Origin of the sequence: Pseudomonas weihenstephanensis (assembly GCF_001043055.1) — a bacterium.
Classification (GTDB): domain Bacteria; phylum Pseudomonadota; class Gammaproteobacteria; order Pseudomonadales; family Pseudomonadaceae; genus Aquipseudomonas; species Aquipseudomonas weihenstephanensis.
Genome location: NZ_JYLF01000004.1, coordinates 517,881 through 571,018 on the forward strand (window position 1 = coordinate 517,881; position 53,138 = coordinate 571,018).

Annotated in this window: 46 protein-coding genes, 1 tRNA gene, 2 rRNA genes and 2 pseudogenes (1 of these 51 only partly in view); 12 read left to right on the top strand and 39 right to left on the bottom strand. The window is 58.1% G+C overall.

What is annotated here, in order from left to right; translation table 11 throughout:
* The 4 genes from ubiD to trxA form a co-directional block, all read right to left on the bottom strand.
* Positions 1-628 carry the beginning of a 4-hydroxy-3-polyprenylbenzoate decarboxylase gene (gene ubiD, locus TU86_RS12965; RefSeq protein ID WP_048364701.1) on the bottom strand. It extends 839 nt beyond the left edge of the window, so 628 of the gene's 1,467 nt are visible here — the first part of the coding sequence; its start codon is at positions 626-628; the stop codon falls past the left edge of the window.
* A gap of 69 nt (positions 629-697) precedes the next feature.
* Positions 698-2,698 carry an acyltransferase family protein gene (locus tag TU86_RS12970; protein ID WP_048364702.1) on the bottom strand — a complete coding sequence of 667 codons (2,001 nt, stop codon included), beginning with the start codon at positions 2,696-2,698 and terminating at the stop codon, positions 698-700.
* A gap of 121 nt (positions 2,699-2,819) precedes the next feature.
* Positions 2,820-4,079, bottom strand: coding sequence for a transcription termination factor Rho (gene rho, locus TU86_RS12975; protein ID WP_047272818.1), 1,260 nt, complete (start codon positions 4,077-4,079; stop codon positions 2,820-2,822).
* A 234-nt stretch (positions 4,080-4,313) separates the two neighbouring features.
* A complete protein-coding gene (gene trxA, locus TU86_RS12980; protein ID WP_016783018.1) occupies positions 4,314-4,643 on the bottom strand; it encodes a thioredoxin TrxA in 330 nt (109 codons plus the stop codon).
* 278 nt (positions 4,644-4,921) lie between these two features.
* On the opposite strand from trxA, the gene ppx reads away from it, so the two are divergent.
* The gene (ppx, locus tag TU86_RS12985) at positions 4,922-6,424 is read left to right on the top strand and encodes an exopolyphosphatase (protein WP_048364703.1); all 1,503 of its coding nucleotides are present in this window, start codon (positions 4,922-4,924) and stop codon (positions 6,422-6,424) included.
* Between the two features lie 50 nt (positions 6,425-6,474).
* Here the strand turns inward: ppx and ppk1 are convergent, their stop codons facing one another.
* The gene (gene ppk1 / locus TU86_RS12990) at positions 6,475-8,712 is read right to left on the bottom strand and encodes a polyphosphate kinase 1 (RefSeq protein ID WP_048364704.1); all 2,238 of its coding nucleotides are present in this window, start codon (positions 8,710-8,712) and stop codon (positions 6,475-6,477) included.
* 461 nt (positions 8,713-9,173) lie between these two features.
* Between ppk1 and TU86_RS12995 the strand changes: the two genes are divergently transcribed.
* Complete coding sequence (locus tag TU86_RS12995) at positions 9,174-9,794, top strand: DedA family protein (protein WP_048364705.1); 621 nt, start codon at positions 9,174-9,176, stop codon at positions 9,792-9,794.
* Here the strand turns inward: TU86_RS12995 and TU86_RS13000 are convergent.
* On the bottom strand, positions 9,772-11,010 hold the full coding sequence (locus tag TU86_RS13000) for a sterol desaturase family protein (RefSeq protein ID WP_048364706.1): 1,239 nt from the start codon (positions 11,008-11,010) through the stop codon (positions 9,772-9,774). The genes TU86_RS12995 and TU86_RS13000 overlap by 23 nt on opposite strands.
* 110 nt (positions 11,011-11,120) lie before the next feature.
* Here TU86_RS13000 and elbB point away from each other — a divergent pair, with 110 nt between their 5' ends.
* Positions 11,121-11,789, top strand: coding sequence for an isoprenoid biosynthesis glyoxalase ElbB (elbB, locus tag TU86_RS13005; protein ID WP_048364707.1), 669 nt, complete (start codon positions 11,121-11,123; stop codon positions 11,787-11,789).
* Here the strand turns inward: elbB and TU86_RS13010 are convergent, their stop codons facing one another.
* The 5 genes from TU86_RS13010 to TU86_RS13030 all read right to left on the bottom strand — a co-directional run bounded on the left by TU86_RS13010 (position 11,790) and on the right by TU86_RS13030 (position 17,551).
* The gene (locus TU86_RS13010; protein ID WP_048364708.1) at positions 11,790-12,242 is read right to left on the bottom strand and encodes a YaiI/YqxD family protein; all 453 of its coding nucleotides are present in this window, start codon (positions 12,240-12,242) and stop codon (positions 11,790-11,792) included.
* A 145-nt stretch (positions 12,243-12,387) separates the two neighbouring features.
* Positions 12,388-14,286, bottom strand: a complete 1,899-nt coding sequence (locus TU86_RS13015; protein ID WP_048364709.1) for a cytochrome c/FTR1 family iron permease — start codon at positions 14,284-14,286, stop codon at positions 12,388-12,390.
* A 66-nt stretch (positions 14,287-14,352) separates the two neighbouring features.
* On the bottom strand, positions 14,353-14,985 hold the full coding sequence (locus TU86_RS13020) for a LysE family transporter (protein WP_048364710.1): 633 nt from the start codon (positions 14,983-14,985) through the stop codon (positions 14,353-14,355).
* Between the two features lie 98 nt (positions 14,986-15,083).
* Positions 15,084-15,641: a mechanosensitive ion channel family protein gene (locus TU86_RS13025; RefSeq protein WP_048364711.1), complete on the bottom strand. Its 558-nt coding sequence runs from the start codon at positions 15,639-15,641 to the stop codon at positions 15,084-15,086.
* Positions 15,641-17,551 (bottom strand): ATP-binding cassette domain-containing protein, encoded by a 1,911-nt coding sequence (locus TU86_RS13030; protein ID WP_048364712.1) that lies wholly within the window; start codon positions 17,549-17,551, stop codon positions 15,641-15,643. Before TU86_RS13030 ends, TU86_RS13025 begins: the two co-directional genes overlap by 1 nt.
* 50 nt (positions 17,552-17,601) lie before the next feature.
* Here TU86_RS13030 and TU86_RS13035 point away from each other — a divergent pair, with 50 nt between their 5' ends.
* Positions 17,602-18,066 carry a TIGR02444 family protein gene (locus TU86_RS13035; RefSeq protein ID WP_048364713.1) on the top strand — a complete coding sequence of 155 codons (465 nt, stop codon included), beginning with the start codon at positions 17,602-17,604 and terminating at the stop codon, positions 18,064-18,066.
* On the opposite strand, the gene TU86_RS13040 is transcribed toward TU86_RS13035, so the two are convergent.
* Positions 18,063-18,998: an AlgP family protein gene (locus tag TU86_RS13040; RefSeq protein WP_048364714.1), complete on the bottom strand. Its 936-nt coding sequence runs from the start codon at positions 18,996-18,998 to the stop codon at positions 18,063-18,065. The genes TU86_RS13035 and TU86_RS13040 overlap by 4 nt on opposite strands.
* 247 nt (positions 18,999-19,245) lie before the next feature.
* Between TU86_RS13040 and TU86_RS13045 the strand changes: the two genes are divergently transcribed.
* Positions 19,246-19,911, top strand: a complete 666-nt coding sequence (locus TU86_RS13045) for an FKBP-type peptidyl-prolyl cis-trans isomerase (RefSeq protein ID WP_048364715.1) — start codon at positions 19,246-19,248, stop codon at positions 19,909-19,911.
* A gap of 45 nt (positions 19,912-19,956) precedes the next feature.
* Here TU86_RS13045 and TU86_RS13050 read toward each other — a convergent pair whose 3' ends face one another.
* From TU86_RS13050 to TU86_RS23070, 8 genes and pseudogenes are all read right to left on the bottom strand, one after another.
* Positions 19,957-20,448 (bottom strand): Rsd/AlgQ family anti-sigma factor, encoded by a 492-nt coding sequence (locus TU86_RS13050; protein WP_048364716.1) that lies wholly within the window; start codon positions 20,446-20,448, stop codon positions 19,957-19,959.
* Positions 20,449-20,638: 190 nt separating this feature from the next.
* Positions 20,639-21,166, bottom strand: a complete 528-nt coding sequence (locus TU86_RS13055) for a disulfide bond formation protein B (protein ID WP_048364717.1) — start codon at positions 21,164-21,166, stop codon at positions 20,639-20,641.
* Between the two features lie 222 nt (positions 21,167-21,388).
* Positions 21,389-22,630, bottom strand: coding sequence for a heme biosynthesis protein HemY (locus TU86_RS13060; RefSeq protein ID WP_048364718.1), 1,242 nt, complete (start codon positions 22,628-22,630; stop codon positions 21,389-21,391).
* On the bottom strand, positions 22,627-23,754 hold the full coding sequence (locus tag TU86_RS13065) for a uroporphyrinogen-III C-methyltransferase (protein WP_048364719.1): 1,128 nt from the start codon (positions 23,752-23,754) through the stop codon (positions 22,627-22,629). The genes TU86_RS13060 and TU86_RS13065 overlap by 4 nt, the downstream gene beginning before the upstream one ends.
* Before the next feature lie 16 nt (positions 23,755-23,770).
* A complete protein-coding gene (locus TU86_RS13070) occupies positions 23,771-24,538 on the bottom strand; it encodes a uroporphyrinogen-III synthase (RefSeq protein ID WP_048364720.1) in 768 nt (255 codons plus the stop codon).
* Positions 24,535-25,476: a hydroxymethylbilane synthase gene (hemC, locus tag TU86_RS13075; protein ID WP_048364721.1), complete on the bottom strand. Its 942-nt coding sequence runs from the start codon at positions 25,474-25,476 to the stop codon at positions 24,535-24,537. The genes TU86_RS13070 and hemC overlap by 4 nt, the downstream gene beginning before the upstream one ends.
* A gap of 125 nt (positions 25,477-25,601) precedes the next feature.
* Positions 25,602-26,348 (bottom strand): LytR/AlgR family response regulator transcription factor, encoded by a 747-nt coding sequence (locus TU86_RS13080; RefSeq protein WP_048364722.1) that lies wholly within the window; start codon positions 26,346-26,348, stop codon positions 25,602-25,604.
* Positions 26,345-26,467, bottom strand: a pseudogene (locus TU86_RS23070) (sensor histidine kinase); the annotation flags it as partial. The pseudogene TU86_RS23070 and the gene TU86_RS13080, both read right to left, overlap by 4 nt.
* 266 nt (positions 26,468-26,733) lie before the next feature.
* Between TU86_RS23070 and argH the strand changes: the two are divergent.
* Positions 26,734-28,128 (top strand): argininosuccinate lyase, encoded by a 1,395-nt coding sequence (argH, locus tag TU86_RS13085; protein ID WP_048364723.1) that lies wholly within the window; start codon positions 26,734-26,736, stop codon positions 28,126-28,128.
* A gap of 140 nt (positions 28,129-28,268) precedes the next feature.
* Here argH and TU86_RS13090 read toward each other — a convergent pair whose 3' ends face one another.
* A complete protein-coding gene (locus TU86_RS13090; protein WP_048364724.1) occupies positions 28,269-28,928 on the bottom strand; it encodes a glutathione S-transferase family protein in 660 nt (219 codons plus the stop codon).
* A gap of 125 nt (positions 28,929-29,053) precedes the next feature.
* On the opposite strand from TU86_RS13090, the gene TU86_RS13095 reads away from it, so the two are divergent.
* Positions 29,054-29,338, top strand: coding sequence for a hypothetical protein (locus TU86_RS13095; RefSeq protein WP_048364725.1), 285 nt, complete (start codon positions 29,054-29,056; stop codon positions 29,336-29,338).
* 8 nt (positions 29,339-29,346) lie between these two features.
* Here the strand turns inward: TU86_RS13095 and dibA are convergent, their stop codons facing one another.
* On the bottom strand, positions 29,347-31,269 hold the full coding sequence (gene dibA / locus TU86_RS13100; RefSeq protein WP_048364726.1) for a phosphodiesterase DibA: 1,923 nt from the start codon (positions 31,267-31,269) through the stop codon (positions 29,347-29,349).
* A gap of 149 nt (positions 31,270-31,418) precedes the next feature.
* On the opposite strand from dibA, the gene desA reads away from it, so the two are divergent.
* Entirely contained in the window at positions 31,419-32,603 is a 1,185-nt protein-coding gene (gene desA, locus TU86_RS13105) for a delta-9 fatty acid desaturase DesA (protein WP_048364769.1), read from the top strand.
* Positions 32,604-32,762: 159 nt separating this feature from the next.
* Here desA and TU86_RS13110 read toward each other — a convergent pair whose 3' ends face one another.
* The 3 genes from TU86_RS13110 to gabD form a co-directional block, all read right to left on the bottom strand.
* Positions 32,763-33,977 (bottom strand): response regulator, encoded by a 1,215-nt coding sequence (locus TU86_RS13110; protein WP_048364727.1) that lies wholly within the window; start codon positions 33,975-33,977, stop codon positions 32,763-32,765.
* Positions 33,978-34,121: 144 nt separating this feature from the next.
* On the bottom strand, positions 34,122-35,405 hold the full coding sequence (gene gabT, locus TU86_RS13115) for a 4-aminobutyrate--2-oxoglutarate transaminase (protein ID WP_048364728.1): 1,284 nt from the start codon (positions 35,403-35,405) through the stop codon (positions 34,122-34,124).
* Between the two features lie 178 nt (positions 35,406-35,583).
* Positions 35,584-37,026, bottom strand: a complete 1,443-nt coding sequence (gabD, locus tag TU86_RS13120) for an NADP-dependent succinate-semialdehyde dehydrogenase (protein ID WP_048364729.1) — start codon at positions 37,024-37,026, stop codon at positions 35,584-35,586.
* 348 nt (positions 37,027-37,374) lie between these two features.
* Between gabD and TU86_RS13125 the strand changes: the two genes are divergently transcribed.
* Positions 37,375-37,451: transfer RNA gene (locus TU86_RS13125), tRNA-Arg, on the top strand.
* Positions 37,452-37,527: 76 nt separating this feature from the next.
* Here the strand turns inward: TU86_RS13125 and TU86_RS23285 are convergent.
* Positions 37,528-37,731, bottom strand: coding sequence for a hypothetical protein (locus TU86_RS23285; protein WP_239658787.1), 204 nt, complete (start codon positions 37,729-37,731; stop codon positions 37,528-37,530).
* Here TU86_RS23285 and TU86_RS13130 point away from each other — a divergent pair.
* Complete coding sequence (locus tag TU86_RS13130) at positions 37,657-38,184, top strand: LysR substrate-binding domain-containing protein (RefSeq protein WP_239658785.1); 528 nt, start codon at positions 37,657-37,659, stop codon at positions 38,182-38,184. The two genes, TU86_RS23285 and TU86_RS13130, sit on opposite strands and share 75 nt — an antisense overlap.
* 178 nt (positions 38,185-38,362) lie before the next feature.
* On the opposite strand, the gene TU86_RS13135 is transcribed toward TU86_RS13130, so the two are convergent.
* From TU86_RS13135 to TU86_RS13170, 8 genes and pseudogenes are all read right to left on the bottom strand, one after another.
* Entirely contained in the window at positions 38,363-39,841 is a 1,479-nt protein-coding gene (locus TU86_RS13135) for a YdgA family protein (protein ID WP_048364730.1), read from the bottom strand.
* 128 nt (positions 39,842-39,969) lie between these two features.
* Positions 39,970-40,614 carry a hypothetical protein gene (locus tag TU86_RS13140; protein ID WP_048364731.1) on the bottom strand — a complete coding sequence of 215 codons (645 nt, stop codon included), beginning with the start codon at positions 40,612-40,614 and terminating at the stop codon, positions 39,970-39,972.
* A 107-nt stretch (positions 40,615-40,721) separates the two neighbouring features.
* Positions 40,722-42,167 carry an efflux transporter outer membrane subunit gene (locus TU86_RS13145; protein ID WP_048364732.1) on the bottom strand — a complete coding sequence of 482 codons (1,446 nt, stop codon included), beginning with the start codon at positions 42,165-42,167 and terminating at the stop codon, positions 40,722-40,724.
* Positions 42,164-43,066 (bottom strand): efflux RND transporter periplasmic adaptor subunit, encoded by a 903-nt coding sequence (locus TU86_RS13150; protein WP_048364733.1) that lies wholly within the window; start codon positions 43,064-43,066, stop codon positions 42,164-42,166. The genes TU86_RS13145 and TU86_RS13150 overlap by 4 nt, the downstream gene beginning before the upstream one ends.
* Complete coding sequence (locus TU86_RS13155; protein ID WP_048364734.1) at positions 43,063-43,272, bottom strand: DUF1656 domain-containing protein; 210 nt, start codon at positions 43,270-43,272, stop codon at positions 43,063-43,065. The genes TU86_RS13150 and TU86_RS13155 overlap by 4 nt, the downstream gene beginning before the upstream one ends.
* Complete coding sequence (locus TU86_RS13160; RefSeq protein WP_048364735.1) at positions 43,269-45,359, bottom strand: FUSC family protein; 2,091 nt, start codon at positions 45,357-45,359, stop codon at positions 43,269-43,271. Before TU86_RS13160 ends, TU86_RS13155 begins: the two co-directional genes overlap by 4 nt.
* Positions 45,356-45,787 carry a MarR family winged helix-turn-helix transcriptional regulator gene (locus tag TU86_RS13165; RefSeq protein ID WP_048364736.1) on the bottom strand — a complete coding sequence of 144 codons (432 nt, stop codon included), beginning with the start codon at positions 45,785-45,787 and terminating at the stop codon, positions 45,356-45,358. The genes TU86_RS13160 and TU86_RS13165 overlap by 4 nt, the downstream gene beginning before the upstream one ends.
* Positions 45,788-45,994: 207 nt before the next feature.
* Positions 45,995-46,246 (bottom strand): annotated as a pseudogene (locus TU86_RS13170) (glycosyltransferase family 39 protein); the annotation flags it as partial.
* A 179-nt stretch (positions 46,247-46,425) separates the two neighbouring features.
* On the opposite strand from TU86_RS13170, the gene TU86_RS13175 reads away from it, so the two are divergent.
* Positions 46,426-46,764 (top strand): hypothetical protein, encoded by a 339-nt coding sequence (locus TU86_RS13175; RefSeq protein WP_048364738.1) that lies wholly within the window; start codon positions 46,426-46,428, stop codon positions 46,762-46,764.
* 7 nt (positions 46,765-46,771) lie between these two features.
* On the opposite strand, the gene lapD is transcribed toward TU86_RS13175, so the two are convergent.
* Positions 46,772-48,718, bottom strand: a complete 1,947-nt coding sequence (lapD, locus tag TU86_RS13180; protein WP_048364739.1) for a cyclic di-GMP receptor LapD — start codon at positions 48,716-48,718, stop codon at positions 46,772-46,774.
* A gap of 12 nt (positions 48,719-48,730) precedes the next feature.
* A complete protein-coding gene (gene lapG / locus TU86_RS13185) occupies positions 48,731-49,423 on the bottom strand; it encodes a cysteine protease LapG (RefSeq protein ID WP_048364740.1) in 693 nt (230 codons plus the stop codon).
* A 200-nt stretch (positions 49,424-49,623) separates the two neighbouring features.
* Between lapG and TU86_RS13190 the strand changes: the two genes are divergently transcribed.
* On the top strand, positions 49,624-50,328 hold the full coding sequence (locus TU86_RS13190) for a GntR family transcriptional regulator (RefSeq protein ID WP_048364771.1): 705 nt from the start codon (positions 49,624-49,626) through the stop codon (positions 50,326-50,328).
* A 36-nt stretch (positions 50,329-50,364) separates the two neighbouring features.
* Here the strand turns inward: TU86_RS13190 and TU86_RS13195 are convergent, their stop codons facing one another.
* The 3 genes from TU86_RS13195 to rrf (TU86_RS23860) form a co-directional block, all read right to left on the bottom strand.
* Positions 50,365-52,242, bottom strand: coding sequence for a methyl-accepting chemotaxis protein (locus TU86_RS13195; protein WP_048364741.1), 1,878 nt, complete (start codon positions 52,240-52,242; stop codon positions 50,365-50,367).
* Between the two features lie 593 nt (positions 52,243-52,835).
* Positions 52,836-52,951 (bottom strand): 5S ribosomal RNA (gene rrf, locus TU86_RS13200).
* 107 nt (positions 52,952-53,058) lie between these two features.
* A 5S ribosomal RNA gene (rrf, locus tag TU86_RS23860) occupies positions 53,059-53,138 on the bottom strand; the annotation flags it as partial.

The window sequence follows — 53,138 nt, forward strand, 5'->3', positions numbered from 1 at the left end:
GGCCGGGGTGTTTTTCACACCACTCGCGGTAATCCAGTGCGCCACCCCGGTGACTCAACCAACGCATGATGACTTTGTTGCGGCCAATCACTTGCTGACGATAAATACCGAGGTTCTGGCGGTCCTTGTTCGGTCCCTTGGTGACGGTCAGGCCCCACGTAATCAACGGTGCCACGTCGCCCGGCCAGCAGTGCTGAACGGGCAACATGGCCAAGTCGACATCATCGCCTTCGATCACGACTTCCTGGCACACCGCGTCTTTGACGACTTTCGGGGCCATGGAAATGATCTTGCGGAAGATCGGCAATTTGGACCACGCGTCTTTCAGACCTTTAGGCGGCTCAGGTTCCTTGAGGAACGCCAACAGCTTGCCGATTTCGCGCAATTCACTGACCGACTCCGCCCCCATGCCCATCGCCACGCGCTCAGGCGTACCGAACAGGTTGCCAAGCACCGGGATCGTGTGGCCGGTCGGGTTCTCGAACAACAGCGCCGGGCCTTTGGCACGCAGCGTGCGGTCGCAGATTTCGGTCATCTCCAGCACTGGAGAGACGGGAATCTGGATGCGTTTCAACTCTCCGCGCTGCTCTAGCTGCTGCACGAAATCCCGAAGATCCTTGAATTTCATTGACGTTGGCACCCTCAAAATAGGCGTACATCCTACCTGCAATGCCGCCCGCTGGCAGCTTATCGCTGCTTAGCGGGCAGTATTGGCTTCACGCGGGCCGGACGGGTTTGACTCGGTCACGGTTTCAAACAGCGGCGCCACTACGGGCAGCATCAACTTGGCACCCGCTTCGGACAGATGATTGTCGTCGGTGTACAACGCGTCACCGTCCCGCTCAGCCCGACATAAACCGGTGGCATCGCACAGCTGTGGTGTAGGGTCCAGCACCTTGACGCCGGGGTCACTGGCAGCAATTTGAGCGAACAAACGGTTGATAAAGGCCGTGTGTTTGAGGTGATCGGCCAGCGGAAAACCGGTGCCCTCTGTGGGCTTGTTCAGCATCGCTAAACGGCTCAAGCGATAAGGCGGATTGAACGGCTGCAACGGCGCCTCTTTCATCAGCCACACACGATGGCCGGCCTGACGCAGCTGTTTAATGCGTGTGCGCAAGCCTTGCGCCAGTTGCTGCTCGGCCACCTCGCGGTCGTAATGGCCATCCGCTGCTTTCAGCGCATGACCCCGATCACCTTTGGCATCGCCATAAAGATAAAGGCTCCAGCGTGCCACCAACATCACGTCGCTCACCGGCTCGGTGTTCAATGTGCGCACCACACGACGGTTGTAGTCCGCGCATCGAGCGCCGTGCTCCAGCCCTTCAAGGGGCAGACAACCCGCCGAGCTGGCCAGCATCACATTGACCCCGTAGCGCTCGGCGCTGTCTTGCAACGCAGGGATCAGCGCCGTGGCGTGGCTGTCGCCCCACACCAGTAACTGCGCAGGGGCATCGGGCGTGCCGTATCGGCAAAACGGCGTGTCTGCGGGGCTTTTGTCATCCGTGATACAGGCCATCAATTCGGGCCGCCAGTGGCTGGCGTTGGCGTACTGCAACGCCTGCTCTGACAAACGCTGCGGCAAACCATCACTCCAGCGCAGCGCTTGCCCGGCCAAACCCAATACCAGGATGCCCACACCCGCGGCCGCCAGAATCTGCCGCCGCCCAGCTAACAGTCGACGCTCACGCAAGGGCGTTTCGACAAAGCGCCAGGACAAATAGCCCAAGATCAACGTCAGCGCGATGAGAGCGCTGGTCAAACCCGCGCCAAATTCACCCACGCTGGCATAGCTGCCAAACACAAAGACCGGCCAGTGCCACAAATACCACGAGTAAGAAATCAGCCCGAGACCGACCATTACCCGCGTGCTCAACAAACGCCCCACCCAAGTGGTGTGATGCTCATTGGCCCAGATCAGTGCCACCACGCCCAGTACCGGCAGCAATGCCGCGGCACCGGGGAACGGTGTGCTTTTGTCGTAACCAAAGACCGCCATCAGGACAAGCCCCAGCCCCAAGAGGCTGAAGCATTGCGCCGCCGCAGGTGTCAGGCGTTTTTGGGTGACAGGGGCAATGGCCAGCATGCCGCCTGCCAACAACTCCCACGCCCGCATCGGCAACAGAAAAAACGCCTTTTGCGGGTGCAGGGCAACGGCCCAGACGCTCAAGCCAAACGAAATCAGCAGCAGGCCGAACAACGCCAGTCGCCAGTGCTTAAAGCGAGCCGACAGCACAGTCAGTACCAGAGGGAAGACGATGTAGAACTGTTCTTCAACGGCCAGTGACCAGGTGTGCAGCAACGGTTTCAGGTCGCTGGCCGCATCGAAATAACCGTCCTGGCGCATGAACAGCAGGTTGGACACGAACAACACCTGGTAACGCACGGAGCGGCCCAGTTCTTCGTAGTCCTTGGGTGCCATCAAAAACCAGCCAGCCACAAGGACTGCCGCCAGCAGTACAAACAAGGCGGGCAGGATACGTCGCGCTCGGCGAGCCCAAAAATCCACGAAACTAAAACGCCCCGCTTCACGCTGGCGCCAGATGATCGAGGTAATCAGGTAACCGGAAATGACGAAGAACACATCAACGCCGACGAACCCGCCGGTGAAACCGGGCACCCCGAAGTGAAAAAGCACCACCGCTATCACGGCAATTGCGCGCAGGCCATCAATGTCCCTGCGATAAACAAGTGAACTCATAACGCTCAGCACCCGTCAGTAGAGTGCTGTTATTGACCGGCGCTCAGCGCAAACCTTCCTTTTTTTTGCCCAAAAAAAATGGCGCCCTTGCGGGGCGCCATTTTTTGATCGAGAAACCGTGTTACTTGCGTTTCATCGACAGGAAGAACTCATCGTTGGTCTTGGTCTGTTTCAGCTTGTCGATCAAGAACTCGATCGCTGCGACTTCGTCCATCGGGTGCAACAGCTTGCGCAGGATCCACATGCGTTGCAGCTCGTCATCGGCGGTCAGCAACTCTTCACGGCGGGTGCCGGAGCGGTTGATGTTGATCGCAGGGAAGACGCGCTTTTCAGCGATTTTGCGGTCCAGAGGCAGTTCCATGTTGCCGGTGCCTTTGAACTCTTCGTAGATCACTTCATCCATCTTCGAGCCGGTTTCAACCAGCGCGGTAGCGATGATGGTCAGCGAGCCGCCTTCTTCGATGTTTCGCGCCGCACCGAAGAAACGCTTAGGCTTCTCAAGGGCGTGGGCGTCAACACCACCGGTCAACACCTTGCCGGAGCTTGGGATCACGGTGTTGTAGGCGCGGGCCAGACGGGTGATGGAGTCAAGCAGGATCACCACGTCCTTTTTGTGTTCGACCAGGCGCTTGGCCTTCTCGATCACCATTTCGGCCACTTGCACGTGACGGGTTGGCGGCTCGTCGAAGGTCGACGCAACCACTTCGCCGCGCACCGTGCGCTGCATTTCGGTCACTTCTTCAGGACGCTCGTCGATCAACAGAACGATCAAGTGAACTTCAGGGTTGTTACGCGAAATGTTCGACGCGATGTTCTGCAACATCAGGGTCTTGCCCGCTTTTGGCGGAGCAACGATCAGACCACGCTGACCTTTACCGATGGGCGCGCAGAGGTCGATCACACGACCGGTCAGGTCTTCAGTGGAACCGTTACCGATTTCCATCTTCATGCGGACGGTCGGGAACAGCGGGGTCAAGTTCTCGAAAAGAATCTTGTTTTTCGCGTTCTCGGGACGATCGTAGTTGATCGTGTCGACTTTCAGCAGTGCGAAGTAACGCTCGCCTTCTTTTGGCGGGCGGATTTTACCGACGATGGTGTCGCCGGTGCGCAAGTTGAAGCGACGAATCTGGCTAGGCGAGACGTAAATATCGTCCGGGCCGGCAAGATACGAGGCGTCAGCGGAGCGCAGGAAGCCGAAGCCGTCCTGGAGGATCTCCAGCACGCCATCACCGGAGATTTCCTCGCCGCTTTTCGCGTGCTTTTTCAGCAGGGAGAAAATCACGTCCTGCTTGCGCGAACGGGCCATATTTTCTATGCCCATTTGTTCGGCCAATTCGAGCAGTTCGGTAATCGGCTTTTGCTTGAGTTCAGTCAGGTTCATATAGGAATGACGTAATCATTTATGGAGGGGGGAAATTAAGCTTTTGGCTTAATGAGGCCGCGCCGCAGAGAAGGCGACAGGATCGCGTACTAATTCGATAAGGAGTGCGTCGGCGACGGCTTGCAGGGGGCAGTGGAGAAACCAGTGCGGGGCCGAATGTAACACTTGCTTTTCATAGCGTCTAGTCCTTGAGCCATGAAAAAGCCCCGCATTTTGCGGGGCTTTTATCGACACTTAAATGTTAGCGTCGAGGAATGCAGCCAATTGCGACTTCGACAGCGCACCGACCTTGGTGGCTTCGACATTGCCGTTCTTGAACAGCATCAGCGTCGGAATACCACGTACGCCATGCTTGGCCGGGGTTTCCTGGTTTTCATCGATGTTCAGCTTGGCAACAGTCAGCTTGCCTTTGTAAGTCTCTGCGATCTCGTCCAGAACTGGCGCGATCATTTTGCAAGGGCCACACCATTCAGCCCAGTAGTCGACCAGTACAGCGCCTTCAGCCTTGAGAACATCGGCCTCAAAGCTAGCGTCGGTGACGTGTTTAATAAGATCGCTGCTCATGGAAGTCTCCGTGGTTGTAAGCAAAAACGTAGCACATCATAGCCGTCATCACCGCGTTCAGGAAGCTGAGGCTTAATTGAGTCTGACTATAAAGAAGCATGAGTCAGAGTATGGCTGATGAATTTAAACATCGCGTCCGTGGGTTAACGCCTTTAATGATATGAAGCCAGACGTTACGAAAAATTGCTTGAGCCACATCAAGCCTTCTGACATCACGCGTTGGCGCGAGCGTTTGATCGTGGCACGATGGCGAAGTTATCGACCGAGACCCCTCAACCATGCCCCAATCCCAAGCCAAGAATCCGTCCCTGATCGCCGCCATTGATCTGGGTTCTAACAGCTTTCACATGGTGGTGGCCAAGGCTCAGAACGGTGAAATCCGTATCCTGGAGCGTCTTGGTGAAAAGGTGCAGTTAGCAGCCGGCATCGACGAAGATCGCAAACTCAACGAAGAATCCATGCAGCGCGGGCTCGATTGCCTGAAACGTTTTGCCCAACTGATCAACGGTATGCCTTTGGGCGCCGTGCGGATTGTGGGTACCAACGCCCTGCGTGAAGCACGTAACCGCAATGAGTTCATCGTGCGCGCCGAAGAAATCCTCGGCCACACAGTAGAAGTCATTTCCGGACGTGAAGAAGCACGCCTCATTTACCTGGGCGTGTCCCACACCCTCGCTGATACGCCGGGCAAGCGCCTGGTGGCAGACATTGGCGGTGGCAGTACCGAATTCGTCATTGGCCAGCGCTTTGAACCGTTGTTGCGCGAAAGCCTGCAAATGGGCTGCGTCAGTTACACCCAGCGCTATTTTCGCGATGGCAAAATCACCCCGGCGCGTTATGCACAGGCGTACACCGCTGCGCGCCTTGAGATCATGAGCATCGAACACGCCTTGCACCGCTTGGGCTGGGACGAAGCCATCGGCTCGTCAGGCACCATCCGCGCCATTGGCCTGGCCCTCAAGGCCGGCGGTCATGGCAATGGCGAGGTCAATGCCGAAGGTCTGGCGTGGCTCAAGCGCAAACTGTTCAAGCTGGGCGAGGTCGAAAAAATCGACTTTGAAGGCATCAAGCCTGATCGACGCACCATCTTCCCGGCCGGGCTGGCCATCCTGGAAGCGATCTTCGATTCTCTGGAACTGCAACGCATGGATCACTGCGACGGCGCGTTGCGTGAAGGGGTGCTGTACGACCTGCTGGGCCGCCATCATCACGAAGACGTACGCGAGCGCACCCTCAGTTCGTTGATGGACCGCTACCACGTTGACCGCGAGCAAGCGGCACGGGTTGAGCGCAAAGCCTTACGTGCTTTCGACCAAGTGGCCAAGGCGTGGGATTTGAAAGACGGCGTATGGCGTGAATTACTGAGCTGGGCGGCCAAGGTGCACGAAGTCGGCCTCGACATCGCGCACTATCATTTCCACAAACACGGCGCCTACTTGATTGAGCACTCCGACCTTGCCGGCTTCTCCCGTGAAGACCAGCAAATGCTCGCGCTATTGGTACGCGGCCACCGCCGTAATATTCCCAAAGACAAGTTCGCAGACTTTGGTGAAGACGGCATCAAGCTGATTCGCCTGTGCGTGTTGTTGCGCTTTGCGATTTTGTACCACCACATCCGTGGCGACCAGCAAGCCTCGCAGGTAAAACTGCGGGCCGATGGCGATCACCTTGAAGTGATCTTCCCCGAAGGCTGGCTTGAGCAGAACCCGCTGACCCAGGCCGACTTTGAGCAAGAAGCACAATGGCTGACACGGGTCGGGATTGTACTGACGGTGTCCTGAATTGAGCCTGCGTAGCCGCTGGCGCAGCGGCTACGACACCGGGCGGTTACTTACACCGACGGGCCGGTGTTGACGGCCAATACCGGCAGGCTCAAACGCTCAAGCAAAGTGGCCTGGGCGCTGCGCGGGTTTTGGTTGCCGGTTGGTGTGTTACGAATGTAACGCCCGTCCGACTGCAAGCTCCAGCTGTGGGTGTTGTCGGTCAGGTAGCACTCCAACTCTTTCTTGACCCGCAAAATCAGCTTTTTGCCTTCAATCGGGAAGCACGTCTCGACGCGCTTATCCAGGTTGCGCTCCATCCAGTCGGCACTCGACAGGAACATCTGCTCTTCCCCGCCGTTGAGGAAGTAGAACACCCGGGTGTGCTCCAAAAAGCGGCCGATGATCGAGCGTACGTGAATGTTGTGCGACACCCCCGCAATCCCCGGACGCAGGCAGCACATGCCACGCACGATCAAATCGATCCGCACGCCTGACTGGCTGGCCTTGTACAACGCACGAATGATTTTAGGGTCGGTCAACGAGTTGAACTTGGCGATGATGTGCGCAGGCTTGCCCTCCAGCGCGAATTGCGTTTCGCGGGCGATCATATCGAGCATGCCCTTCTTCAGCGTGAACGGCGCGTGCAGCAGCTTCTTCATGCGCAGCGTCTTGCCCATGCCGATCAACTGGCTGAACAACTTGCCGACGTCTTCGCACAGCGCATCATCGGAGGTCAGCAAGCTGTAGTCGGTGTACAACCGCGCGTTACCCGCGTGGTAGTTACCCGTGCCCAAATGCGCGTAACGCACGATCTCGCCTGCCTCGCGACGCAGAATCAGCATCATCTTGGCGTGAGTCTTAAAGCCCACCACCCCGTAAATCACCACCGCACCGGCCGCTTGCAAACGACTGGCCAGTTGCAGGTTGGACTCTTCGTCAAAGCGGGCGCGCAACTCAACCACAGCGGTCACTTCCTTGCCGTTACGCGCAGCGTCCACCAACGCGTCAACGATTTCGGAGTTGGCGCCGCTGCGGTACAGCGTCTGGCGCACGGCCAGCACATGCGGGTCTTTGGCGGCCTGCCGCAGCAAATCCACCACCGGGGTAAAGGACTCGAACGGGTGTAGCAGCAAGATGTCCTGTTTGCTGACCACGCTGAAAATATTTTCGCTGTTCTGCAACAGCTTCGGAATCGCCGGGGTAAACGGTGTGTATTGCAGCTCGGGATGGCTGTCCAGGCCCGTGATGCTAAACAGCCGCGTGAGGTTCACCGGGCCGTTAACCGTGTACAGCTCGGTTTCGTGCAGGTTGAACTGCTTGAGCAGGTAATCCGACAGATGTTTAGGGCAGGTATCGGCCACTTCCAGACGCACCGCGTCACCATAACGACGCGAGAACAATTCGCCGCGCAGTGCACGGGCCAGGTCTTCTACATCTTCAGTGTCGACCGCCAGATCGGCGTTTCGGGTCAGACGGAACTGGTAGCAGCCCTTGACCTTCATGCCCTGAAACAAATCGTCGGCATGCGCATGGATCATCGACGACAGGAACACGTAGTTATCGCCCGGCCCACCGACGTCTTCCGGCACTTTGATGACACGCGGCAGCAAACGCGGGGCGGGGATGATTGCCAAGCCAGAATCACGGCCGAATGCATCAATGCCTTCGAGCTCAACAATGAAGTTGAGGCTCTTGTTCACCAGCAACGGGAACGGGTGCGTAGGATCAAGGCCAATCGGGGTGATGATCGGGGCGATCTCATCGCGGAAGAATTTACGCACCCAGGCTTTGATTTTGGTGTTCCAGTGGCGCCGCCGAATGAAGCGCACCTGATGTTTTTCAAGCTCAGGCAACAGGATGTCGTTGAGAATCGCGTATTGGCGATCGACATGCCCATGCACCAGTTCACTGATGCGCGCCAACGCCTGATGCGGCTGCAAACCGTCGGCACCGGCCTGTTCACGGGCGAAGGTGATTTGCTTCTTCAGACCCGCGACGCGAATTTCGAAGAATTCGTCGAGGTTGCTGGAGAAGATCAGCAGAAATTTCAGGCGCTCAAGTAACGGGTAGGACTCATCCAGCGCCTGCTCCAGCACGCGAATGTTGAACTGCAATTGCGACAACTCACGATGGATATACAGGCTGCTGTCATCCAGGCCCGGAATGGCAATCGTCGGATGCGCCGCGGCATGCGACTCGGCCGCTGCGGGCGCGTGTGCCTCGGGCGTGGGCGGGGTTTCAGAGACCTGCTCAACCATCGGTTGAGGCTCAGTGGCAACGAGTTCTGTCTGTCCTTCGGTATTCATTGAAAGTTCCTGATAAGAGCGGGTTTGACTCTCGTAACAGTTAAGCGGCGCGGCCAGTCAAGTTGACAGCCAGAATGCCACCAACGCCTGCGGGATTAAACCGCTCAAAGGCGCTTTATGCGGGCTGAGGCCTACTTAGAGGGTGATTTCGTGAAATTGTTCTGAGGCCAGTACCGCGTCGCCGCGACCATTAGGTAACGGACTGTGTAGACGGTTCGACTTTAGTCGGCCAAGCCGTGCGCAGCGCCATGTTGATCAGCGCCTGAAAAATCCCGTTTGCCCCAGACCTGAACGCGCGCGACCTTTATACCGACGCCTTATGAACAGCAGATGACAGCGCTCATGACGTAAGTCAAAACCATATGCATTGTAGGATTTGTTCACGACAAGACACATTTCGATACTTTCATACACGCGCTTGAAGGCGTAGGCTGCGCGTTCATTTCGCCAGCACCCAGACAATGCTCCAACAATTTCTTCAAGAATTCGGCTACTTCGCCCTGTTTCTAGGGACGTTCTTTGAAGGTGAGACCATTCTGGTTCTCGCAGGCTTCTTGGCGTTCCGCGGATACATGGACCTCAAACTGGTGATGATCGTGGCGTTTCTCGGCAGTTATGCCGGCGATCAGCTGTGGTACTTCCTGGGGCGCAAGCACGGCCGCAAACTGTTGGCGCGCAAACCGCGCTGGCAGCTCATGGGCGACAAAGCACTGGAGCACATTCGCAAGCACCCCGACATCTGGGTCTTGAGCTTTCGCTTCGTCTACGGCCTGCGCACCGTCATGCCTGTGGCGATTGGTTTGTCCGGCTACCCGCCGGGCCGCTACTTGCTGCTCAACGGCATTGGCGCGGCCATCTGGGCCATCGCGCTGGCGACTGCCGCCTACCACTTTGGCGCGGTGCTTGAAGGCCTGCTCGGCAGCGTCAAGAAGTATGAGCTGTGGGTATTGGGCGCATTGCTGGTGCTGGGCGTCTGCCTGTGGATCCGTCGGCGCTTCAAAAATGCGCGCCAGGCCAAACAAATCGCCCTTGAAGAAGCCAAACACAAGGCAGGCGAGGCTAACACTCCGCCAGCGGAGTAACCCTGGCTCTGCACGCGTACAGGCCCATCACGCTCAAGGCGCTGTAACTGAACAGGGCAACCCAGCCCCACGCGCTGGCCGGCCACAGCCCCGCCCACGGGGCCAGCCACACCAGCGGCACGTTCAGCGCCAGGCGCACCCCCTCAAGGCGCAATGCCCAGGGCCGATTCTCAAGCCCGGCCCCCAACACAAACAGACCTAGCGCCATGTAACCCCAGCCCAACAGCAATGCCTGGGGCGCTAAATGCTCGCCCAGATTGAGCAGATAACTGCCCAACCCCACATACACCGCAAATTGCAGGGCGATATACACCTGCTGCGGTAGCGCCAGCGCCACCTCAAACTTTTTGAATTGACTCAAATCGGGCTTGTTTACCGGGTGCTTGCCCGCCACATCCGCCGGGCGCCAGCCGGTGGGCATAAACCAGATGCGCACTTTGTCCCACCAGCGCTCAGTGCGCCGCGCATCAGCCAACAGTTGGGCATAAAACTGCCAATTGGCCCACAGCGGGTTCCAGCTCGACAGCGGCGTGGTCACGCCGAAAATGACCGGTTCGGCGTCATCTTCTTCCTGGAAGGTGCCAAACAGGCGATCCCAAAAAATGAACACCCCGCCGTAATTGCGATCCATGTAGAGAGCATTCTGCGCATGGTGAGCCCGGTGATTGGACGGCGAAACAAAGCACCACTCGAACCAGCCCAGCTTGGGCACGTGACGGGTGTGTACCCAGAATTGATAAAGCAAATTGAGCGTCGCCACGGTGACGAACACCAGCAACGGTACGCCAAGCACAGCCATCGGCAGGTAAAACACCCAGCCGAATATAAAACCGGTGCTGGTCTGACGCAGAGCGGTGGACAAGTTGTAGTCCTCGCTTTGGTGATGCACCGAGTGCGCCGCCCACAGCACATTGCGCTCATGCCCAAGGCGGTGGTGCCAGTAGTAGCAAAAGTCATACAGCACGAACGCAAACAGCCACACCCAGCCACTGTCTTCGGGCAGCCTGATCAAGGCCAGATGGTCGAGCGCCAGGGCATAGGTCACCAGACCCACGCCTTTGGTCAGCAAACCGGTGGTGGTCGACAGCACGCCGGTGCTCAGGCTGCTGATGGTGTCGGCCAGCCGATAAGTGCGCATGCCGCGCCAGCGGTCGGCCAGCAGCTCAATCGCGATCAACACAAAGAAAAACGGCACTGCATACAAAATCAGCTTCATGGCGCACCCCGACCAATGTTCCTACAAGCGTAGGCCGGGTTTGCATGAACACCCTATGGCATCAAGTGCCAAATCAGGCGACATTAGCGCCATGTACTAGGAGAACCAACATGACCCAGAAAAAAGTGGCTGTGATTCTGTCGGGTTGCGGCGTCTACGATGGGGCCGAAATCCACGAAAGTGTTATCACCCTGCTGCGCCTCGATCAACGTGGCGCCAAGGTTCAGTGTTTCGCGCCCAACATTGCGCAGCTGCACGTCATCAACCACCTGACCGGCGATGAGATGCCCGAGTCGCGTAACGTGCTGGTTGAGTCTGCGCGCATTGCCCGTGGCAACATCAAGGATATCCGTGAAGCGAAGGTCGACGACTTCGACGCGCTGATCGTACCGGGCGGGTTTGGTGCGGCAAAAAACCTTTCAAGCTTCGCCACCGAAGGCGACAAATGCACAGTGCAAACCGACGTGCTGGCTCTGGCTGAGGCCTTTGCCGAAGCGGCCAAGCCGGTGGGCCTGATGTGCATCTCACCTGCCATCGCCGCCAAAATCTACGGCCCTGGCGTGACCTGCACCATTGGCAAAGATGCCGACACCGCCAGCACGGTGACCAAAATGGGCGCCATTCACCAAGAGTGCGAGGTGTCGGAGATTGTCGAAGACAAAGCCCGCAAGCTGGTCAGCACGCCTGCCTATATGTTGGCGCACTCCATCAGCGAAGCGGCGTCGGGGATCAACAAGATGGTCGACCGCGTGCTTGAACTGACCCACGAAGACGATTGATCACACACGCGTCAAACGCGTCAGGATGCGGTCCAGCGCATTGGCGAACGCTTGCTTCTCACGTTCGCCATACGCGCCCTGCCCGCCGCCCATTTGCCCTTGCTCGCGCAGGTCGGTAAACAAGTTACGCACCGCCAGCCGTTCACCCATGTTTTGCGGGTCGAACTCTTTACCACGCGGGTCCAGCGCGGCCACGCCCTTCTTCACCAGCCGGTCGGCCAGCGGCACATCGCTGCAAATCACCAACTCGCCGGGCACCGCGTGCTCGACCAGATAATCATCTGCCGCATCCGGGCCACTGGGCACCACGATCAACTTGACCAAGGCATACGTGGGCTTGATCTGACTCTGCCCAGCCACCAGCACCACTTCAAACTGACGCTTCAAGGCGAATTTTATAACTTGATCCTTCGCGGCCTTGGGGCACGCGTCGGCATCGATCCAGACACGCATGGGTGCGCTCCTGTAAAAAGTAGGGCCTCGCCCTGTGATCAAATAGCCAAAGCCTTTGGGCCCTCACTGCCGCGTAGGCCAGGGACTACAGAATCTACATCCACACGGTGTAGTCGCTGTCGAAGCGCTCGTAATCAATGGTGGTCTACGCAGCCTGCACCCGACGTTTTTCAGCCCATTTACTGCGGCTGTACAGCACGATGATGGCCAAAAGGGCGACGGCCTGTGCTCCGAGCGAATAAGCATCGGCATGAATGCCCAGCCAGTCGAACTCGAAGAACGGCACCGGCCGCGTGCCGAAAATACCGGCCTCTTGCAGCGCTTTCACACCGTGGCCTGCGAACACCACCGACAGCGCGCACAACAAAGCGGCGTTAATGCCGAAGAACATCGCCAGCGGCAATTTGGCCGAACCGCGAAGAATGACCCATGCCAGGCCGATCAACAGCACCAGCGCTGTAGCACCGCCGGCCAAGACAGCGTTGTGACCGGCCGGGCCCGCTTGCAGCCACAGGGTTTCGTAAAACAGGATCACTTCAAACAGCTCGCGGTACACCGAGAAGAACGCCAGAATCGCAAAACCAAACCGCCCGCCACCGCTGACCAAGCTGCTTTTGATGTAGTCCTGCCACGCAGCAGCATGTCGGCGGTCGTGCATCCACACACCCAACCACAGCACCATGACGCTGGCGAACAGTGCAGTGCAACCTTCCAGCAATTCGCGTTGTGCGCCGCTGACGTCGATCACATAAGCCGCCAGCGCCCACGTGGCCAGCCCGGCGACCAAAGCCAGCGCCCAGCCCACGTTCACACTGCGCACGGCCGATTGCTGGCCGGTGTTGCGCAAAAAGGCCAGGATGGCGGCCAACACCAGAATGGCTTCCAGGCCCTCACGCAACAAAATCAGCAAACCCGAAATGTAGCTCAACGACCCGCTCAGGCCATCGCTGCCCAGCAAGCCTGCCGACGCCTTGAGCAGCGCTTTGGCTGCCTCCAGACGCTGCTCGACCTGCTCAATCGGTAAGCCGTCCTGCAACGACTGCCGATAGGCCATCAGGGCTTTCTCCGTGCTTTTACGCACGTTGCTGTCGACGTTATCCAGTGAGCTTTCAACCAGCTCAAAGCCTTCCAGATAGGCGGCCACAGACAAGTCGTAGGCCTGTTCGCGATCCCCTGCGCGGTAAGCCGCCAGGCTTTTGTCGAGGGTGGCGCGGGTGTAATCGAGCAGTTGTGCAGGGCCACGCACAACCTGCGGTGGTTGCGCGCGTTGTGCTCGGAAGGTGGCAGCGGCTTGCGGGCCTTCGGCGGCCAGCACTTCATTAGGCGTTTGGCGCGCAAGGTCAGCCAGATTGTAGGTTTTGTCTGCCTTTGCCGCGTTTGGATCAGCGCTCAGGCCCGCGATGTAAGTGGCCAGGTCCCAGCGCTGACGCTCATCCAGCTGGTCGGCAAAGGACGGCATGTCGGTGCCTTCAACGCCCAGCCCCAACGTGTTGTAGATCGCGTACAGGCTCAAGCGGTCGAGGCGCCCGGCGTCGCGCAAATTGGCAGGTGGCGGGCTCATGCCCACGCCAGCCGGACCATCGCCAGCTCCGGCTTCGCCGTGACACACCGAACAATGCTGGGCGTACAACGGCGCGCCACGCGTGGGGTCTGGCGTGATGACCGGCGCCTGGCTGACCTCGTAGGCCACGGCCAGCTTGGCCCCCAACTGCCGCGCTTCACGGGCCACGGCGGCGCCGTCTTCGCGTTGCTCGATGGCGGTTTGCAGCGCGTTCACGCCCTGCGCCAGTTCAGCCCGTTCCGCACGCTCGGGCAAATCGGCAATCAGCCCTTTGAGAACGGCCAAAAACTCCAGTTGCTCGTGATACTCGGTTTCGTCGATGACTTTGCCATCTTCAACCGTAGGCGGGTAATCAGCACCAATGTAGTCAATGAGGTGAAGTGCCTGTGAGGCACCTTCCGGGGAGTTGGCAGACACAGCAAGGCTGCACAACGCGAGCACGGGCAGCATCAGCCATGCCAAAAAACGCGAGCGGGCGGTCATCGAAAAATCCGGCTGGAAATGAGAAGTAACACATTGTTCACTTCCCTTCCCAATGACTCAAGGTCTTTACGTCGTTGCGCGGTGCAGCGTGGCCAGAAACCCCGCCGCGCCCACAAACAAACCGGCAAACGTGCGGTTCATGCGCCGCTGTTGTTTGGGCGTGCGCAGCAAACGCAGCACCTTGGACGCCAACCCGGTGTAGCCGGCCATCACAATCAGGTCGACGCAGATCATGGTCGTGCCGAGGATCAAGTACTGAGACAACAGCGGCGCGTGCGGGTCAACAAACTGCGGTAACACCGCGAGCATAAACACCAGCGCCTTGGGATTGCTGACATTGACCAGGAAGCCGCGAAACACCAGCGCCAGCGGTTTGCCAATAGGACGTACGGCAGCGTCATCGCTGAGGTCGGCGGGCAAGGCGCGCCATTGTTTGACCGCGAGGTAGATCAGGTAGGCCACGCCAAACCATTTGATGGCGTAAAACGCGGTGGAGGACGCGGCGAGAATGGCGCCTACCCCGGCGGCAACGATGGCGATTTGCAAGGCCAGGCCCAGTTGCAGGCCGAGGGCGTTCCAATAGCCGCGCCAAAAACCGTATTGCAGCCCGCATGACATCGACGCAATTGCACCGGCACCCGGCGACAGGCTGATCACCCAGGACGCCGCAAAAAAGGCCAACCATGTTTCCAGCGACATCGCACACCTCTCGGACAAAATCAGTAACACGTCCTTAAAGCTAATGCGCTGGCTGAAAATTAACCACTGGTTTTTTGCGCCACACCGTGTAGGAGCGTTTAAAGGTCGCCTTCGCGCCAGCGGCGAACAGAGCGCTGGAAGAACAGGCTATTGGGCACTTGCACCATGCTGCTACCACTGCCCGCTTCTGCGGGTTCGATCAGTGTGGTGTAGAGCAAATTGATCGCCACCACCCGGCCTTTGACGCCCGGCTTGTCCAGCGTGTCGAGCAGCTCAACCACGTCGCCGATCCGAAACGGGCCGACGGTAAAGATCAGTACCGCGCACAGCAGGTTGGAAAGCACGCTCCAGATCGCGAAAAAGGCGATGGCCGCCACCGCGACAAACCCCGAGAGCGCCGTCCACAGCACTGTGGCCGACACCCCGAGACGCTCCAGCACGATAATCACCGCGCTGCCCATGATGAACCAGCGCAAACCACCGCGCAGCGGCATCAACAACTGCGGCGGCAGCGGGTAACGCTGACCCAGACGGTTAAGAAAGCGGGCAATGCCGCGCTGCAAAAAATAACCCGTCAACAGAATCAGCAAGATCTGCACGCCAATCCACAGCGGCGCGATCAGCTCGGCGGGCACGGGCATGTGCAGGGCTTCCATCAGGACAAGGCTTCCAGTTCTGCTTGCAAGGTTTCAAGCACTTCGAGGGCTTCCATCCAGCGCTCTTCCAACTGGCCTTCGAGCACTTTGAGCTTGGCTTGCTCAGCCAGCAGCTCACGCAGTTCGTCCTTGCGGGCGGCTTCGTAAACAGCGCTGTCGCCGAGGCTGACTTCAATTTTGGCCAGCTTCTCGTTGACCTTGCCCAACTCGCTTTCGAGCTTGTCGGCTTCGCGCTTGTGGGGCGCCAACTGCTGACGCAGCGCGGCGGCGGCCTGACGCTGAGCCTTTTTGTCAGTCTTGTCCGGGTTGATCGGCGTGGTACTCGCCGGCGCGTTGCGCAGGCGGTAATCGGCTAACCAACGCGCATAGTCTTCGAGGTCACCGTCGAATTCCTGCACTTTGCCATCAGCGACCAACAAGAACTCATCCGTGGTGCTTTTGAGCAAATGCCGATCGTGAGACACCACCAGTACCGCACCGCTGAACTCCTGCAAGGCCATGGTCAGCGCCAGACGCATTTCGAGGTCAAGGTGGTTGGTCGGTTCGTCGAGCAGCAACAGGTTGGGGCGGCCCCAGGCGATCAAGGCCAAGGCCAGGCGAGCTTTCTCGCCGCCCGAGAAGTTCAGTACCGGCTCATCACAACGCGGGCCACGGAAGTCGAAACCGCCGAGAAAATCACGCAGGGTTTGTTCACGCTCAGTCGGCGCCAGGCGCTGCATGTGCAGCAACGGGCTGGCTTTGGAGTCCAGCGAGTCGAGCTGATGCTGGGCAAAATACCCCACGACCAGGTTTTCACCGCGGGCCAAACGCCCTGACAGAGGCTCCAGTTCGCCTGCAAGGTTTTTGATCAGGGTCGATTTGCCCGCACCGTTAGGGCCGAGCAGACCGATACGCGCACCCGGCACCAGTTGCAGCTTGACCTTCTCAAGGATGGTTTTTTCGCCATACCCCAAGCGTGCATCAGACAAGTCCAGCAACGGGCTGGACAGCTTCACGGCTTCACGAAACACAAAGTCGAACGGTGAGTCGACATGCGCCGCACTCAGTTCTTCCATGCGCTCAAGGGCTTTGATCCGGCTCTGGGCCTGACGGGCCTTGGTGGCCTGAGCCTTGAAGCGCGCAATGTAGCTTTCCATGTGCGCACGTTGCGCCTGCTGCTTCTCGTAGGCTTGCTGTTGCTGCGCCAGACGCTCGGCACGGGCACGCTCAAAGGCGCTGTAACCACCACGATAGAGCGTGATTTTGCGCTGATCGACATGCGCGATGTTATCCACCACGGCATCCAGGAAGTCCCGGTCGTGAGAGATCAGCAGCAAGGTGCCGGGATAGTTCTTGAGAAAATCTTCGAGCCACAGGATGGCGTCGAGGTCCAAGTGGTTGGTCGGTTCATCGAGCAACAACAGGTCGGAGGGGCACATCAAGGCTTGCGCCAGGTTCAAACGCATGCGCCAGCCGCCGGAAAAGTCGGCGACCGGGCGATCCATTTGCTCGTTCGTGAAGCCCAGACCGGCAAGCATTTTGCGCGCGCGCGCATCGGCGGTGTAGCCGTCGGCGCTGTCCAGTTCGGCGTGCAGGCGCGCCTGGGCAGGGCCGTCTTCGTCGGCCTCGGCTTTGGCCAGATCGTTTTGTACTTGGCGCAAACGCTGGTCGCCATCGAGCACGTAATCAATCGCGATGCGATCGAGGGTGTCGATTTCTTGCCGCATGTGGGCGATCCGCCAGTCGGCCGGGAGCAGACAGTCCCCGGAATCAGGCGTCAACTCACCCAGCAGCAAGGCGAACAAAGTGGATTTACCGGCGCCATTGGCGCCGACCAGACCGGCTTTGTGGCCGGCGTGCAGGGTCAGCTCGGCGTCTTCTAGCAGACGTTGCGGGCCACGCTGTAAAGTCAGGTTCTGAAGTCGGATCATAATGGCCGCGGAGTCTACCAGCTTCCCTCTCAACTGGCGCTAATAGCACTATGCACACTGATCTGTGGAATACCTGTTTACACCTCTACGCCCGACCCGGTGTCGAGCGCGCGTGCCTGAACCTGCAAAGCCAAGGCCTGGACGTGTGCTTGCTGCTGTGCGCGGCCTGGCTTGAGCAACGCGGCGTGAGGTGCAATGACGCTCGTCTTAAGCAATTAAGCGACTGTGCCGAGCCATGGCAGCGCGAAGTCGTACAACCTTTGCGTCACTTACGAACGCAATGGCGCGAAGCGTCTGCCCACGATGAGGCGCTGGATGCATTGCGAGGGCAGATCAAGGCATTGGAACTGGAGGCTGAGCGAACAGTGCTGCGACGATTGGAGTCGCTGACGCAGTCGTGGCCCTCAGACCAATCGCAAGGGGATTGCGACTGGCTGCTAAGGATGGCGAGCTTGGCTGGCCAACCTGATTGCGGCGCGCTGCAAACACTGCGCGCCGCAATCAACCGCGCTTAAGAGGCGCTGGTTGGCGTCGTTGCGGAGGTGGTTGCAGGCGCCTGAGCTGGCGTAGACGCTGGAGTGGAAGCTGTCGCTGCAACCGGGGCGGCGGCAGGCTTGGCCGCAGGAGTGGCCGGCTTGGCAGCCACCGGTTTTCTCACTACACGCTTTACAGCGGGTTTTGCCGCAGGTTTTGCAGCAGGCTTGGCAGGGGCTTTTGCCGCTGCCGCTGGCTTGGCAACAGCAGGTTTGGCCACGGATGGCTTGGCAACGGGTTTGGCCGCAGCGGTTTTGGCAGCAGGTTTGGCGGCTGCTTTTACGGGCGCCTTGGCGGGGGCTTTAACGCCAGCAGGTTTGGCAGCTGCGGTTTTTGCTGCTGGCTTGGCCGCAGCGGCTTTGGCTGCAACAGCCTTGGTCGCAGGCTTTTGCGCAGGCGCTTTGGCCGCAGATTTGGCAGGTGCTTTTACAGGGGCTTTGGCGGGCGCCTTGGCTGCTACTTTGGCAGGTGCTTTAGCCGCAGACTTCTTGGCACTGGAGGCAGGTTTGGCTTCACGGGTGGTCAGCGCTTTGGCGACTGCTTCTTTCACGCGGCCCACACCTTGAGCCAGCTTCAAGCTTTCTTGAGCATCACGCTTGAGTTGCAGGATGTAATCGCGGGTTTGCGTTTGACGTTCCTTCAGCGTATCGAGCAGTTGCTCAAGCTCTTTAACGCCAGACTTGGCCTTGGCCTGAGCCTTGGATTTACCGGCATTGGCTGCGTCTTGCAGTTTGGCACGCGCCTTGTGCAGTTTCTCCTGAGCTTTGCCGCGCTGCTTTTCAAGCTTGGCGAGCAGTTTCTCAGCATCAGCCAACGCTTGGGAACAAGCGCTTTCCAAATGCTCAAGCAGGCTGCTTGAGAGCTGTTGGAGCAGGTGCAACGGGGTATTAACGGGCTTCTTTTTGGCCGACATGGTTTACCTCCTGGCTGAAGTGAGTGCGACTCATACTAGACCTCTGTAGGAACCGCCGCTAGATCATGTTGACACTAACGATAGCTGCGGGTTGCATGGCGTCGAGAAACTTGTGCTGGATCAAGTTTTAGTTATCCTGCGCGCGCGTTTCTATGCCCGATTAAACCCTGTTGCCTGAGGCGAATAAAAACACGATGCCAAAGGCACCGCTGGCATAATCCCCCGCATTTGAGGCTGGAGAGTGACGATGGCGCGATACCTTTTGCTGACCGTGTTTTGCCTTGCACCGCTGGTGCACGCAGCCCCGCCAACCAGCAACGGTGCGGCACACGACCTCGCCTACAGCCTGGGCGCCAGCCTGGGTGAGCGCCTGCGCGAAGAAGTACCTGACTTAGAGCTTAAAGCGCTGATCGAAGGATTGCGCAGCGCCTACCAAGGCAAAGCCCTGGCACTGAGCGATGAGCGTATCGAGCAGGTGTTGACTGAACATCAGGCACAGATCGACGCCGCCACGGCGCAGCCGCAAAGTGAATTGGCCCTCTCGGCCGAGCGCGATTTTTTAACCAGAGAAAAGCAAAAACCGCAGGTACGCGAACTGGCAGACGGCATCATTTTGACCGAACTGACACCGGGCAGCGGCGTAAAGCCGGATGCACAAGGATGGGTGAAAGTGAACTATGTGGGACGCCTGCCTGATGGCACTGTGTTTGATCGCAGCACTCAGGCGCAGTGGTTTCGTCTAGACAGCGTGATCGCAGGATGGCGCAGTGCACTGGCGCAGATGCCAGTGGGTGCAAAATGGCGACTGGTCATCCCGTCTGATCAGGCCTATGGCGCCGACGGTGCAGGTGATTTGATTGCGCCTTACACACCGCTGCTATTTGAAATCGAGTTGCTCGATACCAAAAAGTAAAAGGCCCCGATCACGCGCGCCTGGCGTGGAGGCCTCGCACACTTATCAGGCTTGAATCGCTTGGGCTTGAGGCGCGTTTTCAGGTTCGTGTGCGTTGTGCATCACTTCGATCAGGCAGTCTTCCAGCTCGAAACGTTCACGCAGCAAAGCACCCAGTTCGATGAAAGCCTGCGCCAGGTCTTTACAATCGGGGCGGTGTTTCTTGCCATCGCAGCGGTCGTTGAAGTCCACGGCTCGTTCGGTGATTTGATCAATTCGAGGGTAAATCTTATTGGCTAACTCCAGCGCGGGCTTATCACCAAAGGCTTTCGCTTCGTCGGTCAATTGTTCATAAACCTCGAAATGTCCTGCGGACATATAGTCCATCAGAACACCGCAAAACGCTTTTTGAGGGCCACGCTTGGGATTAAGACCATGGATCTCCGACTGGACGGCGTCGTAAGCCTTCACCAGCTCAAGGCGCTTGAGCAGCCAGTTATCAATCAGCTTATGGACGCCAAAAAAACGTTCCGTCGCATTCTTGCAACTCTCGAGCATGGTGATCTCTCTTCCCTTGTGGGTTCATGCCACCCGCGTTAGCCGGGCCTGTGCGAACCCAAACGTGCGCAAGCGCAACAATGTTGGGCGGCATATTTCCAATACTGCGTGCGGGCCAGATTATGCCCGCCAGGCGACTGCTTCAAGGTACGCATGAGAGAAAATTCATACAAGCGTTTAATCGCACCTGCTACCCCGCGTCGCAGGGGCGGGCCTTTGGACGACTGAAAGTCAGGCGAATGATCTGCGCACCGCTCAGCAGACACATCCCGGTAAAAGCCAGCAGGCTTAGCTCGGGCACACTCAGCCCAAAAACCGTCCAACTTACGCGCAGGCAGGCTTCGGAGCCTCGATAGAGCGCCAGGAACCAGTTGCCAAACGACAGGTATTCCCACATGCACGCCAGGTCTGGTTGGCAAAACATCAGTTGTTCTGGCTCAAGTCTTTGTAGCAGCACTTGACGCAACGCAACCACGGCGCCACCCACGGCCATCGCCGTAGACAGCAAGGCACAGGCCCACACACGCGTGAGGCGAGAGGCATAGAGAAAGGCAAACAGATTAACCAGGCAGCAGGCCGTCAAGAAAAAGCGCTGCACCCAACACAACGAACACGGCTCAAGACCAGACCCGTACTCCAAGTACAAGGAAGCGCTCAGCACCAGAAAACTGGCCAAAAATGTTAAGAGAAAAATGAAACGTGAGCAGGCCAAAAACATGGCTTATCCGTAACAAAAGAGACAGGCAGTTACGGTAGAGGAAAGCTGTTAACCCTTTCAAGGTGGGCCCCGGTGGAAGCGTCCTTAAGCCTGTAAGGATTAACCGACAGAAGCCGAAAGACAACTGGACACATCAAGTAGGAAAATTACCTTTAGTCGTTTCCGTAAGAATTTTCCTTCCGGAGTCCGACTTACGCGTCCACGCAAGTCGGACAAAACCCGTTAAATACCACTTGCCGTGGCAGGCAGCGGCAACGCTAACAGACGTTCATCCAACAAATTCAAACCTTCTTGAAACAGTTGATTGCTGCGCGCAGTGTCGCCCAGTTGAGCCAGCAGCCGGGCCAGTTCAGCGCACGTTTCGGGATTGCGTTCAAGTTTCAGACTGCTCTCCAGGTAGTCACGCGCTTTGCCCCACAAACTGTTTTGCAGGCACAAACGGCCCAATGTCAGTAGCAGGCTCGGGTCTGCCGGATGCGCTTTGAGCCAGCCCTCAGCGGTTTGCAATTGCTTGACCGGGTCGTTGCCACGTAACAAGCCATAAAGCCGCACAAGGTGGCTGTCGTAGTTACGCTTTAACGCGCCACGCAACACGTCTTCTGCCTCGCCTTGCGCACCCAGTTGGCGCAACTGTTCGGCGTAGGCCAGCACCAGTGCCGGCTCCTGACGCTGGGCCGACGTGAGCTGCTGCCACGCACGCTGCAATGATTGCAGCGCCGCCTCGCCTTCGGTTTCGCGCTGCGCTGCAAGGCTAAGGTTTTGGCCCCAGGCACGGCGCTCCAATTCGGCCAGTTCTTTGGCCGGCAATACTTTGTCTTTGCGCAGCTCTGGCAATAAACGGATCAACGCGGTCCAGTCGCCACGTTGCAAGTGCAGGCGTTGTAACTGACGCAGCACCTGCACGTTGTGCGGATGACGCTCGTGCATGGCTTGCAGGGTGTTTAGCGCGCCGTCGGTGTCCGCACGGTCGACCTGCAATTGCGCATGGCTCAGGGCAATCGCCAGTTCGGCTTGAGGTTGACGCTGCAACGCGCGCTCCAACAGTTTGTCGCTCTCCTCGTAGTGGCCCTGTTCATTGGCCGCACGGGCAGCGCCCAGATAAAACAGCAACGGTTGGCGTTCAGCCTCCGCCGCACGCGCCAGGTTTTTTTGCGCACTGGCCCAACGGCCTTCGGCGAGGTCCATCTGCCCCTGTTCAATGGCGATCTGTACACGACGACTGCGGTTACGTCGCGACCACGGATTGACCAGCCCGGTCGAGGCCGTCACCAGTTCGACCAACAGTTTGATGCCCCAAATCAGCAGCCAGAGCACCACGATCAGTGCCAAGGTGGCCCACACACTGGATTCATAACGGAAACTTTTATAAGCCAACAGCACGTAGCCCGCATCTTCGGCGATTGCCAGGCCGATGCAGGCAGCGGCTGCAATCAACAAAAATACAATCACATAGAAGCGTTTCATGGACGCGCCTCCTGCGCGGGGCTACCCGCCGCCTGACCCGGCTCGTCCGCACTGACATGCCGACGCTCAAGGTACGCCTGCACGGCACTCAAGGTGCCAGACAGGTCCGGCGTTTTAACCGTGACCGGCTGCTGACGAAGTTCAACCACCTGTTGCAGCAGTTTCTGACTTTGCGGGTTGTCCTGGTTGAAATTAACTTTGAGGACCTCTTCGGCTTGGGCCAAGGCTTGGGTATACACCGGTTCCTGGCCATTGAGGGCAGCCCATTGCGCTTGCTCAAGCGCCAGGCTCAAAGCCAGCCGCACTTGCGTCAGGCTTTGACCTGCCAACAGAGGGCGCACGTTCTTGTCAGCGTTGAAATCAATGCGGATGTAGTGCGAGATTTCATCCCACCACTGCGCCCATCGGCTCGCGCCGTCACCGTCCGCTGTCAAACCCAAAAGCGAGTCGCCCTGATCCTGATAAGCCGGTGCCAAAGCATTGAGCTGTGCCACTTGATCGCGCAACGCCGCCAAGCGCAGGAACAGCCCGGTGCGGTCCGGTTGTTCAACACTGCGCAAGGCCGCGAGGCTTTTGGCCAACTGCTCACGGGCGGCAAAAGAACCCGGATCATTTTGCTCGCGCAAAATCGCATCGGCGCCCTCTACCAAGGCTTGAGCGCTGGTGATGTCTTGCAATGCGGACAGGCGCAAGCTGGCCAGACGCAGCAAATGTTCAGCCTCAGCCAGGCGCCAGTCCTTGCGGCTTGCGCCTAATACCGTTTCGAGACGCTGATTCAAACGTTGCTGATCACCTTGTAGCTGCACCACCAACTGGCGCTGATCGTCCAGCTCGCTGGCCGAAGGCAATTGATTCAGACGCGTCAGCAGCTTTTGCTCACCTTGTTTGATCGACAGCGTTTGCGCGCCCAGCGCCTGGACTTCACTCAGCTGTTGCGCGGTGTCGGTCTGCAAATGACGAACCTGCCACACCCCCCAACCGCCCACCGCCACACCGGCAGCCCCCAGCAACAAGGCAAAAACCGCCAGACCATTGCCCCGGCGCTCAGGCTTTGCGGCAGTTTTGTCATCCGGCACTTGTGGCGCAGGCTGCACAGGTTCTTTGGTCAAGATTGTTTCGCTCACGTATCCATCCTTTGCATTAAAGAGCAGGTACGGGGTACTCCCGTAACGCCGCCAGCAAAGCCGCGGCGCTCGCGCCACGACAATCCACAACATGTTGGGCCCCGGCGCTACGCGCCATATCAGCCACCCGAGGGCTTGGAACAAACAACGTTAACGCTGCCAAGTGGGGCCAGGCGTCACCTGCCAATTGGCGTAAATGTTCGAGCCCTTGTCCACTGCTGACCACCAGCGCGTTCAGGCGTTCCACTTTCACGCGTTGGCACAGCGTGTGCGGCGGGTATGAGGGTAGCTCACGCCGATAGAGTTCAAGGTAGTCGACTTGCGCGCCAAGGCTGCGCAGACGGTCGGCCAACATCTCGCGGCCACCCTCCCCGCGCATAATCAACACCTTGGGCTGATCACACGCTACCGATTGCGTAAATGCCGGCATCGCCAGCAAGGCTTCACTGTCATCACCGCATTGAGGGTAGCTAACATCGAGCCCGTAGTCGGCGAGAATCTGCGCCGTGGCGGCACCGACACTGAACCACTTCTGTGCAGGGGCTTGAGGCCCGTATTGACTCACCAGCGCCAGCCCCAAGCGTGCCGCGGGTTTACTGACGACGATCACTGCGCAATAACGATCCAGGGCCGTGATCACGGCGCGTTGTGCGAGGGTCACAGCCAATGGCTGGATCGCCAGCAACGGTAAGCTGGTGCTGAACACGCCAGCTGATGCCAACTCACTCGCCAGTGCCGCCGACTCTTCAGCCGGCCGGGTCAGCAACACGCGCCACCCTGTCACGCGTGGCCTGCCTCACCATAAACGGCTTTCAGGATGTCGCCTGCCCCTTGGGCCAGCAACGCCTCGGCCACCTGCACGCCAAGGGTTTGGGCCTCAGCGCGCGGCGCCCTCGCATCAGCACTCAATAAAGTCCCGCCGCTGGGCTCGCCGACCAGACCGCGCAACCAGATTTGCTCGCCTTCAAGCACCGCGTAGCAGGCAATCGGGACTTGGCAGCCGCCGTTCAAATGCTTGTTAAGCGCACGCTCGGCTGTCACGCGCACGGCCGTATCGGCGTGGTGCAACGGGGCCAGCAAAGCGTGGATGTGAGCGTCTGCACTGCGGCACTCAATACCCACAGCACCTTGGCCTCCGGCTGGCAGGCTGTCTTCGATGCTGATGGCAGAGGTGATGCGCTCTTCAAAGCCAAGGCGAATCAGACCGGCCGCTGCAAGAATGATGGCGTCGTATTCGCCTGCGTCGAGCTTGGCCAAACGGGTGTTGACGTTGCCGCGCAGGAAGCGGATTTCGAGGTCTGGTCGACGGGTCAGCAATTGAGCCTGACGACGCAGGCTGGAGGTGCCGACCACACTGCCCAGGGGCAAGTCGTCGAGGCTGGCATAGGTGTTGGAGACAAAGGCATCGCGCGGGTCTTCACGCTCACAGATGCAAAACAGGCCCAGACCTTCAGGGAAGTCCATCGGCACGTCTTTCATCGAGTGCACGGCGATGTCGGCTTCGTTTTCGAGCAAGGCTGTTTCCAGCTCCTTGACGAACAGCCCCTTGCCGCCGATTTTCGACAGCGGTGAGTCGAGCAGCTTGTCGCCACGGCTGACCATGGGCACCAGCGTCACCACAAGACCGGGGTGGGCCTGCTCCAGACGGGCTTTGACGAATTCGGCCTGCCACAGAGCCAGGGCGCTTTTACGGGTAGCGATGCGGATTTCGCGAGAGGACATGGATCAATCCGTACTGAAAAGATACGGCGGATAATAACAGCTCAGACAAATCTGCTTTGACTTGTGTCAGAAGTGCACGGCCTCCCTGGCCCAAAACGGGGCGCACGCGCCCTTTTTGGCGCGTGCTACAGCTGTTGCATCATCTTGCGCACACCAGCGACATGGCGACGGCTGACAATCAACGCATCACCATTAAGCCCTTTGAGGAACAACTGGAAGTGCCCCAGCGGCGTACGTTGCAGGCGCTCAATGCGCTCGCGGGCCACCAGCGCGTTACGGTGAATGCGCACAAAGCGTTCGCCGAATTCGTCTTCCAGGGCTTTGAGCGGTTCATCGAGCAACACTTCGCCGCCCTCGTGGCGCAGGGTCACGTATTTGTGGTCGGCAATGAAGTAAATCACCTGATCGATCGGGATCAGCTCAATGCCTTTGCGGGTGCGCGCACTGATATGGCTACGCGGGCCGCTGCCGGTCTGGGCGGCGGGGCGCGTGAGTGCAGCCAGTTGAATGCGGTTAGGCCGGTGCGCCTCTTTCAAGGCCGCGCTCAAGTCTTGGGCATTGACCGGTTTGAGCACGTAGCTGACGCCGCTGTCTTTGAGGGCCTGCTCCGGAAATTCGTCAGGCGCGATACAAAATACCACCGAAGGCGGCAGTTCGCGCTCGCACAATTTGGCTGCTACTTGCAGCCCGTCCAGGCCCGGCATGCGCACGTCGAGCAACACGACGTCCGGTTTCAGGCTTTCGATCAGGCTCAACGCCTCTTCGCCATGAGTGGCGCCAGGCTCGAGCAGCGTGTAGCCCTCAAGCGAGCCAATCAAATGGCTCAAATGCTCGCGGGCCAGGGTTTCGTCATCAACGATCAGGACATTCATATAGCGCTGTATTCCTGCGTGAGTCTCGCACAAGGATAGCGTAGACAGGTGAAGTGACGGCTGTCACGGCGATCGATGCTAAGACTAGCGCGAAGGCCAAAAAGTGCCGCAAAACGCACAGCAAAATTCACCTGTGTCTGTTGCTCGTTTTAAATTCAAATAAGCCGGGGTTTATGTAAACACCTGTAACGACTTATTCATACGACCAACTGTAGACGGTTGCCAAGCCGAACGTATTCAAACGATACATTTCGTTTCGGTATTTTGTTTATACCTCAGTTAAGACAAAAACCTGCCGACCTGCGTCAACGCCACGAATGGCAACCCTGTTATGATTCGCGGTAACTTTTTGTGTAACTCCCCTCAGCCGATTACGAGCGAATCCATGAGCACCGACAAGACCAATCAGTCCTGGGGCGGCCGCTTCAGTGAACCCGTCGACGCCTTCGTTGCGCGCTTCACCGCCTCCGTCACGTTCGACCAACGCCTTTATCGTCACGACATCATGGGCTCCGTGGCTCATGCCACCATGCTGGCCAAGGTCGGCGTGCTGACCGATGCCGAGCGCGACAGCATCATCGACGGCCTGAAGACCATTCAGAGCGAAATCGAAGCCGGTCAATTTGACTGGCGCATCGATCTGGAAGACGTGCACATGAACATCGAGGCGCGCCTGACCGATCGCATCGGCGTGACCGGCAAAAAGCTGCACACCGGGCGTAGCCGTAACGATCAGGTCGCCACCGACATTCGCTTGTGGCTGCGCGATGAAATCGACCTCATCCTGGCTGAAATCACCCGCCTGCAAAAAGGCCTGCTGGAACAAGCCGAGCGTGAAGCCGACACCATCATGCCCGGCTTCACGCACCTGCAAACCGCGCAGCCGGTCACGTTCGGCCACCACATGCTGGCGTGGTTCGAGATGCTCAGCCGCGATTACGAGCGCCTGGTAGATTGCCGCAAGCGCACTAACCGCATGCCGCTGGGCAGCGCCGCGCTGGCAGGTACCACCTACCCGATCGACCGCGAATTTACCGCGCAACTGCTGGGCTTCGACGCGGTAGGCGGCAACTCGCTGGACAACGTGTCGGATCGCGATTTCGCCATCGAATTCTGCGCCGCTGCGAGCATCGCGATGATGCACTTGTCGCGCTTCTCCGAAGAACTGGTGCTGTGGACCAGCGCGCAGTTCCAGTTCATCGACCTGCCTGACCGGTTCTGTACCGGCAGCTCGATCATGCCGCAAAAGAAAAACCCTGACGTGCCGGAGCTGGTCCGTGGCAAAAGCGGCCGTGTGTTCGGCGCGCTGATGGGCCTGTTGACCTTGATGAAGGGCCAGCCACTGGCCTACAACAAAGACAATCAGGAAGACAAAGAACCCCTGTTCGATGCTGCCGACACCCTGCGCGATTCGTTGCGCGCGTTTGCCGACATGATCCCTGCTATCAAGCCCAAACACGCGATCATGCGTGAAGCGGCCCTGCGCGGGTTCTCGACAGCGACTGACTTGGCGGACTACTTGGTACGCCGTGGCCTGCCGTTCCGTGACTGCCACGAAATCGTGGGTCACGCGGTGAAATATGGCGTTGAGACGGGCAAAGACTTGGCTGAGATGAGCCTTGAGGAACTGCGCCAGTTCAGCGACCAGATCGAGGAGGACGTGTTTGCCGTATTGACGCTTGAAGGGTCGGTGAATGCACGCGACCACATCGGCGGTACGGCACCGGCTCAGGTTAAAGCGGCCGTTGTGCGTGGCAAAGCCCTGTTGGCCAGTCGCTAATACGTCTGACCTGAAAAAGCTGGCAAGGCATGAGACTGCGAACGGGCGCGAAGCGCCCGTAAACCCTGTCAATGCCATGCAGCTGACGCACACGGTTGAAGGGTTTACATCTGCGACGCGTGACCGGCGAAAGCTTTCAGTTATTTCTTACTGCTGATCCAGGCCAGAAACTTCGGCATTGCCGCCTCTCTGTCCGCAGCAATACGCTGCACATGCGGATTTTTCTCAAAATGCTCCAACAAGGCTTTGGCCGCTGGCAACTCGGCCAACAGGTCCATACCAAAAACTTTATGCCCTACGGCGCTAGCGAGACTGACGCTGTAGAGGAAGTAAATATCCGCAACGCTCAGCGTTTCTCCGACCACATACGGTGCGAACTTTCCTTGCCGACCGAGCGAAGCAATGCCGTGTAGCAATTCCGCCTTGGCTTTGCTCTTGATCGCGTCGGGCACTTGCATCCCGAAGAATGCTTCGGCGTAGCACGCGCGGGCGGGTAGCTCGATGTACAACTCGATTTCTTTGGCCAGCGCCAGCACTTGAGCACGCTCAAACGGGTCTGTGGGCAGCAGTTTAGGGCCAGGCTGGGTCTGCTCGATGTACTCAAGAATAACGCTGGTTTCGTTGATAAAACCCTGTTCAACCTCTAGCGCAGGCACCTTTGCACACGGGCTTACCGTCAGCGCCTCAGGGGTTTGTGCGGCGAAAAAGGGCACTTCTTCAAACGGCACGCCTTTTTCCAGCAGCGCCAGTTTGACCATGTTGTAGTAGTTACTGACCGCGAATCCATAAAGCTTGAGCATTGCAAAGCCTCCAGGCCGTGTTGGGGTTGGCAGCCGTTGTTATAGAGCTTCACCGCTATGCTGGCTAGCAGCATCATTGTGCTGAATGCAGTTAGACTGCCGGTCTTTACTTAAGGAGCCTGCCCATGAGCGAGCCAACAGACATCGATAACGACGAAGAAGCGTTCGCCGAAAACACCCTGATCGAAGCCATCGAGAACCAGATCGAGGCCGATAACCCGCCAGCGGCCAAAGCCACGTTCAACAAGCTGACGCTGGTGGGCTACGAGCGTGATGACATTTTGAACATGATGGCCCACGTGCTGGCCGTGGAGATTGACGCGATCCTCGAAGAAGACCGCGCCTTTAATACCGAGTGGTACGAAGCCGCGTTGCGCGCACTCCCTGAGTTACCCCCCGAGAAAAACTGAGCCACGGCTCAGGGGCGAATCGTTGGCGCCCGCTGCCAGTCCAGTTCACGGGCGGGCATCGGCCGGCCAAACCAGTAGCCTTGCCCCAGGTCGCAGTTGTAGTCGAGCAGGAACTGCGCCTGCTCGACGTGCTCGATCCCCTCTGCATGTACCTGCATGCCCATGCTTTGGGCCAATGCGATCACCGCACGCACAATCGCCACGTCGTCATCGTCACCCGGCAGCCCCGCGACAAACCCCTGATCGATCTTGAGCTTCTGTACAGGTAATTGCTTGAGCCGCAGCAACGATGAAAAACCGGTACCGAAGTCATCAATGGCCAGTCGCAGGCCCAGCTCACGCAGACGGTGCATTTGCTCAAGCGCCACTTCGGAGTTGTCCATGACCGCGCTTTCAGTCACTTCCAGCTCCAGCAACGCAGGGTCCAGTCCCGTGTCGGCCAACACAGTCGAGACCAACTGGTACAACTCTGGCCGTGCAAACAGGCGACTGGAAATGTTCACTGCCACAAATGACAAATTCACCCCCGCTGCCTGCCATTGGCACATTTGCCAGCACGCTTGCTCCAGCACCCAGGCGTCGATTTCGGCAATCAGCCCGGTACGCTCGGCGATCGGGATAAATTCTCCCGGCGCCACCAATCCCCGTTGCGGGTGTTGCCAGCGCACCAGCGCCTCAACGCCGACCAGGCGGCTGGTGGTCAAGTCATGCACCGGCTGAAAATACACGCGCAGCTCATGCTGCTCCAGCGCACGGCGCAAATCGCTGGCCACCTCAATGCGGTATTGCGCATGGGCCGTCAACTCTTCGGTGTACAAGGCGTAGCCTTCGCGCCCGGCACTTTTGGCTTTAAACAGGGCTGAGTCGGCATTGCGCAATAATTGCTCGGCATTCAAGGCATCGTTAGGAAACAAGCTGATGCCAACGCTGGCACTCATGAAAAGTTGGTGGCTATCAATGATGAACGCGCCCTTCATCACCTCCAGCACTTTCTGGGCAAAACCGGCGGCTTGCGCGACCTGATTACAGTGCTCGATCAGCACGGCGAACTCATCACCCCCCAGGCGGGCAACCGTAAAGCCTTTGCCGAAGACACTGAGCAGTCGCTCACCCACCGCTTTGAGCAACAGATCACCGACGTTATGGCCCAGGCTGTCGTTGATGATTTTGAAATGATCGAGATCGATCATTAATAAGGCACAGCCCGACTTATGACGCTGAGCGTAGGTCAGCGCTTGTTCGGTACGGTCGGTAAATAACAGACGGTTGGGCAAGTCGGTCAAGGGGTCTTGGTGGGCCAGGCGCATCATCTCGGTTTGCGAATTCTTGATCGCTGAAATATCCGAAAACACGGCCACGTAATGGCTGACGTGGCCTTTGAGGTCGCGCACAGCACGAATGGTCTGCCACTGCGGATAGATTTCGCCGCTTTTGCGACGGTTCCAGATCTCACCGTGCCATTCGCCGTTTTTTTGCAGCGACTGGAACACCGCCTGATAAAATTGCGCCCCATGATGGCCTGACTTAAATAGGCTAGGGCGTTGGCCCAGCACTTCTTCGGGCGTGTAGCCGGTGATTTTAACCAACGCCCGATTAACGTGGACGATCACACCGTTGCGGTCACTGACCAATACCCCTTCACGGGTGCAATCGAACACCACGGCCGCTTGGCGCAAGCGTTCCTGGTCTTGGCGCTGGCGTTTTAAACGTGCGCCCATGCCCAGAAAGCTGAACAGACGCGCCCGCGCAACGAAAATCAGAGCCGCACTGACAAACACCCACACGTAGCTATTTATGAGTTGCCAGCGTGCCAGTTGCGCCGAATCATCGAAATAACTGTTCAATAAATGATCAGTCAGCAAGAGCCATAAAACCGACAGCAGCCCATACAGCATGGCTGCACGCATGGCATCACGATAAGAAACCGACATAAGAAATTTAAAACGCCTACAAAAAAAGGGGGATTATAAAGTAAGAAACATCCCGCGACTGTTATCTGAAAGGCCGACTGGTTTTATCTGGCTGCATAGTGATAATGCGTGTTGCAGCTTTTTTCATTTTTCCGAGGGCCAAACAGCCTATGTGGTACAACGGTTTTCTCGACTTGTCAGCCTGGCAACTGGTGGCAGTCACTCTGTTGATGACCCACGTGACCATTATTGGTGTCACGGTTTATCTGCATCGCTACTCAGCTCACCGCTCGCTGGAGCTTAATGGTGGCCTGAAACACTTCTTCCGCTTCTGGCTGTGGCTAACCACCGCTCAGAACACCCGCGAGTGGACCGCTATCCACCGCAAACACCACGCCAAATGCGAAACCGTTGATGACCCGCACAGCCCGGTCATAAAAGGGTTATCGACCGTTTTGCGCAAAGGTGCAGAGCTTTACCGTGACGAAGCGCAAAACCCTGAAACCTTGCGCATTTACGGCAAAAACTGCCCTGAAGACTGGGTTGAGCGAAACATCTACTCGCGCTACAAGCTGTTGGGCGTGGCAATCATGCTGGCCATCGACCTGCTGCTGTTCGGGGCCATCGGCCTGACCATCTGGGCCATCCAGATGATGTGGATTCCGGTGTGGGCCGCAGGCGTGGTGAACGGTCTGGGCCATGCGGTGGGTTATCGCAACTTCGAATGCCGCGATGCGGCCACCAATCTGGTGCCGTGGGGCATTCTTATTGGCGGCGAAGAGCTGCACAACAATCACCATACCTACCCGAACTCGGCCAAGCTGTCGGTCAAGAAGTGGGAGTTCGACCTTGGTTGGGCGTGGATCAAAGTATTCAGCTTCTTGCGACTGGCCAAGGTTCAGCGCGTGGCGCCAATTGCCCATCGGGTCGAGGGCAAAGGCAGCCTGGACATGGACACCGCTATGGCAATTCTGAACAACCGCTTCCAGATCATGGCGCAGTACCGCAAATTGGTGATCGCGCCGCTGGTGCAGCAAGAGCTGGCCAAGGTCGATCACTCAGTGCGTCACCAGTTCCGCCGTGCCAAGCGCCTGCTGTCGCGTGAAACCAGCTTGCTGGACGATCGTCACCACCAGCGCATTGAAACGCTGCTGGAGCACAGTCAATCGCTGAAAGTGATTTACGAAAAACGTTTGGCGTTGCAGCAAATTTGGGTCAAGACCAGCTCCAACGGCCACGACATGCTGGCCGCGATCAAAGAGTGGGTACATGAAGCCGAAGCCAGCGGGATTCAGTCGCTGCGTGATTTCGCCAAGCAATTGAAGACCTACTCGTTGCGTCCTGCTGCGGTGTAAAGGCGGATGCGGGGCCGGTTTTCCTGACCCTTGCCGCAGGCTACGTTCGGCGACAAGGGCTGCTCTGAACTCCGGCACTGCGGCTGACCTGATCAAGCGCCTCCTCTTTAGGACTGCTCTGAGACAGGACGTCGCCTTCGGCAACGGTTACACGGTTATTCAGGTTTTTTTGATCAACCGTGACAGCTCAGGTACGCCGATCTTCAACAGGCGTGCCGTTTTACTCTTGGCCAACGCGTCAATGCCTTCTTCAGGCTTCAAGTTGGCCACTTGCCCGGCAAGGTTCATCAGCAACGCTTCGCGCGAATACACCCCGCCCCCCAAGTGATAAATCGCCGCGATCAACTCGCGCAGCTCCAGAGGCAAGCGCCAGCGCGTGCGCAACGCCGAACCATAGGCGGCGCCGAATTCAGCCAGTGACTCATCAATGGCGCGGGTATCCAACTCCCCTCCGGCTTGCAGCCACTCTTGCAGGCAACGCAACAACGCTAAATCGCCCAAACGATGCAGCAAACCGGCGCAATAACAGCGCTCCTGATCCAGGCTGAGCATGCGCGCCAGCGTGCGTCCGTACTCGGCGGTGTGCAGTGACGCGTTCCAGTAGTGTTCGGCGTAGTCGGCCAGGCATGGGTCGCTCAGGCGGGCACTGCGTTTGAGGGTCAGCCCCAACACCAGGTTCATGCTTTGCGCCGGCCCCAAGCGCTGCAACGCCTGAGCCAGGGTTTGTACCGGGCTGACGCGGTGCTGGGCAGCGCTGTTGGCAGCCGCAATCAGCACAGCGGTGATTTGCGGGTCAGTGCGCACTTGCTGCTCAAGCAATTTGAGGTCCAGTCCGCCAGGGTTAAGGCTGCGCTTGACCGCCAGTTGCACATCGGCCAGCAGCGGCGCGCCGTCGGAGGACGCACGGCGGTGTTCCAAAAAACGCTTAAGGGTCATGCCCGCCGTCAACGCGGGCACATCGCACGCAACCTCTTGCCCCGCGCTGAGTAGCAGGCCTTGCAAGCGCTGTGTCAGGCCGGGCATGTCTAGCGGCTTGGTCAGGTAAGCCGTGGGCGCCAGCGGCAACGCTTGACGCACGCTGGCGCTGTCATTGCGGCTGCTTAACAAGATGAATGGCGATACCGGCTGGCGGCGGCGCTGACGCACATTGCGCAGCAGGTCCAACCCACTTACGCCCGGCAAGTCCCAGTCCGCAATCACCAGGTCATAGTCCTTTTCACTCAGCAACGCGAGCGCTTGCTGGCCTTCGCCACACACGTCCAGTTGCGCGTCGCAACGCACGCTCAGCACCACTTGTTTGAGCAGGTCCCGAGACCAGGGGTCAGTCTCGGCAATCAGCACGCTCGGCGTGGCGGATACTTCAACAGCAGTCATGAATGCACTCCGAGGGATGTCCATGCACCTTAGTCAATGCCACGCGTCGGATACAGGCAAAATGCCTTAAATGCGTTTCACAGACGAAAAAAAACCGCCGAAGCGGTTTTTTTGTGTAGCCGATCACAACTCAGACGTCAGGACTCACGCCAATTCAGCGAAGCATTCTTCGATGATGGCCAGACCTTTGTCCAGTTGCTCGTCAGGCGAGGTCAGCGGTACCAGCACCCGCAGCACGTTGCCGTAAGGGCCGCACGACAACAGAATCAGACCTTTCTCACGCGCCTTGGCGACTACTTGAGCCACGGCTGCCGCGTTAGGTTTGTGCGAGTCGCCGCCTTCAAACAGCTCGACAGCAATCATTGCGCCAAGCGCACGGACATCACCGATGACCGGGTACTTGGCCTGAATCGCTTTGAGGCCCGTCACCAGATGCTCGCCGACCGCCTTGCAACGGTCCAGCAGGTGCTCTTCTTCAAACACTTCGAGCACCGCCAATGCAGCGGCACAAGCAATCGGGCTACCGGCATAGGTGCCGCCCAGACCGCCTGGCGCAATGGCGTCCATCAGTTCAGCCTTGCCGCACACACCGGCCAGCGGGAAACCGCCAGCGATGGATTTGGCAAAGGTGGTCAGGTCCGCGGTCACGCCCATCTGCTCCATGGCGAAGAAGGTACCGGTACGACCGGCGCCGGTTTGCACTTCGTCGGCGATCAGCAGGATGCCGTGCTTGTCGCACAGCTCGCGCAGGCGTGCCATGAACGCTTTTGGCGCCACATAGAAACCACCTTCGCCCTGTACCGGCTCGATGATGATGGCGGCGATGTCTTTAGGCTCGGCGTCGTTTTTGAAGATGCGCTCGATGCTGGCGATGGAGTCATCCACGCTGATGCCATGCAGCTCGCACGGAAACAGCGCACGGAAGATGCCGCCTGGCATCAGGCCCATGCCCGCCGAATACGGCACGACTTTACCGGTCAGGCCCAGGGTCATCATGGTGCGACCGTGGTAAGCGCCGGTGAATGCGATGACGCCCGCGCGACCCGTGGCAGCACGGGCGATTTTCACGGCGTTTTCGACCGCTTCAGAACCCGTGGTGACCAGCAGGGTTTTTTTATCGAAATTACCCGGCACCTTGGCGTTGATTTTTTCACACAGCTCAACGTACGGCTCATAGGCCAGTACCTGGAAGCAGGTGTGAGTCAGCTTGGTCAGTTGCGCTTGCACGGCCGCAATGATTTTGGGATGCAGGTGACCGGTGTTGAGCACGGCGATACCGCCTGCAAAGTCGATGAACTCACGACCTTCAACGTCAGTCACGGTCGCGTTGTGCGCCGACTCCGCGAAGATCGGGTGAATCTGGCCAACACCGCGCGGGACAGCGGCTTCACGGCGTTTCATCAGGGATGCGTTGGTCTTGTTGCTCATGGTGTTCCTCATTCGCTGCTCATCAAGCAGCGTGGTTCAAGGCTGACGCGCCAGGGAGACACTCATGCCAGCATGCGATGATCGACTGGCATGGCGCACCTGGCCACAAAAGTTAACAGTTTGAAACGCAGAAGACGCATCGCTCTCGTGCCCCTTCTGCTTGAACCACCCGCCGGGTTTAGATCCCCAGGCAGAGATATTTGATTTCCAGGTAGTCTTCGATGCCGTACTTGGAGCCTTCACGGCCCAGGCCCGACGCTTTGATGCCGCCAAACGGCGCAACTTCGTTGGAAATCAGACCGGTGTTGACACCGACCATGCCGTATTCCAGGGCTTCTGCCACACGGAACACACGGCTCAGGTCGCGCGCATAGAAATACGAGGCCAAGCCGAACTCAGTGTCGTTGGCCATGGCAATCACTTCAGCTTCGTCTTTGAAGCGGAACAGCGGCGCCAGCGGGCCAAAGGTTTCTTCCTTCGCCACAGCGGCATTTTTCGGCACGTTAACCAGAATTGTCGGCTCGAAGAAGCTGCCTTCGAGGCTGTGGCCGCCGGCCAACAGGGTGGCACCTTTGCTCAGCGCGTCGGCAATGTGCTCTTTGACTTTGGCCACGGCCTTGTCATCAATCAGCGGGCCGGTGGTGGTGCCCTCTTCCAGACCGTTGCCGATTTTCAGCTTGGCCACTGCGACTTTGAGCTTTTCAGCAAACGCGTCATACACCGAATCTTGAATGTACAGACGGTTGGCACAGACGCAGGTCTGACCATTGTTGCGGTATTTGGAAATGATCGCGCCCTCGACGGCCTTATCCAGATCGGCGTCGTCGAACACGATAAATGGCGCGTTGCCGCCCAGTTCCAGCGAGACTTTTTTGATGTCCTTGGCGCATTCAGCCATCAGTTGGCGACCGATCTCGGTCGAACCGGTGAAGGACAGTTTGCGCACGATCGGGTTGCTGGTCAGCTCACCGCCGATGTCGCCAGCGCTGCCGGTGACCACGCTCAGCACGCCTTTAGGGATGCCTGCGCGATGCGCCAGCTCAACCAGTGCCAACGCCGAGAACGGGGTTTGCGAAGCGGGCTTGATCACCATCGTGCAGCCAGCCGCCAGCGCCGGGCCGGCTTTACGGGTGATCATGGCCGCCGGGAAGTTCCACGGGGTGATTGCGGCCGTTACGCCAATGGGCTGCTTGATGACGATCAGGCGCTTGTCCGGCTGATGGCCGGGAATCACATCGCCATAAATACGCTTGGCTTCTTCGGCGAACCACTCGATGAACGACGCGGCGTAAACGATTTCGCCCTTGGCTTCGGCCAGCGGCTTGCCTTGCTCCAGGGTCATCAGGCGACCCAAGTCGTCCTGGTGCTCAATCAGCAGTTCAAACCAACGGCGCAGCTTGGTCGCACGTTCTTTGGCAGTCAGGGCACGCCAGGCGGGAAGTGCTTTATCAGCAGCTTCAATGGCGCGACGGGTTTCGGCTGCGCCCATTTTTGGCACCGTACCGAGAATGTCACCGGTGGCCGGGTTGTTGACCTTGATTGTCTGACCGCCGTCCGCGTCTACCCAAGCACCATCGATGTAGGCTTGCTGGCGGAACAACTGTGCGTCTTTGAGCTGCATGGTGGGCTTTCCTTAACAGCACCGCGCAGGCGCGGGGCAAATTATTGAGTGTAGAAAGGCGCCAGAGATGGCTGCCGTCAGGAAGTCATTCACTGCCAAAGTGTTCAAAAAACGCACAACACACACGGCGTGCGGTTTAGCACTCAGACAAGAGCGTTTGAAATCTCAAACGAATCCTAGGAGTAAAGGGGGTAAAGGACAATAGGTTGTTCGAAAAAAAGAACAAGCGACTGTGTTACCCCTTTTTTCACACGGCCTCCATTAATAGCCCATATTGACGCAAGAAACACCTGCACAATCAGCGGCATGGACGGGTGACACGCAGATGAGTATCATGGCGCCCGCGTTGCACCAGTAGCTCAGCTGGATAGAGTACTGCCCTCCGAAGGCAGTGGTCGTGGGTTCGAATCCCGCCTGGTGCACCATATTTCAGCCCGGACCTGTCTCAGACAGTCTGCGCCCCCAAGAAGCCCGCCCTGTGCGGGCTTTCTTGTTTCTGGCTCAAGCCTCTGTCGCAGGCACGGGCAGCGCGATGTGGGTCCAACCGAGCGGGGCTATATCATCGGCAATGGCATACGCCTCACCCGCCAGATACCGCGCCTGGGCCGCTTCAATCAGCGTCATCCACACATCGAAGTACGGGTCGAGGCGACTTCTGCGGTGATGGACTTGCGCCGGGATCGAATCGATGTAGCGTTGCGGCATGGGCTGGGGGTCTATCCCAATCTGCACGTCACGCAGTTGATAGCGCCCGTTTTAGTGCCCGTCACCCGTCCTGCCTTGATGGCTGCAATCCCCCCGCTGATGGAACCGCAGGACTGCCTCAACTTTGCGCTATTGCACGACTCTGACCGGACAGACTGGGCCTTGTGGCTCGCGGCGCATGGCGTCGCAAAAGACCTTCGCGCCGAACGCGGGACGGCGTTCGAAGATGACTTTTTACTTATTCGCGCAGCAGAGGCATGCCAGGGGCTAGCGTTAGTGGCGCAAGAGTACGCACGCGAAGAAATCGCTGCGGGCTGTCTCGTACAGGTACTGGATAAACCCTGGCCTGCACGCTTCGCCTACTACGTCGTGACCCGACCCGATGCCATGCAGCGCGATGAAGTCAAAGCGTTCGTGGAGTGGGTCATGGAGCAAGCTCAGGGTTCAATCTGAGCCAACACCTGTCGATACTGGGGTGCCGCCTGTAGTCGTTGACACGTCATGCGAGGCTACGCTCGGGCGCGTAGCGGTCGTAAACCGTTCAACCCGGGCCTCAGAGGCCCCCCTGTGGTCGGGTTTACGATCGCTTCGCAGTCGAACGCGGCGTGGGCAATGGCTACGTCTTGGTCGGTTATTGCATCGGGGCGTTGAAGCGCATCGTCATTTGGGTGATGAAGTCTTCAAGGCTCATTTTCTGGCCATTGAAGTCCACCTGCCCTGCTGCGTAGTTCAAGGTCGCCAGGATGTTAGTGCCTTCAACTTTTGCCAGGCCCGTGCCCACGGCAATGTTGCTGACCATGTCACTGGTCATGGTGCCAACCTGAGCCAGGGTCTGCGGATCACTTTGCCCTGCCAACTGCGCCTGCACACCGGCAAGATCAGCAATCATCGGCTTGGACAATTGCAGCTTAGCGTCCAGCGAGGTCAGCAGTTGCTTGGTGACTTCTACCGGCGGCTGGTCAAGTGCTGCGGGCTGAGCCAGCGCAACGGCCAGGTTGAACTCACTTTCGCCATTAGGTGTTTTTACGCTGAGCTTCTCCACGGCCATCTTCGGCTTGGCGGCCAGCAAGGTTTCAAGCTGGGTTTGCAACTGGGTTTGCTCAGCCTGCGTCAGCTCGCTGGCTGGCAACGTGCCGTCAGCCTTGGGTTGGAATTTGGTCTGGTAAATCTGAAACAACGCCTGCATGGCCGGAATGTCCAGGCTGCTGGCACTCATGACCAGTTGCGCGGTGCCCACCGGGTTGTTGTTGAGGGTGACGTCACCCACTTTGTAGTCCAAACGCCCGGACAATAATTGACCCTTGGCGGAGGTGGAACCTGTGTATTCGAAGTTGTTGAGCTTGAGCACCGACTGACGGTCACCAAAGGTGATTTGGCTTTCGCTCAGTTTCAGGAAGTTCTGGCCAAGGAAGAAACCAAAGTCGCTTTTGTTCAAGTCACTGGCCGCGGTCAGGCCATTGAGTTCAACCAGCAAAGGCGGTTTGTTAGGGAACACGGCATTAAGCTTGAAGTGGTCCATGTAGCCTTTGCCTTTGAAGTTTTGACCTTCGGCATCGGACTGCCCTTCCATGCTCATGCCCGAGAAGCTCAGGCTGGAGTTGGCGTCCAGGGCCATTTCCAGAGGCAGCAGCTCCATGTGGCCTTCTACTGCGCGGTTGTAAGCCAGCGTGACCTGACCTTGCAGCGGCGACTGCTCTTTGGCGGCAGCAAACCATTTTTCAGTGAACGGGGTTTTTACCAGCGAATAGTTGCTGGTGGCCATCACCGGCATCCACTTAAAGGTTTTGATGCGCGACCACGGCAAAGGGCCGTGCTCAATGTGGTCTACGAACAGTAACTCCACAGGCTGGGCAACCGGCCCGGCGGACTCGTCCGACACTGTCACCCGGTAGTTGGCGGTGCTGCTGTAAAGGTGACGATCAAGCGATACCAGTTCGATCGAGCCGTGGGTTGGCGTGCCTTGCAGTTGCGACGCGAGTTCTTTGTTGGCTTCCTGGATCGACGTTTGCAGTACGCCTTCCAGTTTGGTCCCGGTGTACCAAGCGCCAGCGGTGTTCAGAGCACCTGCAATAACAACAATCCCTACTAGCACGCCTAATGGTTTATTCATCAGTTGACCCGTTCAATGTCCGTTGTGTTGAAAGTAATAGCGGTCTTTGCCAAGCCCGTCGTGGGCCGAAAAGTGGCAGCAGGGTAACACTGGCGACCCGCCTGCCGCCTGTTTCAGTCACGCCAAATTCATGAGGAGTGGGCGTAGAGACGGTCGATTTCATCCAGACGATGATCAAAAGCCTTGAGGCTGGCGCTCCAGGTGTACACCAACACTTCCAGGTCGTGATCAATGCAGATTTCACCTACCGGATTTACAGATGAGTCGGAGTAATCCAGCTGATAACGCTCACGGGCCATTGCGGCCGCGACGTCAGATAACTCACGCGCGCAGTCGAGCCATTGGCGCTCCTCGCAGGGCAGCGCTTTGTCGAGTTTCAGGCATTGGGTTTTCAAGGCGTCGAGGCTTTTTTCCAGCGGGGTGCCGGTGAGTTCGCCCATAAATTCCTGGAACGTACGCCCCGGCTGCCAATAACTGCCCCAAAAGTAGCGGTCGAAAACGGTTTCGACCCGCCGCAGCGCGACTTTGGCGTCCCAGATCAAGACCCGGGTCTGGCCCTCTTCGACCTGGCGCTTTTTGATGTGCCGGGTTTGCACCGTCGCCCACGCCACCATCGCAATGGCCAGTACCGCAATCAACGCACTGGCGCTGTCGAGGAAAAACATCGCCTTATCGATCTGGTGCGCCAGCATGATGCCGTAGAAATAGGTCGCAGACAGCAGCACCACCGCGACCACCGCACACCAGAAACCGGGAGCATAAGGGTTTTTCATTATTAGTATCCCCATCAAGCATTGCCTGCGCGATGGGGAGGGCTAAAAGACCCGCGACGCCCTGAGCCATCGTTTTGATACCGACCTCTCAGAGCATAGCAACGCCCTCAGGGTTTCGCGTTGGCCGGGGCTTGCGTTCGTCCACTTTCCCAGCCGCCGCCCAGGGCCAGAAACAAGTCGATTTGGCTCATGGCTACCTGGGTGTTAGCGGCCGACAGTTGCGCGCGCATGTCGGTGTAGGTGCGGGTCGCTTGCAGGTCAGCCAAAAAGGACTCGCGCCCCGCCTGAAAGAACTGATGCGTTTGATCGGCTGCGGTTTTGGCCGACGCTTCGGCTTCTGCCAAGGCATCGCGGCGCTGCAACAGCGCGGTGTATTGCACCAGGCTGGTTTGGGTTTCACGGATGGCGTTCAGAACCACACCGTCGAACTTGGCCAGCGCGCCTTGGGTGACGGCTTCGGCTTCACGAATCCGCGCCCGCGAACCGTTGGTAGGAATGGTCCAGCTCAACAGCGGGCCAAAGCCCCAGCGGTTGGTGGGTGCGGTGCCCAGGTTATCAATGATGCCGACGGTCCCGATGCTCGCGCCTATGCTGATGTCCGGGTACAGCGAGCCGGTGGCCACCCCGATTTCAGCCGTGGCCGCCGCCAGATGACGCTCTGCTTGGCGCACATCCGGGCGGCGTTTGAGCAACGCAGCGCCATCGCCCACCGGCAGCAATTGCGCGATATGCGGCAGCTCGGCGCAGGTGGCAACGCCAGCGGGCAGTTGGTCGAGCGGCTTGGCCAGCAACATCGACAAACGAAATAGGCCGGACTGGCGCAAGGCTTCGTAGCGCGGCAGTTCAGCGCGCAACGATTTGAATTGCGTCTGCGAACGGGTGACCTGGGTTTCGTCGCCGCGCCCCGCATCCCGCAACTGTTGGGTCAAGTGTGTGCTTTGCGCTTGCAGCGTGAGCGACTCTTCGGCGATGTGGTGCTCTTCGTTTGCCGCGCACACTTGGGTGTAGGCCCGAACCACGTCCGCCACCAAGGTAATGCGCGCGGTGTCGGCGGCGGCCTGCGTCGCATCGGCGTTGGCTTGTGCGGCCTCAATGCCGCGCTGCAAGGTGCCCCACAAATCGAACTGATACGAGGTGCTGATACCCAGATCACCCACGTTGGCGACCGGGACTTTATCTGCCAGCAAGAACGCTTCGCCGGACTCTTGCAAGCGCTGGGCACCCGCCTTCACCGAGCCGCTCCAGCCACCTGCCGATTGCGCTTGTTCAACTTGCGCCCGCGCCCGCGACAAGTTGGCCGCCGCGACCCGCAAGTCGGTGTTGGAGGCCAGCGCCTGGCGCACCAGTTCATTGAGTTTGGGGTCTTGATAGAGCTTCCACCAATCGGCGGGCACGGGAGCCGACATCACGTTGGCGCCCTCGCCCGCAAACTCACCCTGCACATCCGCGCGCTGCAATGCGGCGTCTTTGGGCAGGTGGTAATCAGGCCCCACCAACTGACAGCCCGACAGCAGCAAACCCAGCCCTACGGCTGCCAGGTGAACAGCTTTCATTGCGCGTTCTCCTGCGCAGGTTTGGCCTTGGGGGAGTCTTCGATGATCGAGACGGTGGCGGTACGCCCGGCGATCATGCGGAAATCTTCGGGCACGTCATCAAACACAATGCGCACGGGAATCCGTTGCGCCAAACGTACCCAGCTGAACGCCGGGTTAATGTTGGGCAGCAGGTTCTGGCCGCTGCTACGGTCACGGTCTTCGATACCGGCCACGATGCTTTCGACATGCCCGCGCAGGCGCGCATTGTCGCCAATCACGCGGATATCGACGCTTTGGCCGACGTGGATGCCGTCGAGTTTGGTTTCTTCAAAGTAGCCGTCGATGTGAAACGAACTACTGTCGACAATCGACAACACCGGGCGCCCGGCGGTCACGAACTCATTGACCCGTGGCGCACGGTCGTTGACATAGCCGTCCACCGGGCTGCGCACCACGGTGCGGTCCAGGTTGAGCTGGGCACTGTCCACGGCCACTTGAGCTTCGGTGAGGGCCGCTTGGGCGCGCATTTCGCGGGACTGGCTTTCTTCCAGTTGCTCGCGCGCGACCAGATTGCCCAACCCTTTATTACGACGGCTTTCGCGTTGCGCCTGAGCCAGGGTTTCCTTGCGGTCTGCCACGGTGGCTTGGGCCTGGCGTAAGGCCAATTTGAAACGCTCCTGATCGATCACAAACAGCACTTGATCACGGGTGACGGGCTGGTTGTCACGCACCTCAACCTGCTTGATCAAGCCCGAAACGTCGGGAGCAATTTGCACCACGTCGGCCCGGATGTGGCCGTCCCGCGTCCAGGGCGCAAACATGTAATACATCGTCATGCGCCAGACCACGACGCAGGCAAACGCCACCACCAGCAAGGTGAGAACGACGCGGCCCAAGGTCAATAAAGGTTTTTTCATGTCATCAAATATCGACTAAACGAATCCACAACGCCAAGCAGCAGAGCGTAGAGACCGACGTTGAACAAAGCCCGGTGCCAGACCAGGCGGTAAAAGTGCACACGCGTAAGCACCGCGTGAATCACCAAAAACAGTAAATAAGTGATGCCCATCAGCACCAGAAGTGTGGGCAGGAACACCCCACTGACATCCACATCACCGATCATAACGGCGCTCCATCAATGCCTTGTACATGGGGCTGGGGCAGGTCGTCGTTGTCGACGATAAATTCGACGCCGGGCAACAGCGCCAGCCGCAAACCGCTTAACGCGTGCAGCAAGTGAACGCGTGCGTCACCTTCGTCCTGCAAATCGGTGGCATTGAGCGCACGGCGCGTACGATCCATCGTCATCTGCAACCCCGCAGGCACGGGCAAGCGTTCGCCCGACATCAGGCAGGCGCGAAAATAATCGCCCACGTCACTGACCACCTGGCGCAGCAGCAGTTGCGGGCCGCCGGTCACCCGAGGCGCATACGCGAGCAGGTCCAGCAGGTTGAGCGCCACGCGCAGCTCACGCACCGCAATGCCGGTGTCTTGGCCAGTCATGGCCAGACGCGGTAAATGTTGCATCAGGCGGTCGAGCATTTGGGCGCCCATCTGCCGGTGTTCCGCCAGGGTCGCCGGCTTGGTAAGGCGTACGATGTCGCGCCAACTAAACCGTGTCAGGCGTTTGGCCGCCAGTTCAGCGCCAAAAGGCCGCGCGATGAGGGTCCACACAAACGCAAACAACAAGCCTATCGGGCCGGCCAGGTTGGCGTTCATGAACACCATGAAGTCGGCGTCGTAGGCACCTTGAATGCTGATAAACGATGCGGTGTTCACAATCGTCAGCAACGTGCCCAGATAGAAGCGCGGTTGCACGGTGAGCGTGCCGACACAAATAAAGGGCACCGCGAACGCCAGCACCAGCATCGGAAAATCATGCAGGTTGGGCAGGATCACGAACAGATACAAACTGGCGAATAACACCGACAGCGAGGTCCAGAAAAAGAACCGGTAAATCTGCGGGGCCGGGTCGTCCATCGCGGCAAAAAAACTGCACGCGACGGCCGCCAGAATCACAGCACTGGCGCCGTCGGTCCAACCGAGCAAAATCCACAACACGCACGCCACAACAATGGCGGTCACGGTGGAGAACGCCGAATAGAGCATCAGGCCGCGGTCCAGAAACGGCGTCAGGCGGCCCAGGCGCCAATGCCGATACACCGCGCGCCAGACCTCTTGATCGCCGGTGGCGATGGCTTGTTGCAAGCTGCGGCAGTCTTGCCACAAATCGATCCACTCGCCCAAGCGGTAGAGCACGTTTGACAACAACAGTTGGCGGCGATCATCGAGCGCCGCCGCGCCAGGTTGCAGCGCTTCAAGTTCGTGACGCAGGGCTTTCCAGTGCTCGACGGGCGCCCCTTGGCTTGTGCTGTCTAGCCATTGACGTGTGTGGTCGAGCAGCGGGGTCACTTTTTCCACCAGCTCGGGGGTGCGCCGTTCGAGGGCGTATAACGCATCGTCGAGGGCATCCACCACGGGCAGCAGGTGGATCATTCGCCCACGCAGTTCTTTTGTATTGCGCACGGTCTGCGGGTGCGCGCCCTCGTGGGGCAGCTGACCAATCATCAACTCAAGCGTGTTGAACGTAGCCACCATCGAGGAGCGCAAGCCGCTGGCTTTGTTCGGCTCTACATCGCGGGCCAGAAAGTGTTTGCTGTAGCTGGCAGCGTCACCCAACCACTTGCCTGCGGCATCGATAAATACCGGGGTCAAACGGCGCGGCCAGAACATGCTGCCCACAACGGCCGCGCAAACGATGCCGAGCATGATTTCTTCGGTACGCGAGATGGCAATGTCGAAAACGTTGAGCGGGTTATCGACGATGGGCAAAGCGATCATGGGCATGGTGTAGCCCGCCAGCATGAAGATGTAACTGTTGGCGGTGCGCAGGTGCAGCGACAGGAACAACAGGATGCCGGTCCACAGAGCAATCACGAGCACCAGCAAAAACGGGGTTTGCACAAACAACGGCACAAAGAACACGGCCGCCGCGGCACCCAGCAAGGTGCCGAGGGCGCGGTACACGGCCTTGGAGCTGGTTGGCCCCACGAAGGGGCTGGAAACGATATAAACCGTCGCCATCGCCCAATACGGACGCGGCATTTCCATGAGTAGGGCGATGTACAGCGCAATCATCGACGCGGCGAAAGTACGTACGCCGTAAAACCAGTCGCGGGCCGGCGGCATGCTGCTGAAAAAACCGTTCAAGAGCCGGCTCCGTCAGTCAGTTGACCGGCTGCTTCGAAAGCTTTAATCACCCGCAACGCAGCTTGCTGGTCGGCCAGCGAGATGTCGGCCAGCGCAGCGTGGCGCAACTGCACCAATTGCGCTTCAATCGCCTGCGCCAGCGCTCGGCCAGTGTCGGTGAGGCTTAAGGTCTTGGCGCGTCGGTCACTGGCGTCTTCGCAACGGCGCACATAGCCGTCTTTGCACAGTTGATCGAGCAGGCGCACCAGCGACGGACTTTCCATACCCGCAGCATGGGCGACGGTCACTTGCCGCACGCCCTCACCCAAACGCCCGATGATCAGCAGCGGCATGGCGCAGGCTTCGGAAATACCGTAGTTGATCAACGTGGTTTGGCACACGCGACGCCAATGGCGAGTCGCGACCACCATCCCGGTGCTGAGGCTCATTTGGAGTGAATCAAGAGTGTCAGGCAAGAGAAGTGTCACACAATGTTAGTTTGCTAACTATTAATACTGCGCGGCGAGCCGGTCTCAGTCAAGTGTTACAAATTAATTCTTTAACAGATGATTTATGGCTTCCAATGGCGACCGACCACGCTCGCGCCCGCATTCGCCCGTATCACAGGTCAAATATAGACGAGCCTGGGTGTCATCGAAGAGTGGGGGGTGCACATCGCGGGCGGCATGGAGCCAGATACCCGCCAGCGAGAATTGGCTCAACAGCAGGCTGGAGCCTTCGTCGCACCAGATGGCAGACGCGGTAGAACCATAAAAACGCACCGCCGAGGCGAGCAGCAAAATAGCCCAGAGCCACGGCAGACGAATCAATGTGGCCAGTACACCGTGAGGCTGCTGCGAAATACGAGGCACAGGCTCGCTGACATGGTGACTGCTAAGTACGCCCATCCTTCACCTGCTAACTGTTGAAACTGCGTAATGGGCTGTTGTAATGCGGCCAAGCGTAGGCCACAAACCCCTTTAAAAGCAGGGTCAGGCGGGCCCTCGCACGAGGAGTCTGCCGCCAATCGATTGTTGGCCTATGCTCACATCATTGTGTTCGTCGCGACCTTGAGGGGGGCTGTTCAATGTTCTACGTGCAACGTGATGCCCAAGGTGCTTTAAGTCGGGTTGATGCGCTTGAATTTGCAGGGGCCAGCGAAACGCTGCCTGCTGACCACCCTGAAATACTGGCGTGGCAAACCAATGTGATCGTTGAAAAGCGTTTGCAGCAACTGCGCCACAGTGACCTGGAAATGATCCGGGTACTCGACGACCTGATTCAGGTACTCACGCAAAAAGGGGTCATTCGTGTCACCGACTTGCCGGCGGCGGCTCAAGCCAAGTTGATGGACCGCACGCAAGCCCGTGAAGCACTCGATGGCCTGAACCATTTAATTACCGATGATGAAAGCGGGCTGATTTAACCCGGCATTACTTCCAGAGCGCGGGCGAGCCGAACAGTTGACCTTGCACGCCCCATAAACCCATGTCGCGGATAACCTTCAACTCACCTTCTGTCTCGACACGCTCAGCGATCAGCGGCAAATCAATACTGTGGGCGGCATGCTGAATCGCTTCGATAAACAGACGCTTGTCGGGCTCCTGATCGATGGCGCGGATATAACTGCTGTCGATCTTCAAATACGCGAGGCCCAGGCTCGCCAAGTTGCCGATCATGCTGAAGCGACCGCCAAAACGTTGCAGGCTCAACGAAAAGCCCAACTCACGCAGACGACGGGTGATCTGCTCCAGCACCGCTTGTTCCGGGATGTGTTCTTCGGCTATTTCCAGCGTGAGCCGAGGGCCAAGGTCACGGTTTTTATGCAGCAGGTGCATCAGTCGGTCTAGCGACTGCGGATCAGCCATAGACGTTGGCGACAGGTTCAACGCCAAGGACTGGTCGTGGTCTCGCATTTGCTCAAGTACCCGGTCAAAGATCAGGCTGTCCAGCCGGTCAGACCAGCCAAAGCGTTCCAACCAAGGCAGAAAGCGCCCCGCAGGGATCGCTTGGCCGCCATCGTCGAGCAAACGCGACATGACTTTGTAATGCAACACCATCGCGGGATTCTGAGCGGCCACGACCGGCTGGAAATACAGTTCAAAACTGCGCTGGCTCAATGCCTTCTCCAGGAGGATGTACCACGCGTGATGATCCTCGCTCACGGCCAGCCCTTCGCCTTGTTCAATGCAGACCCAACAGTGCTCGGTATGAGCATCGGCTTGTGCCAACGCTTGATCGGCTAACCCTAGCACCGCTTGTGGCGTGTCCCCGGCCACATAAGACACAACACCAATGGTGGCGATCGGTGCCAGATCCGAGGCGCCTGTGGTCTGAAGGCTGACAAAGTCTGTTTCCAGCGCCTGCGCCAGTTGCAAGGCCTCTTCGTGGACCAGGCCGGGGGCCAATACGGCAAATTCGCCCCCGCGCACACGGGTGATCATGTTGTGTGTTTCGGGGTATTTGGCGCACTGGCGCACTAACAACTGGGCAACGGCTTGCAGTAACTGATCGGTGTGTTGCCCGCCCAGGCGCTGATTGAGCCCAGCCAAATCTTTTACCCGGATCATGAGCAGATAGCCCGAACTGGCCCGCTCGCCATGCGCGACGCGGTCATGCAACTGCATGTCGAAATAACGTCGATTGGCCAGCCCGGTCAGCTTGTCCTGATAAGACTCGATGCGCAGGCGTTCGCTGCGTTCGGCCTGCTCCTGGAACAGGGCTTTGAGTTTTTCGACCATTTGGTTCATGGCTTGCACCACGCGGCGCAGTTCCGGAGTGCGCGGCAGTTCAGGCAGGCTGAGAAACTCTCGCCGGGCAATGGCTTGAGACTGTTCAACCATATAATCCAGCGGCTTGAGCTGACGACGCAGCAGCAAAGCACCCAGTATCGCGCTCACAACACCGCAGAGCAGCAACCACGCCAGGCTGCCCAATGCACTTTGCCAAAGCTTGGCGAGGGCAAACATGGGATGGCTGACCACCTCTACCCGTGCAGCTTGCTCCCAACCGCGACTGACAATGGCATCGCCGCCGGCCGGTTCCAGACCGATCAGGTTGACGAACCATGACGGTACCTGGCTGCTATTGGGTGTCGCGCTGCGTTCGACCAGGACCTTGCCGTCCTTTGCATCGACCACCCGAATGCTGGCGTAGTAACCACTGTCGAAAATCGAGCTGACCATTAATTCGGTCATGGCGGGATCGTCGATGTTGGGGGTCAAGGACACGGCCAATGCGGTGGCAGCATCCTGAGCATGGGAGCGCAGTTGGTTGACGTATTGCGCACGCGAGCTTTCAAGGCTGACCATAAAGCTGCCACTGAAGGCGATCACCAGAAACAAACAGATCGCAATTAACAGTTGTTTGAACAGGGACATGGTTGCTCCAGGTTATTGGCTCGTCTCAATCGGAAAACCTTCTGCCTGCATTTTTTTCAGTACATCCTGCCAGCGAGACAAACGTTTGGTGTCGCCCACTTTCTTGGTGTTATTGGCGCCCGGTAGCCAGAGGCCTTGTGCATTGAAAGAATAGACCGGTAACAAGTCAGTGCGCTGGTTGGCGGGTTTGATGGCGTCCATCAAACTGTCGAGTACCAGCGGCATGGCATTGGGGCTTGGGTAGTAGGTGAGCACCATGTGCGCGCGGTTCAGGCTCAGGGCTTTTACGTACGTGATTTGCAGCTTCTCACTGGGTACACCCAGGTGCCGGAGGCTGAAATACTTGGCGATCGCGTAGTCTTCACAATCACCCGCGCCTTTCCAGAGCGCTTGAATGGGTGTGGCCCAGTAATCCTCCTGATGCCACAAATCGATGTCTTCGCGGTATTTGAGCTGTGCGTTGAAGAACTGGTTAACCACCCGCAGCTTTTCAGCTTCTGGGATTTGTTTTTGGGTGGCTAATAACTGTTGCCAGGCATCAATCCGTTTGCGGCCCTCGCCCAGGGGCCCGTAAAGCGTTTCGGCACGGCGGCTGATCACGGAAAAATCCCAATCAGCGTGCAAGCCGCCCAGCAAGGTGCCAGCCAGCAACAAGGCTGTTAACAACCAGCGCAAGGGTAAAGGAAGGCTAAACCGGCGAGCCAACTGCGTATTCCATCAAGCTGCACCTAAGAAGAATCTGTGCAAAGTGAGCCCACAAACAAAAAAAGACAATGGCACCTTGCGATCACTGGGAGTGTAGTCGCGTTAAACTTGCTGTAACGAGGTTTGACAAGGATTCGGTCTGTACCTACTTTGAATTGGATCCAAATAAGCAGCTGGTTATCAGCCATGGGTGCGCCAACGTGGCCGTCAAACTAAACCCCTTAAGCAGTATCGAAGTGCACGCTCCGGTTGCGGCTCATCAAGCCCGTTCGGTGATAGAAGAATCCTTGCGCACCGCCATCCTTGATGGACGCCTGCCCTGTGGCACTGCCATTCGACAGGAGGCGCTGGCTACGTTGTTTGGTGTGAGCCGCATGCCGGTGCGCGAGGCACTGCGTCAGCTTGAAGCTCAAGGCTTACTGCGCGTGGAGCAGCACAAAGGCGCGGTGGTAGCTCCCTTGATTGAGGACAGTTCGCTGGAGTCTTACCAACTTCGTTTATTGTTGGAATCCGAGGCACTGCGCTTGTCAGTGCCTTTATTGGATGAACAGGACTTTGCAGACGCCGCAGCGTATATCCAGGCGCTGGAAGTCGAAACAGACTTGAGCAAAGTGGGTACCCTCAATCGTTTGTTCCACCAAGCGCTCTACAACAAAGCACCCAACAAGAAGCTCTTGGCGTTAGTGAACGCTGGCTTGGTGGAAGAAGAGCGCTTTTTGCGTTTTAACCTGCAACAAATGAACTTGGGACCGCTGGCTCAGGATGATCACCGCGCCCTGTTGCAACTGGCCCGCGGGCGTGAGGTGCAAGCGTGTGTCAAAGAGCTGGAGCTTCATTTACACCGGGCTGTTAAAGCAATCACTCAGTATCTGGGCAACCAAAAACAAAACAGCCCTGACGTTTAAAACGACAGGGCTGTGGATAACTAACCGCGCGTTGAATCAGATTTTGAAGCTGTCGACCAACTGCTTCAGGCGGCTGGCTTGTTGCGACAAAGCATCGCAATCTTTGAGCGTTTCGTTGAGATTAACCACACCTTGCTGGTTCAGTAGGTTGATCTGGTTGATATCGACGTTGAGCGTTTCAACTACAGCCGTCTGTTCTTCAGTCGCGGCTGCGACCGACTGGTTCATGCCGTCAATTTCTTCGATACGCTGAGTCACGCTGATCAAACGGGCGCCGGCCTGGTTGGCCACCTCAACGCTCTCTTCACTGGAAACCTGACTGGCGTTCATGGTAGTCACCGCTTCTCGCGAGCCCACTTGCAGCGAAGTGATCATTTTATGGATCTCTTCTGCCGACTCCTGAGTGCGGTGAGCAAGGTTGCGCACCTCATCCGCTACAACAGCGAAACCACGACCCGCTTCACCCGCACGCGCGGCTTCAATGGCGGCATTGAGGGCCAACAGGTTGGTTTGCTGGGAAATCCCTTTGATCACGTCCAGGATATGGCCAATGTTGTCGGTGCTGGCATTCAGGGTTTCGATCTGAGCGCAGGACAAGCTAATTTTCTGCGACAGCTCGGTCATGGCCTGAATGGTCTGTTCAACCACCTGGCGCCCATCATCCGCTTGCTCACTTGCGCCGCTGGCGTGCTGCGAAGCATCGGCCGCGTTGCGCGCGATTTCTTGTGTGGCAGCACCTAACTCGTTGATGGCGGCAGCAACGCTGTTGGTACGCGCACTTTGCTCATCCGAACCCAGGATCGAAGCATTGGACGACGCCATCACCCGCTGGGACAAATCATGCACCTGACGGGTTGCCGAAGACACTTCGGAAATCGATGCGTGAATACGCTCTACAAACTGGTTGAAAGAGCTGGCCAGCAAGCCGAACTCGTCTTTGCTCTCAATCACCAAGCGACGGGTCAGGTCACCTTCGCCTTGCGCAATGTCCTGCATCGCGCGGCCCATCGTAGTCAAAGGACGCATCAGGAACTGAATCAACAGACTCAGCAGCACAGCAATCACGGCGACCGCAATAAACATCGCGATAAATGCAGAGGTACGGAATTTAGATAGCGGTGCGTAAGCTTTCTCTTTATCGAGCGATTGCCCGATATACCAATCCGCAGGCAAACCGGTTACAGGCGTGAAGGACATAATCCGCTCATAGCCATTGAGGCGCACTTCCTGGATGCCTTTCTGAATGCGTAGCGCACTCGACGGGTAGATATCCTTCAGGTTTTTCATAACCTGATCTTTTTCAGGACTCACGATTACCTGGCCGTCACCGCTGACCAGGAACGCGTAGCCCAAACCGCCTGAATCGACCGAGTTGATGATTTTTACCAAGCTGTCCAGGCTCAAATCGCCACCGACAACACCCAGCAACTCACCGTTCTTTTTGACTGGCATTGCGATGGTCACGATCAAACCACCGACTGCTGCCATATACGGCGGTGTCAGCATGGTTTGACCGGCAATGACACCTTGCTTGTACCACGGCCGCTCACGCGGATCGTAACCGTCTGGCATCTTGGCGTCTGGGCGTTGGGTAAACACGCCGTTGGCCTGACCCACATAGGTAAATTGAAAGTTCGACGTGAAGGCGGGCTGATCAACCAACCCAGGCAAATCAGCCTGGCTGCCTTGATGCGCCACATTTTGCGCGAGGCTTTCGAGTACCAGAATACGCCCAGTCAGCCAATTTTGAACGCTGCTGGCAGTCAGGTTGCCAGCTTGTTGCACTGACGACTCGATGTTTTGCTTGATGGTGTTTCGCTGCAGGTAGTCGTTGTACAACGTGAACAACGCAAACGCCAGAACCACGACGCCTGAAGCGGCCAGAAGGATTTTATGGCTGAACTTGAGATTCATTTCATGGGACTTCTTATGCCAGGAGTGGGGATGCGTACGGGTGTGACATTCCGTGTAACAGCGCAGGCAGCCTTTTTCCGGCAGCTCTACTAAAGCACGCATTGCTCAAGAGGCTGTCGGCACCAACCTCGGAAAACTTAGCCATTTGTGATGGCATTTTGTTTAATCCGACGAAAGATAAATCCTTGGTGTTCAAAATCAGGCGCACACGGCCATTCAGCGAGAACACAAGGCAGGTTACGTTTTTGGCGGGCGGATGCTGAGCGGGCGCTGTGTGCGGTTTGCACAGCGCTTAGGCGGCTCAATCGGGGCGTGAACGGATTCCCTGAACTGGTACGTCGCTGGTTCGTTGCGAGTTGGAAGACGCGCAGAAGCGCTGATGGATTTGTATGTCTACTTGAAAGAGGTAATGGCTCGACTGTCAACGCAGCGGGCTGGCGGAGCCAGGGAATTGTTGCCGCATCATTGGCAATCGATTGAGTTACGCAGGACGGGAACCGAGCGTGGGGCGGCCAGGGCCGCAATCTTAAGATTTATCGTGCTCAAAAACAAAACCCCTGTCTGCGTGAGCAAACAGGGGTTTTGGAATTCAATCTTGACGATGACCTACTCTCACATGGGGAAACCCCACACTACCATCGGCGATGCATCGTTTCACTGCTGAGTTCGGGATGGGATCAGGTGGTTCCAATGCTCTATGGTCGTCAAGAAATTCTGTGACAGATCCGTTAGTGAATAACGTGTCTGTGAAAACTTGGTACTTCTATAAAAACAAAATCCCCATCTGCGTGAGCAGACAGGGATTCTGGAATTTAATCTTGACGATGACCTACTCTCACATGGGGAAACCCCACACTACCATCGGCGATGCATCGTTTCACTACTGAGTTCGGGAT

Excerpts from the sequence above, each read along its gene's own strand:
- TU86_RS13040 (WP_048364714.1), bottom strand. The coding sequence starts at position 18,998 with ATGTCGGCCAAAAAGAAGCCCGTTAATACCCCGTTGCACCTGCTCCAA.
- TU86_RS13195 (WP_048364741.1), bottom strand. The coding sequence starts at position 52,242 with ATGAATCTCAAGTTCAGCCATAAAATCCTTCTGGCCGCTTCAGGCGTC.
- ppk1 (WP_048364704.1), bottom strand. The coding sequence starts at position 8,712 with ATGAATACCGAAGGACAGACAGAACTCGTTGCCACTGAGCCTCAACCG.
- TU86_RS23285 (WP_239658787.1), bottom strand. The coding sequence starts at position 37,731 with ATGCCGCAACGCTACATCGATTCGATCCCGGCGCAAGTCCATCACCGC.
- trxA (WP_016783018.1), bottom strand. The coding sequence starts at position 4,643 with ATGAGCAGCGATCTTATTAAACACGTCACCGACGCTAGCTTTGAGGCC.
- TU86_RS13025 (WP_048364711.1), bottom strand. The coding sequence starts at position 15,641 with ATGGAAGCCCTGCACATGCCCGTGCCCGCCGAGCTGATCGCGCCGCTG.
- TU86_RS13175 (WP_048364738.1), top strand. The coding sequence starts at position 46,426 with ATGTTCTACGTGCAACGTGATGCCCAAGGTGCTTTAAGTCGGGTTGAT.
- TU86_RS13020 (WP_048364710.1), bottom strand. The coding sequence starts at position 14,985 with ATGTCGCTGGAAACATGGTTGGCCTTTTTTGCGGCGTCCTGGGTGATC.
- desA (WP_048364769.1), top strand. The coding sequence starts at position 31,419 with ATGTGGTACAACGGTTTTCTCGACTTGTCAGCCTGGCAACTGGTGGCA.
- TU86_RS13045 (WP_048364715.1), top strand. The coding sequence starts at position 19,246 with ATGGCGCGATACCTTTTGCTGACCGTGTTTTGCCTTGCACCGCTGGTG.
- hemC (WP_048364721.1), bottom strand. The coding sequence starts at position 25,476 with ATGTCCTCTCGCGAAATCCGCATCGCTACCCGTAAAAGCGCCCTGGCT.
- TU86_RS13055 (WP_048364717.1), bottom strand. The coding sequence starts at position 21,166 with ATGTTTTTGGCCTGCTCACGTTTCATTTTTCTCTTAACATTTTTGGCC.
- TU86_RS13035 (WP_048364713.1), top strand. The coding sequence starts at position 17,602 with ATGCACACTGATCTGTGGAATACCTGTTTACACCTCTACGCCCGACCC.
- TU86_RS13010 (WP_048364708.1), bottom strand. The coding sequence starts at position 12,242 with ATGCGTGTCTGGATCGATGCCGACGCGTGCCCCAAGGCCGCGAAGGAT.
- TU86_RS13030 (WP_048364712.1), bottom strand. The coding sequence starts at position 17,551 with ATGATCCGACTTCAGAACCTGACTTTACAGCGTGGCCCGCAACGTCTG.
- TU86_RS13015 (WP_048364709.1), bottom strand. The coding sequence starts at position 14,286 with ATGACCGCCCGCTCGCGTTTTTTGGCATGGCTGATGCTGCCCGTGCTC.
- TU86_RS13000 (WP_048364706.1), bottom strand. The coding sequence starts at position 11,010 with ATGAAGCTGATTTTGTATGCAGTGCCGTTTTTCTTTGTGTTGATCGCG.
- TU86_RS13150 (WP_048364733.1), bottom strand. The coding sequence starts at position 43,066 with ATGAAAAAACCTTTATTGACCTTGGGCCGCGTCGTTCTCACCTTGCTG.
- TU86_RS13135 (WP_048364730.1), bottom strand. The coding sequence starts at position 39,841 with ATGAATAAACCATTAGGCGTGCTAGTAGGGATTGTTGTTATTGCAGGT.
- TU86_RS13080 (WP_048364722.1), bottom strand. The coding sequence starts at position 26,348 with ATGAATGTCCTGATCGTTGATGACGAAACCCTGGCCCGCGAGCATTTG.
- TU86_RS13060 (WP_048364718.1), bottom strand. The coding sequence starts at position 22,630 with ATGAAACGCTTCTATGTGATTGTATTTTTGTTGATTGCAGCCGCTGCC.
- gabT (WP_048364728.1), bottom strand. The coding sequence starts at position 35,405 with ATGAGCAACAAGACCAACGCATCCCTGATGAAACGCCGTGAAGCCGCT.
- TU86_RS13140 (WP_048364731.1), bottom strand. The coding sequence starts at position 40,614 with ATGAAAAACCCTTATGCTCCCGGTTTCTGGTGTGCGGTGGTCGCGGTG.
- gabD (WP_048364729.1), bottom strand. The coding sequence starts at position 37,026 with ATGCAGCTCAAAGACGCACAGTTGTTCCGCCAGCAAGCCTACATCGAT.
- TU86_RS13145 (WP_048364732.1), bottom strand. The coding sequence starts at position 42,167 with ATGAAAGCTGTTCACCTGGCAGCCGTAGGGCTGGGTTTGCTGCTGTCG.
- lapD (WP_048364739.1), bottom strand. The coding sequence starts at position 48,718 with ATGTCCCTGTTCAAACAACTGTTAATTGCGATCTGTTTGTTTCTGGTG.
- TU86_RS13090 (WP_048364724.1), bottom strand. The coding sequence starts at position 28,928 with ATGCTCAAGCTTTATGGATTCGCGGTCAGTAACTACTACAACATGGTC.
- ppx (WP_048364703.1), top strand. The coding sequence starts at position 4,922 with ATGCCCCAATCCCAAGCCAAGAATCCGTCCCTGATCGCCGCCATTGAT.
- TU86_RS13110 (WP_048364727.1), bottom strand. The coding sequence starts at position 33,977 with ATGACTGCTGTTGAAGTATCCGCCACGCCGAGCGTGCTGATTGCCGAG.
- argH (WP_048364723.1), top strand. The coding sequence starts at position 26,734 with ATGAGCACCGACAAGACCAATCAGTCCTGGGGCGGCCGCTTCAGTGAA.
- dibA (WP_048364726.1), bottom strand. The coding sequence starts at position 31,269 with ATGTCGGTTTCTTATCGTGATGCCATGCGTGCAGCCATGCTGTATGGG.
- TU86_RS12995 (WP_048364705.1), top strand. The coding sequence starts at position 9,174 with ATGCTCCAACAATTTCTTCAAGAATTCGGCTACTTCGCCCTGTTTCTA.
- rho (WP_047272818.1), bottom strand. The coding sequence starts at position 4,079 with ATGAACCTGACTGAACTCAAGCAAAAGCCGATTACCGAACTGCTCGAA.
- TU86_RS12970 (WP_048364702.1), bottom strand. The coding sequence starts at position 2,698 with ATGAGTTCACTTGTTTATCGCAGGGACATTGATGGCCTGCGCGCAATT.
- TU86_RS13155 (WP_048364734.1), bottom strand. The coding sequence starts at position 43,272 with ATGATCGGTGATGTGGATGTCAGTGGGGTGTTCCTGCCCACACTTCTG.
- TU86_RS13165 (WP_048364736.1), bottom strand. The coding sequence starts at position 45,787 with ATGAGCCTCAGCACCGGGATGGTGGTCGCGACTCGCCATTGGCGTCGC.
- elbB (WP_048364707.1), top strand. The coding sequence starts at position 11,121 with ATGACCCAGAAAAAAGTGGCTGTGATTCTGTCGGGTTGCGGCGTCTAC.
- TU86_RS13050 (WP_048364716.1), bottom strand. The coding sequence starts at position 20,448 with ATGCTCGAGAGTTGCAAGAATGCGACGGAACGTTTTTTTGGCGTCCAT.
- TU86_RS13095 (WP_048364725.1), top strand. The coding sequence starts at position 29,054 with ATGAGCGAGCCAACAGACATCGATAACGACGAAGAAGCGTTCGCCGAA.